Source organism: Streptomyces sp. CB02959 (genome assembly GCF_002803155.1).
GTDB lineage: Bacteria > Actinomycetota > Actinomycetes > Streptomycetales > Streptomycetaceae > Streptomyces.
The window spans coordinates 1-55,430 of sequence record NZ_NNBP01000038.1 but is presented as its reverse complement, the minus strand read 5'-3'; the positions used below and the strand labels follow the sequence as shown (position 1 = coordinate 55,430).

53 protein-coding genes and 2 pseudogenes (1 of these 55 running past the window's edge) are annotated in these 55,430 nt (G+C 71.2%); 27 read left to right on the top strand and 28 right to left on the bottom strand.

From position 1 onward, the window contains the following. On the top strand, positions 1-343 hold the 3' portion of the coding sequence (locus CG747_RS40745; protein WP_100606931.1) for a hypothetical protein. 8 nt of this gene lie to the left of the window's left edge; only the last 343 of its 351 coding nucleotides appear in the window; the start codon falls outside the window, past its left edge; the stop codon is at positions 341-343. Between the two features lie 28 nt (positions 344-371). On the opposite strand, the gene CG747_RS40740 is transcribed toward CG747_RS40745, so the two are convergent. Next, positions 372-719, bottom strand: coding sequence for a DUF1330 domain-containing protein (locus CG747_RS40740; RefSeq protein WP_100606930.1), 348 nt, complete (start codon positions 717-719; stop codon positions 372-374). A 153-nt stretch (positions 720-872) separates the two neighbouring features. Between CG747_RS40740 and CG747_RS40735 the strand changes: the two genes are divergently transcribed. Continuing rightward, positions 873-1,772, top strand: a complete 900-nt coding sequence (locus CG747_RS40735) for an aminoglycoside phosphotransferase family protein (RefSeq protein WP_219621615.1) — start codon at positions 873-875, stop codon at positions 1,770-1,772. A 152-nt stretch (positions 1,773-1,924) separates the two neighbouring features. Here CG747_RS40735 and CG747_RS40730 read toward each other — a convergent pair whose 3' ends face one another. Continuing rightward, positions 1,925-2,791, bottom strand: coding sequence for an alpha/beta fold hydrolase (locus tag CG747_RS40730; protein WP_180985933.1), 867 nt, complete (start codon positions 2,789-2,791; stop codon positions 1,925-1,927). Positions 2,792-2,855: 64 nt separating this feature from the next. On the opposite strand from CG747_RS40730, the gene CG747_RS40725 reads away from it, so the two are divergent. Beyond that, positions 2,856-3,419, top strand: coding sequence for a helix-turn-helix domain-containing protein (locus CG747_RS40725; protein WP_100606928.1), 564 nt, complete (start codon positions 2,856-2,858; stop codon positions 3,417-3,419). A 17-nt stretch (positions 3,420-3,436) separates the two neighbouring features. On the opposite strand, the gene CG747_RS40720 is transcribed toward CG747_RS40725, so the two are convergent. Both CG747_RS40720 and CG747_RS40715 read right to left on the bottom strand, forming a co-directional pair. Further along, a complete protein-coding gene (locus CG747_RS40720; RefSeq protein WP_100606927.1) occupies positions 3,437-4,618 on the bottom strand; it encodes a GDSL-type esterase/lipase family protein in 1,182 nt (393 codons plus the stop codon). Between the two features lie 89 nt (positions 4,619-4,707). Next, positions 4,708-5,280: a TetR/AcrR family transcriptional regulator gene (locus CG747_RS40715; RefSeq protein WP_100606926.1), complete on the bottom strand. Its 573-nt coding sequence runs from the start codon at positions 5,278-5,280 to the stop codon at positions 4,708-4,710. A 347-nt stretch (positions 5,281-5,627) separates the two neighbouring features. Here CG747_RS40715 and CG747_RS40710 point away from each other — a divergent pair, with 347 nt between their 5' ends. The 5 genes and pseudogenes from CG747_RS40710 (at position 5,628) to CG747_RS40690 (ending at position 10,801) form a co-directional block, all read left to right on the top strand. Further along, positions 5,628-6,527: a trypsin-like serine protease gene (locus tag CG747_RS40710; RefSeq protein ID WP_257981059.1), complete on the top strand. Its 900-nt coding sequence runs from the start codon at positions 5,628-5,630 to the stop codon at positions 6,525-6,527. A gap of 518 nt (positions 6,528-7,045) precedes the next feature. Beyond that, on the top strand, positions 7,046-8,500 hold the full coding sequence (gene gndA / locus CG747_RS40705) for an NADP-dependent phosphogluconate dehydrogenase (protein ID WP_100606925.1): 1,455 nt from the start codon (positions 7,046-7,048) through the stop codon (positions 8,498-8,500). 53 nt (positions 8,501-8,553) lie between these two features. Next, positions 8,554-9,327, top strand: a complete 774-nt coding sequence (locus CG747_RS40700) for an SDR family NAD(P)-dependent oxidoreductase (protein ID WP_100606924.1) — start codon at positions 8,554-8,556, stop codon at positions 9,325-9,327. A 434-nt stretch (positions 9,328-9,761) separates the two neighbouring features. Next, positions 9,762-10,337: pseudogene (locus tag CG747_RS40695) on the top strand (aldo/keto reductase). A 44-nt stretch (positions 10,338-10,381) separates the two neighbouring features. Further along, positions 10,382-10,801, top strand: a complete 420-nt coding sequence (locus CG747_RS40690) for an SRPBCC family protein (protein WP_100606923.1) — start codon at positions 10,382-10,384, stop codon at positions 10,799-10,801. A 134-nt stretch (positions 10,802-10,935) separates the two neighbouring features. On the opposite strand, the gene CG747_RS40685 is transcribed toward CG747_RS40690, so the two are convergent. Next, positions 10,936-12,399: an MFS transporter gene (locus CG747_RS40685; protein WP_100606922.1), complete on the bottom strand. Its 1,464-nt coding sequence runs from the start codon at positions 12,397-12,399 to the stop codon at positions 10,936-10,938. Next, complete coding sequence (locus tag CG747_RS40680) at positions 12,396-13,055, bottom strand: TetR/AcrR family transcriptional regulator (RefSeq protein ID WP_100606921.1); 660 nt, start codon at positions 13,053-13,055, stop codon at positions 12,396-12,398. The genes CG747_RS40685 and CG747_RS40680 overlap by 4 nt, the downstream gene beginning before the upstream one ends. Before the next feature lie 89 nt (positions 13,056-13,144). Between CG747_RS40680 and CG747_RS40675 the strand changes: the two genes are divergently transcribed. Continuing rightward, complete coding sequence (locus tag CG747_RS40675; RefSeq protein ID WP_100606920.1) at positions 13,145-13,822, top strand: ribonuclease H; 678 nt, start codon at positions 13,145-13,147, stop codon at positions 13,820-13,822. A 60-nt stretch (positions 13,823-13,882) separates the two neighbouring features. Here the strand turns inward: CG747_RS40675 and CG747_RS40670 are convergent, their stop codons facing one another. Then, positions 13,883-14,671 carry a TetR/AcrR family transcriptional regulator gene (locus CG747_RS40670; protein ID WP_257981058.1) on the bottom strand — a complete coding sequence of 263 codons (789 nt, stop codon included), beginning with the start codon at positions 14,669-14,671 and terminating at the stop codon, positions 13,883-13,885. 292 nt (positions 14,672-14,963) lie between these two features. Between CG747_RS40670 and CG747_RS40665 the strand changes: the two genes are divergently transcribed. The 4 genes from CG747_RS40665 to CG747_RS51170 all read left to right on the top strand — a co-directional run bounded on the left by CG747_RS40665 (position 14,964) and on the right by CG747_RS51170 (position 19,710). Next, positions 14,964-16,283, top strand: coding sequence for a UDP-glucose/GDP-mannose dehydrogenase family protein (locus tag CG747_RS40665; protein WP_180985932.1), 1,320 nt, complete (start codon positions 14,964-14,966; stop codon positions 16,281-16,283). Positions 16,284-16,403: 120 nt separating this feature from the next. Next, positions 16,404-17,618, top strand: coding sequence for a glycosyltransferase (locus CG747_RS40660; RefSeq protein ID WP_100606918.1), 1,215 nt, complete (start codon positions 16,404-16,406; stop codon positions 17,616-17,618). Positions 17,619-17,697: 79 nt separating this feature from the next. After that, on the top strand, positions 17,698-19,314 hold the full coding sequence (locus CG747_RS40655) for an MDR family MFS transporter (RefSeq protein WP_180985931.1): 1,617 nt from the start codon (positions 17,698-17,700) through the stop codon (positions 19,312-19,314). Positions 19,315-19,470: 156 nt separating this feature from the next. Continuing rightward, positions 19,471-19,710 (top strand): hypothetical protein, encoded by a 240-nt coding sequence (locus CG747_RS51170; protein ID WP_374701879.1) that lies wholly within the window; start codon positions 19,471-19,473, stop codon positions 19,708-19,710. Here CG747_RS51170 and CG747_RS40645 read toward each other — a convergent pair. From CG747_RS40645 to CG747_RS40615, 7 genes are all read right to left on the bottom strand, one after another. Continuing rightward, positions 19,682-22,282 carry an acyl-CoA reductase gene (locus tag CG747_RS40645; protein ID WP_100606916.1) on the bottom strand — a complete coding sequence of 867 codons (2,601 nt, stop codon included), beginning with the start codon at positions 22,280-22,282 and terminating at the stop codon, positions 19,682-19,684. The genes CG747_RS51170 and CG747_RS40645 overlap by 29 nt on opposite strands. Continuing rightward, on the bottom strand, positions 22,282-23,445 hold the full coding sequence (locus CG747_RS40640; protein WP_100606915.1) for an acyl-protein synthase: 1,164 nt from the start codon (positions 23,443-23,445) through the stop codon (positions 22,282-22,284). The genes CG747_RS40645 and CG747_RS40640 overlap by 1 nt, the downstream gene beginning before the upstream one ends. Continuing rightward, positions 23,442-24,656: a GNAT family N-acetyltransferase gene (locus CG747_RS40635; protein ID WP_100606958.1), complete on the bottom strand. Its 1,215-nt coding sequence runs from the start codon at positions 24,654-24,656 to the stop codon at positions 23,442-23,444. Before CG747_RS40635 ends, CG747_RS40640 begins: the two co-directional genes overlap by 4 nt. Then, complete coding sequence (locus CG747_RS40630; RefSeq protein ID WP_100606914.1) at positions 24,653-25,984, bottom strand: MFS transporter; 1,332 nt, start codon at positions 25,982-25,984, stop codon at positions 24,653-24,655. Before CG747_RS40630 ends, CG747_RS40635 begins: the two co-directional genes overlap by 4 nt. Then, complete coding sequence (locus CG747_RS40625) at positions 25,981-27,267, bottom strand: phenylacetate--CoA ligase family protein (protein ID WP_100606913.1); 1,287 nt, start codon at positions 27,265-27,267, stop codon at positions 25,981-25,983. The genes CG747_RS40630 and CG747_RS40625 overlap by 4 nt, the downstream gene beginning before the upstream one ends. An 801-nt stretch (positions 27,268-28,068) precedes the next feature. After that, positions 28,069-31,098, bottom strand: a complete 3,030-nt coding sequence (locus tag CG747_RS40620) for a hypothetical protein (RefSeq protein ID WP_180985930.1) — start codon at positions 31,096-31,098, stop codon at positions 28,069-28,071. Positions 31,099-31,525: 427 nt separating this feature from the next. Further along, positions 31,526-31,792 (bottom strand): hypothetical protein, encoded by a 267-nt coding sequence (locus CG747_RS40615; protein ID WP_100606911.1) that lies wholly within the window; start codon positions 31,790-31,792, stop codon positions 31,526-31,528. Between the two features lie 467 nt (positions 31,793-32,259). On the opposite strand from CG747_RS40615, the gene CG747_RS40610 reads away from it, so the two are divergent. Continuing rightward, on the top strand, positions 32,260-32,805 hold the full coding sequence (locus tag CG747_RS40610) for a GNAT family N-acetyltransferase (RefSeq protein ID WP_308303840.1): 546 nt from the start codon (positions 32,260-32,262) through the stop codon (positions 32,803-32,805). A 335-nt stretch (positions 32,806-33,140) separates the two neighbouring features. Here CG747_RS40610 and CG747_RS40605 read toward each other — a convergent pair whose 3' ends face one another. Then, entirely contained in the window at positions 33,141-33,911 is a 771-nt protein-coding gene (locus CG747_RS40605) for a DUF402 domain-containing protein (protein ID WP_100606909.1), read from the bottom strand. Between the two features lie 1,018 nt (positions 33,912-34,929). Here CG747_RS40605 and CG747_RS47620 point away from each other — a divergent pair. Both CG747_RS47620 and CG747_RS40595 read left to right on the top strand, forming a co-directional pair. Next, positions 34,930-35,178 (top strand): hypothetical protein, encoded by a 249-nt coding sequence (locus CG747_RS47620; RefSeq protein ID WP_146022249.1) that lies wholly within the window; start codon positions 34,930-34,932, stop codon positions 35,176-35,178. Continuing rightward, entirely contained in the window at positions 35,171-35,776 is a 606-nt protein-coding gene (locus CG747_RS40595) for a polysaccharide deacetylase family protein (RefSeq protein ID WP_100606907.1), read from the top strand. Before CG747_RS47620 ends, CG747_RS40595 begins: the two co-directional genes overlap by 8 nt. A gap of 6 nt (positions 35,777-35,782) precedes the next feature. On the opposite strand, the gene CG747_RS50265 is transcribed toward CG747_RS40595, so the two are convergent. After that, entirely contained in the window at positions 35,783-35,908 is a 126-nt protein-coding gene (locus CG747_RS50265) for a hypothetical protein (RefSeq protein WP_257981057.1), read from the bottom strand. A 606-nt stretch (positions 35,909-36,514) separates the two neighbouring features. After that, the gene (locus tag CG747_RS40585) at positions 36,515-37,663 is read right to left on the bottom strand and encodes a methyltransferase domain-containing protein (RefSeq protein ID WP_100606906.1); all 1,149 of its coding nucleotides are present in this window, start codon (positions 37,661-37,663) and stop codon (positions 36,515-36,517) included. A 576-nt stretch (positions 37,664-38,239) separates the two neighbouring features. Here CG747_RS40585 and CG747_RS40580 point away from each other — a divergent pair. Both CG747_RS40580 and CG747_RS40575 read left to right on the top strand, forming a co-directional pair. Then, positions 38,240-38,845 (top strand): cupin domain-containing protein, encoded by a 606-nt coding sequence (locus CG747_RS40580; RefSeq protein ID WP_100606905.1) that lies wholly within the window; start codon positions 38,240-38,242, stop codon positions 38,843-38,845. 478 nt (positions 38,846-39,323) lie between these two features. Beyond that, a complete protein-coding gene (locus CG747_RS40575; RefSeq protein WP_100606904.1) occupies positions 39,324-40,097 on the top strand; it encodes a glycosyltransferase family 2 protein in 774 nt (257 codons plus the stop codon). A 258-nt stretch (positions 40,098-40,355) separates the two neighbouring features. On the opposite strand, the gene CG747_RS40570 is transcribed toward CG747_RS40575, so the two are convergent. Further along, positions 40,356-41,381, bottom strand: a complete 1,026-nt coding sequence (locus tag CG747_RS40570) for a serine hydrolase (protein WP_100606903.1) — start codon at positions 41,379-41,381, stop codon at positions 40,356-40,358. Between the two features lie 78 nt (positions 41,382-41,459). Between CG747_RS40570 and CG747_RS40565 the strand changes: the two genes are divergently transcribed. The 3 genes from CG747_RS40565 (at position 41,460) to CG747_RS40555 (ending at position 43,958) form a co-directional block, all read left to right on the top strand. Next, positions 41,460-41,744 (top strand): lactococcin 972 family bacteriocin, encoded by a 285-nt coding sequence (locus tag CG747_RS40565; protein WP_100606902.1) that lies wholly within the window; start codon positions 41,460-41,462, stop codon positions 41,742-41,744. 110 nt (positions 41,745-41,854) lie between these two features. Then, positions 41,855-43,561 (top strand): IS1182 family transposase, encoded by a 1,707-nt coding sequence (locus CG747_RS40560; protein ID WP_257981056.1) that lies wholly within the window; start codon positions 41,855-41,857, stop codon positions 43,559-43,561. A gap of 172 nt (positions 43,562-43,733) precedes the next feature. After that, entirely contained in the window at positions 43,734-43,958 is a 225-nt protein-coding gene (locus CG747_RS40555; protein ID WP_257981055.1) for a hypothetical protein, read from the top strand. Positions 43,959-44,094: 136 nt separating this feature from the next. Here the strand turns inward: CG747_RS40555 and CG747_RS40550 are convergent, their stop codons facing one another. From CG747_RS40550 to CG747_RS48920, 5 genes are all read right to left on the bottom strand, one after another. Further along, positions 44,095-45,468, bottom strand: coding sequence for an IS1380 family transposase (locus tag CG747_RS40550; RefSeq protein WP_100606901.1), 1,374 nt, complete (start codon positions 45,466-45,468; stop codon positions 44,095-44,097). A gap of 122 nt (positions 45,469-45,590) precedes the next feature. Continuing rightward, positions 45,591-46,481: an NAD(P)H-binding protein gene (locus CG747_RS40545; RefSeq protein WP_100606900.1), complete on the bottom strand. Its 891-nt coding sequence runs from the start codon at positions 46,479-46,481 to the stop codon at positions 45,591-45,593. A 158-nt stretch (positions 46,482-46,639) separates the two neighbouring features. After that, on the bottom strand, positions 46,640-46,933 hold the full coding sequence (locus CG747_RS40540) for a muconolactone Delta-isomerase family protein (RefSeq protein WP_100606899.1): 294 nt from the start codon (positions 46,931-46,933) through the stop codon (positions 46,640-46,642). A gap of 457 nt (positions 46,934-47,390) precedes the next feature. After that, on the bottom strand, positions 47,391-48,257 hold the full coding sequence (locus CG747_RS40530) for an ABC transporter substrate-binding protein (protein WP_100606897.1): 867 nt from the start codon (positions 48,255-48,257) through the stop codon (positions 47,391-47,393). A gap of 173 nt (positions 48,258-48,430) precedes the next feature. Then, positions 48,431-48,607 (bottom strand): hypothetical protein, encoded by a 177-nt coding sequence (locus CG747_RS48920; protein WP_219621620.1) that lies wholly within the window; start codon positions 48,605-48,607, stop codon positions 48,431-48,433. Positions 48,608-49,662: 1,055 nt separating this feature from the next. On the opposite strand from CG747_RS48920, the gene CG747_RS40515 reads away from it, so the two are divergent. Continuing rightward, the gene (locus CG747_RS40515) at positions 49,663-50,307 is read left to right on the top strand and encodes a hypothetical protein (protein WP_100606896.1); all 645 of its coding nucleotides are present in this window, start codon (positions 49,663-49,665) and stop codon (positions 50,305-50,307) included. A 69-nt stretch (positions 50,308-50,376) separates the two neighbouring features. Here the strand turns inward: CG747_RS40515 and CG747_RS40510 are convergent, their stop codons facing one another. After that, complete coding sequence (locus CG747_RS40510) at positions 50,377-50,940, bottom strand: GNAT family N-acetyltransferase (protein WP_100606895.1); 564 nt, start codon at positions 50,938-50,940, stop codon at positions 50,377-50,379. 54 nt (positions 50,941-50,994) lie between these two features. Between CG747_RS40510 and CG747_RS40505 the strand changes: the two are divergent. Beyond that, positions 50,995-51,315, top strand: a pseudogene (locus CG747_RS40505) (transposase family protein); the annotation flags it as partial. Positions 51,316-51,503: 188 nt separating this feature from the next. On the opposite strand, the gene CG747_RS40500 reads toward CG747_RS40505, so the two are convergent. After that, positions 51,504-51,992, bottom strand: a complete 489-nt coding sequence (locus CG747_RS40500; RefSeq protein WP_257981065.1) for a snapalysin family zinc-dependent metalloprotease — start codon at positions 51,990-51,992, stop codon at positions 51,504-51,506. Positions 51,993-52,059: 67 nt separating this feature from the next. Here CG747_RS40500 and CG747_RS48535 point away from each other — a divergent pair, with 67 nt between their 5' ends. Then, on the top strand, positions 52,060-52,263 hold the full coding sequence (locus tag CG747_RS48535; protein WP_180985936.1) for a hypothetical protein: 204 nt from the start codon (positions 52,060-52,062) through the stop codon (positions 52,261-52,263). Positions 52,264-52,796: 533 nt separating this feature from the next. Here CG747_RS48535 and CG747_RS40495 read toward each other — a convergent pair. The 3 genes from CG747_RS40495 to CG747_RS48915 are packed head-to-tail and all read right to left on the bottom strand — an operon-like array spanning position 52,797 to position 54,048. Further along, on the bottom strand, positions 52,797-53,759 hold the full coding sequence (locus tag CG747_RS40495; protein ID WP_146022248.1) for an MBL fold metallo-hydrolase: 963 nt from the start codon (positions 53,757-53,759) through the stop codon (positions 52,797-52,799). Then, complete coding sequence (locus CG747_RS50255) at positions 53,756-53,881, bottom strand: hypothetical protein (protein ID WP_257981054.1); 126 nt, start codon at positions 53,879-53,881, stop codon at positions 53,756-53,758. Before CG747_RS50255 ends, CG747_RS40495 begins: the two co-directional genes overlap by 4 nt. Further along, positions 53,878-54,048, bottom strand: a complete 171-nt coding sequence (locus CG747_RS48915; protein WP_219621619.1) for a hypothetical protein — start codon at positions 54,046-54,048, stop codon at positions 53,878-53,880. The genes CG747_RS50255 and CG747_RS48915 overlap by 4 nt, the downstream gene beginning before the upstream one ends. Positions 54,049-54,087: 39 nt before the next feature. Between CG747_RS48915 and CG747_RS40490 the strand changes: the two genes are divergently transcribed. From CG747_RS40490 to CG747_RS40480, 3 genes are all read left to right on the top strand, one after another. Continuing rightward, complete coding sequence (locus CG747_RS40490) at positions 54,088-54,618, top strand: ankyrin repeat domain-containing protein (protein ID WP_257981053.1); 531 nt, start codon at positions 54,088-54,090, stop codon at positions 54,616-54,618. Positions 54,619-54,645: 27 nt separating this feature from the next. Next, positions 54,646-54,954, top strand: coding sequence for a muconolactone Delta-isomerase family protein (locus CG747_RS40485; protein ID WP_100606891.1), 309 nt, complete (start codon positions 54,646-54,648; stop codon positions 54,952-54,954). A gap of 36 nt (positions 54,955-54,990) precedes the next feature. Then, positions 54,991-55,430: EthD domain-containing protein (locus CG747_RS40480; protein ID WP_146022247.1), on the top strand; the 440-nt coding region annotated here is incomplete at its 3' end.

Here is a 55,430-nt window from a genome sequence, read left to right as displayed (position 1 = left end):
GCCGACCGGGCCGCCGCGGCGGCCGTGGCTGCGGCCGGTGATCGCCCTCGCCGTCGTGGCAACGCTCGGTACGGGCTTCTGGGTCCTGTCCGTCCTGACCGACGACGGCAAACCTCCGGAGAAGGTCGCCCGCGACGCGCGCATCGGGGACTGCCTGGAGAACCGCGGCACGCACAGCGAACCCGTGCTCTTCACCATCGAGTGCAAGGACGCCAAGGCCGACTACCAGATCGTCCTGCGGCCGGGCTCCCGAGGGACCTGCCCCGACCAGTACGACCAGTACGAGGAGCGCGGCGGCCGCCTCGGGGACACCACGCTCTGCCTCAACCCCATGCGGCACTGAGCCTGTTGCTCGGCGCCGCGACCGACGGCTACCCGGCAGGAAGGGCATCCCGCAGCGCGCTCGCCGTGGCCGTCGGGTCGTAGCCCTCGGAGACGCCGTCGACCAGGATGATGTCGCCCTCGATGTGCCGCGAGCGCAGCGGGGCGATCTCCTGGTACGCGGGTGAGTCCCACCAGGCCCGTGCCTGGTCGATCCCGGGGAAGCCGATCATCACGACGTGCCCGGGCCAACTGCCCTCCTTCACCTCGTGCTGGGTCGCGTGCACCAGGAAGCGGCCGCCGTACGGCTCGAAGGTGCCGGTGATGCGTTCGATGTACTCGGCGATCTCCGGGTGCGGGGCGGCCTCTTGGAGATGGCCTATGACGTAGGCGGACATGGTGTCCTTCCGGTGGATCGGGCTCGTGTGCCGGTGATCCTGGCACGCGGCCCCCCAGGGGTCGATGACCTGCGAGGTAAGCACGATCTGCGGGCTGCCGTCCCCGGAAAGGCGTTTGACACCGGCCGGCGGGCGGCGATCGGATGATGCGCCATGAGCACAGCGCAGATGCATCCGGGCATGTATCCCATCGACGACGGCCTGGTACGGCGGCTGGTCGCCGGGCGGTTCCCGCAGTGGGCGGAGCTGGCGGTGGAGCGGATCCCGTCCGGTGGCACGGTCAACGCCATGTACCGGTTGGGCGACCGCATGGTCGTACGACTGCCGTTGACCCGGGGCGGGGCCGAGGACGTCGTGCTGGAGCAGGAGTGGCTGCCCCGCCTCGCGCCCCGGCTGCCCGCGGCGATCCCCGAGGTGCTCGGGGCCGGGCAGCCGGCCGAGGGGTATCCGTCGCCGTGGTCGGTGTACGGATGGCTGGCCGGGGACGTTCCGCAGGCAGGGGCGCTGGACGAGCCGGTGCGACTGGCCGAGGACCTGGCCGCGTTCGTGGCGGCGATGCGGAACGTCACCCTGCCCGACGCGCCGGCGGCCCACCGAGGAGGGGCGTTGGCCTCGCTCGACGCGGCGACCCGGGCGGCGATCGAGGCCCTGCGCGGGATCCCCCAGGAGGGCGTGGACTGTGCGGCCGCGCTGGCCGTTTGGGAGGACGGACTGCGGGCCCCGGGGTGGGACGGCCCACCGGTGTGGCTGCATGCCGATCTGATGCCGGGCAATCTCCTGGTGGACGGCGGCCGGCTGGCGTCGGTGATCGACTTCGGGTGCGCGGGGGTGGGCGATCCGGCCTGCGATCTGTTCCCGGCGTGGAACCTGCTGCCGGACGGGGCCAGGCAGGTCTTCCGTACGGCGCTCGGTGTGGACGACGCGACCTGGGACCGGGGCCGGGCGCGAACGCTCTCCCAGGCGCTCATCGCGCTGCCGTACTACCGGCGGACGAACCCGGCGATGGCGGACAACGCCCGACACGTCATCCGGGCGGTACTGGGCGAGCGTTGACGCCTCCTGACACTCCGGCAGGCAGGTGCGCGGGGCGGGCGGTGGACCCGTGGCGACTTGGGACGACGCCCCGTGGTGACCCGCGAACGCCGCGGTCCCGTGGTCGTGGGACCAGCGCGGCGGCGCCCGACTGGATCGGCGGCGCGGGGCCGTCAGGCAGGCGGTGCGGACCGGCCCGGGACCCGGTCGAGGAGGTGCCCGACGCGGTCCGCGACGGTGTCCGGCCGTTCGGCCTGGAGCAGGTGGCCGGCGTCGACCTCTTCGAACCGTCCGTCCGGCAGCGTGTCGATCCAACGTCGCTGGTGCTCGGCGATGGCGGCGTGCTGCGCGGCCCGGCCCTTGGCGGGGCGGGATGCCGAGAGCAGGACCGTGGGGCAGGTGGGGAGCGCGGGCGGTTCGGCGCGGAGTCGCGGGATGGCCGCGGCGACGGCCCGCATCTCCTTCCGTGTCTGAGCGATGCCGTCGGGGACGAAGTCCTCGGCGAGCATGGTCGCGTAGGTGTCCGCGGGGAAGACCCGGCGGATGTTCCCGCTGGCCATCCGGGCCAGCGGGCGGAAGCGGACCAGCTGCTGCGTGACGCTCAGTGCGCGGTCCACCTTCGCCGCGGTCTGGTCGAACGTGTCGTAGACCGGCGCGCTCTCCGGGGTCGGATCGACCAGCAGCAGTCCGCGGAGCCGTGGTTGCAGGCTCTCCGCCGCGCGTCGGGCGACCAGCCCGCCCATGCTGTGGGCGACGAGTACGAACCGGTCGGGGACGACCGCCTCGACCATGGCGACCAGGTCCGCGGCCAGGTCGTCGATGTCCAGGCACGCCGCCGTCCGGCCGCTGCGGCCGAAGCCGGCCCGGTCGTAGGCGACCAGCCGTGCGCGGTCCGCCAGCAGCGGCAGCACCGCGTCCCAGCTGGTGCGTCCCAGTCCCTGGCCGGCTTCGAAGACCACCCAGTCCGGCCCCTCACCGGACTCCTCGACGTGCACGGTCCGGCCGTTCACCCGCACTGCCCGCCCCGTTTCCTGGCGCATGTTCCCCTCCGCAGCCTTACGTTTCCAATTTAGATAATGGTATCGCTCATGGAAAAGTAGAGCCATGGACATCACCGAACTGCTCCTCCACCCGGTGCGCCTGCGCGTGGTGCACGCGTTCTCCGGCGGCCGGGTGCTGACCACCACCCAGCTGTGCGCGCGCATGCCCGAGGTCCCGAAGGTGACCATGTACCGGCAGGTCGGACTGCTGGTCGAGGCGGACTTCCTGGAGGTCGCCGAGGAGCAGCGGGTGCGGGGGGCCGTCGAGCGGCACTACCGGCTGCGGCAGGACCGCCCCGTCGTCGACGCCGAGGCAGCCGCCGCGATGTCGCTGGACGACCATCGGCGGGGCTTCGTCGCCGCCATGGCCGTGCTGATCGCGGAGTTCAACGCGTACCTGGACCGCGACGGCGCCGACCCGGTCGCGGACGGGGTCTCCTACCGCCAGGGCACGTTCTGGCTCAGCCCGTCCGAACTCTCCGAGCTGAGCGGCGAGTTGCTCACGGTCCTCTGGCCGCGCCTCGCCAACCGGCCGACGGCGGACCGCGCACCGTACCTGCTCAGTCCGATCCTCTTCCCGGCCGAGGCCGGGGCCGAGCCGGACCACCCGACCGAGACACGGTCGTAGCCTCGGCGGGCCCGACCTCAGGCGCCGTGGGCGAAGGGACCGTTGGCGGTGAAGGCCAGCTCGGCGAAGCGTTCGCCCATGCGGCGGTGCGTGGCGGCGTCCGGATGGAGTTCGTCGGGCAGCGGCAGTTCGGCGGAGTCGGACCGGCCGTAGAGGTCGCGGCCGTCGAGGTAGTACAGGTGGGGGTCGTCGGCCGCGCGCTGCTGCACGATCCGGGCCAGTGCGTCCCGGATGCCGGTGAGGGTCAGCTTTCCGCTCGCGCGCTCCGCCGGATCGCCCGCGGCCCGGAAGCGCAGGCGTCCGGCGCTGAGGGCGGCGAAGTCCGGTGCGCTGGGGCCGGGGGTGTCCTCGTGGATGGGGCACAGGATGGGCGAGACGACCAGCAGCGGCGCGGTGGGATGGCCCTCGCGGATGGTGTCGAGGAAGCCGTGGACGGCGGGGGTGAAGGCGCGCAGGCGCATCAGGTCGGCGTTGACCACGTTGATGCCGATCTTGACGCTGATCAGGTCCGCGGGGGTGTCCCGCAGGGCGCGGGCGGTGAACGGGTCGAGCAGGGCACCGCCGCCGAAGCCCAGGTTGATCAGTTCCACACCGCCCAGGGAGGCCGCGAGTGCGGGCCAGATGGTGGTGGGGCCGGCCGCGTCCGTGCCATGGCTGATCGAACTGCCGTGGTGCAGCCACACTTTGCGCCCCTGGTCCGGCACGGGCTCGATCGGGGCGTCGGTGCGCAGGGCGAGGAGCTCGGTGGTCTCGCCGTACGGCAACCAGAGCTCGATGTCCTTGACGCCGTCGGGCAGGTCGGCGAAGCGGAGGGTTCCGCTCGGGCCGGACGCGTGCTGAGCGGTCCCCTTGGCCATGTCGATGGTCAGGGTGTTGCCGCCGGTCACGCTTGCCTGGCGGGCCAGGCGGCCGTCGACGAGCAGGTCGTAGAAGCCGTCGGGGCGGGGCGGGGCGCCGACGTAGACCCGCTTGGTGGGGAGCGTGTCCAGTTCGATGGCGGTGGCCCGGGTGCGGAAGACCAGCCGTACGCCGGAGGGTTGGGATTCGGCCATGGCGAGCTGCCCGTCGTCGCACTGGGCGCGGGCCCGGGAGGGCAGTCGGTGCGGGAGCAGTCCATGCTCGGTGCGCTCCCACTCCAGGGCGCCGCGCAGGATGTCGGCGGTCAGCGGGGTGGTGATCCAGTCATGCTTGGCGTTCATCGCCTCAACCTGTTCGTCGAAGTGCGGCGGGTGTGTTCGGGTGCGGCGGCACGGGGCAGTCGGCTCCGATGGGCGCGACGCTGTGGTGGTCAGGGCGTGGGCCAGTTCCGCAGCAGGGCGTCGAGGGCGTCCACGATGCGTGTCCACGTCTCCCCCGCGTCCGGGGCGCTGTGGCTGAACCCGCCGGCCAGCTCCAGGCTCACGTAGCCGTGGAAGACGCTGCCCAGCATCCGGACCGCGTGGGTCTGCTCCGGTTCCGGCAGGTCGTAGCCGCGCAGGATCGCCCGGGTCATCTGGGCGTGCCGGACGCCGGCGCTGGCGGCCGCCGTCTCCGGGGCGAGCCGGAACCGGGCCGCGGCGTAGCGGCCGGGGTGCTCCCGGGCGTAGTCGCGGTAGACGTTCGCGAAGGCGGCCAGGGCGTCCTTGCCGGCCCGGCCGGCCAGGGCGTCCGCGGCCCGGTCGGCGAGTTCCTCCAGGGCGAGGAGGGCGATCCGGGTCTTGAGGTCATGAGAGTTCTTCAGGTGCGAGTACAGGCTCGCAGCCTTGACGTCGAACCGCCTGGCCAGCTCGGAGACGGTCACCTGCTCGAAGCCGACCTCGTCGGCCAGCTCCGCTCCCGCCCGGGTCAGGCGTTCCGTGGTCAGTCCTACCCGCGCTGCCATGTCTTCCCCTTCGCTTGCCTGAAGTGATTATGCGCATGCCTAAAGCTGTTAGGCAAATGCCGAATGCTTTTACCTCTTACTTCTCGGCGCCCGCAAGCGGCCTGCCGCGGGCCGCTTTGCGGACGGTGACGATCGCCGGGTCGCCCTGCCGGGCGACATCCGCACCTGCGCCCAGCGGCCGGGCGGGACGAGCCCGGGACCCACCCTGAGAAAGGTCAGGGTCGGTGCGTCCGCAGGATGACGGCGGACGCGACCGTGGTCTGACGACGACCGCCAACTCCCGCCACTACGTTCGGACATCGACGTTCAGCAGAGATCGATCCGGCACAGCCGAGTACGGGAGCGACATGAACAGCGAAGTGGTACGTGCGGAGGGCGCGGCGGGTCGCCGGCGGCGGACGGCCCGGCGGGCACGGGCCGGGGCGGCGGTCGGCGCGGCCATGGTCGGCGTGGCCGCGGTCCTGGGCACGGCCGGCCCGGCACAGGCCATGTCGGGCGGCACACAGCTGCCGCAGCGGGGTGCGGCTCCCTGGCTGGCGACACTGGCGATCAAGGGCGACGCGCCCCTGCTCAACCGCGCCTCGTGCGGCGGGGCACTCGTCGCCCCGGACCGGGTGCTCACCGCCGCGCACTGTCTCGACGGCGTGGACTTCCGGAAGGCGGAGGTGCACATCGGTTCCTCGGTGCTCTCCCAGGACCCCGGCACCGTGCGCGACATCGGCGGCGTCACCCTCCACCCGCGGTACGAACTGCTCCCCTCCCCCGCCGACCCCCGGGCCCCGGAGCTGTCGTCGGCCGCCTACGACCTGGCCGAGATCCGGCTCACCGCACCGGTGCGCGACGTCGCACCGCTTCCCCTCGCCCAGCACCGGCCGGCCCCCGGCACCCCCGTGTCGATCTTCAGTCACGGCACCACGGCCGCACCGGACCCGTCCCGGCCAGGCAAGGAGATCCGCGGCGATGTGCTGCGCCGCGGCGACCTGACCGTCCGGACCCACGCCCAGTGCGCCGCCCAGACCCCGGCGGTGGTCGATGAGGCATCGATGTTCTGCGCCCGCGATCTGGCCGGTGGCCGGACCACCATGTGCTTCGGGGACAGCGGCAGTCCCCTGGTCGTCTGGGGGCGACGCGGCCCGGAACTGGTCGGGGTGTTCAGCTTCGCCGGGGAGACCGCGGGCAAGGTCTGCGGGCAGCCGGCCGACGCCGCGTTCGCCGATGTGCCCGCACTCGTCGGCGCGTTGGGCTGACGAAGCGACGAAGGGGTCCCGCCAAGGCGAGCCGACAAACCGCCTTGGGACGCCCTTGAAGTCCTGAGCGTTGGTCCCTGTCGCCGCCGCCAGGGACTCGGCTCCGTCCCAGGTTCCGCTGTTCCGATCCTCTCCCGGCGACGCCGCCGCGATGACCCCGCGCGGGCGCGTGCGGCGCGTCCGGTGGGGCCGGCATGTGTTCTGCACGCCGTCCGAGGAGGAGCGGGCCTGGGCGGAGATGGCCACGGACTCCGACGAGCACCGGCTCGCCCGCCGGGTCGTACCGGCGCATGGGCTGCTTCCCGGAGGCGTACGAAGTGCCGGACGAGGTGGCGGAGTTCATCCGAACGGGCCAACACACCGCGCGGCCCCACGGTCCGCTGGCGATCCTTTATTCCGGGCGCCCAAGGCGCTCGTTCGCGTGCGTGGAGCGCGCCGATGGACCTGAACGCCCGGCCCGGACGGCCGCGGTGCCTGTCCGCACGCATTCCGGAGGGTCCGAGGGAGGAAGCGCTGCCATGGAGGCATCGGCACAGATCGGCGTGACAGGGCTGGCGGTCATGGGCCGCAACCTGGCGCGGAACTTCGCCCGCAACGGCTACACGGTCGCGGTGCACAACCGCACCTCCGCCCGGACCCGGGCCCTGGTCGAGGAGTTCGGCCACGAGGGCACGTTCGTCCCGGCGGAGTCGCCGCAGGACTTCGTGGCCGCACTGGAGCGTCCGCGCCGGCTGTTGACGATGGTGAAGGCCGGCCGGCCCACCGACGCGGTCATCGAGGAGTTCGCCCCACTGCTGGAGCCGGGCGACATGATCATCGACGGCGGCAACGCGCACTTCGCCGACACCCGCCGCCGCGAGCAGTCGCTGCGCGAGCGCGGCATCCACTTCGTCGGCAGTGGCGTCTCCGGAGGTGAGGAGGGCGCGCTGCACGGCCCCTCGATCATGCCCGGCGGCTCCGCCGAGTCCTACACGGTCCTCGGCCCCATGCTGGAGAAGATCAGCGCCCACGTGGACGGCGATCCCTGTTGCACCCATATCGGCACCGACGGCGCCGGCCACTTCGTGAAGATGGTGCACAACGGCATCGAGTACGCCGACATGCAGCTCATCGCCGAGGCGTACCACCTCCTGCGCGCGGTCGGCGGGTACGCCCCCACCGAGATCGCCGAGATCTTCAGGCGCTGGAACCAGGGGCGCCTCGACTCCTACCTGATCGAGATCACCGCCGAGGTCCTCGCCCACACCGACGCCGACACCGGCAAGCCCTTCGTCGACATCGTCCGGGACGCCGCGGAGCAGAAGGGCACCGGGCGCTGGACCGTGCAGACCGCCCTCGACCTCGGCTCCCCGGTCACCGCCATCGCCCAGGCCACCTTCGCCCGGGTCGCCTCCTCCCGGGCCGAGCTGCGCGAGGTCTACCGGCCGCTGCCCGGCGGCACCCCGCACGCGATGAGCCCGCAGGAGGCCGACCGCTTCACCCAGGACGTCGAGCAGGCCCTCTACGCGTCGAAGGTCATCGCCTACGACCAGGGGTGGACCATGATCCGCGATGGCGCGGCCGAGTTCGGCTGGGACATCGACCTCGGAGCGGTGGCGAAGATCTGGCGCGGCGGCTGCATCATCCGCGCCGCGTTCCTCGACCGGATCCGCGCCGCCCACGCCGCCAACCCCAGCCTGGTCGGCCTGCTCGCCGAGGAGCAGTTCGCGGCGGAGGTCTCCGACGCCCAGACGGCCTGGCGCACGGTCGTGGCGAGCGCGGCCCGGCAGGGCATCCCCGTGCCGGCGTTCTCCACCGCGCTCGCCTTCTACGACACCCTGCGCAGCGAGCACCTGCCGGCCGCCCTGATCCAGGGGCAGCGCGACTTCTTCGGCGCCCACACGTACCGCCGCACCGACCGAGCGGGCACCTTCCACACCCGCTGGGCCGAGCCCGGCCGTCCCGAGGTGCGGACGGACGGCGGGGCCGCGTAGCCGCGGCCTGCCGTCGGCGGGCCGCAACCCACCCATGGGGAGGTGCTCCTGCGATGCAGATCGATCTCAAGGGACGTACCGCGCTGGTCACCGGGTCGACAGCGGGAATCGGCGCGGCGGCCGCGCAGGCCCTGGCCGCCGCCGGTGCCGACGTCGTGGTCAACGGCCGCAACGCCGACCGCGTCGCCGAGACGGCGAAGCGGATCGGCGGCCACGGCATCGCCGCCGACGTCGGCACCGCCGAAGGAACGACCGAGCTGATCCGGCAACTGCCCGACGTCGACATCCTGGTCAACAACACCGGCATCTTCGAGACCAAGCCCGTCTTCGAGATCCCCGACGCGGACTGGCTGCGCTTCTACGAGGTCAACGTGCTCTCCGGCGTGCGCCTGGCCCGCCACTACGCGCCGCGGATGGTCGGCCGCGGCTGGGGTCGCGTGATCTTCGTCAGCAGTGAGGCGGGCGTCCAGACGCCGCCGGACATGGTCCAGTACGGGATGACCAAGACGGCGCAGCTGGCGGTCTCCCGGGGCATGGCCCAGGAGGTCGCCGGGACCGGGGTCACGGTGAACTGCGTGCTCTCCGGACCGACGATGAGCGACGGCGTGCTGGCCATGTTCGACGAGCTCTACCCCGGCCTGGACCCCGCCGAGCAGGAGCGGCGCTACCTGGCCGAGAACCGTGCGGCCGCGTCCCTGCTCCGACGCCTGATCCGCCCCCACGAGGTGGCCAGCATGATCACGTACGTGGCTTCCGAGCAGGCCTCGGCGACCACGGGCCGGGCGCTCGGCGTCGACGGCGGCCTCCTTCCCACGATCGTCCCCTGAGTCGGGGGCCCGGCCGTCCTCTGAGTCGGAGGCCCGGCATATCCGCGGGGTCGTCCTCGGTGGCTGTCGGACGGCGGACTGTCATGGTGCGGCCGCCTGCGGCTTGCGGGCCTGCCCGGATCGCAGTGGGGTCGGTGGCGGGAAGGCGCCGCGCCTCACAGGTCCGGCACTCGGGCCGGACGGGCCCGGCGCCGCGGCAGCCACTTGCATTAGCAAGCGTCTGCAACTATTGTCATTGCATGTAAGGCGCTTCTGCATCTATTTGCGCCGCACCTCCGGCTCCGTCCGGGCGCCGCCGCGCATCCACTGCCGCGGCCCCTCCCGCGCAGCCGCCGACCCGTCGAGGCATCCGTCCACTCATGCCTCTACCCCGCCCGCCGGGGATGCCCCCACACCCCGGCACCACGGCACCGATCACAAGGCAAGGCACCGTCATGTCCCTCAAGCACATCCTTCCCGGCCGGCTCGGCTTCGGCACCGCCCCCCTCGGCAACATGTTCCGCGCGATCCCCGACGAGGAGGCCGCCGCCACCGTCGAGGCTGCCTGGGACCAGGGCGTCCGCTACTTCGACACCGCCCCCTTCTACGGCGCGGGCCTGTCCGAGTCCCGCCTCGGCGAAGTCCTCGCCACCAAGCCGCGCGACGCCTACGTCCTGTCCACCAAGGTCGGCCGCGTCATCCTCGACGAGAAGGAGGAGGGCGCCCGCGATCTCGGCCCGGCGTCCTGGCCGGCGGCGCGCACTTCGAGTACCAGCAGGCCCCGCCGGAGATCGTGGAGAAGGTCTCCCGCCTGAAGGCCCTGGCCGAGAAGCACGGCGTCTCCATCAAGGCCGCCGCCCTCCAGTTCTCGCTCGCCCACCCGGCGGCCGCCGCGGTCATCCCCGGCGCCACCCGCCCGAGCCGCATCGCCGAGGACGTCGCCGCCCTCCACGAGACCGTCCCGGCCGCGTTCTGGCAGGCGCGCCGCCGGCCTTGTCAGCCTCGCCGCCCCGCTGCCCAACGGCGCCTGACCAGCACGCCCCCACCCCAGCACCGCAATCCAGGAGAATCGATCATGGCCTCCACCTCCGTCAGCCGCATCGTCCCCGCCTCGCCCGACAAGGTGTGGAGCCTCATCGGCGGCTTCGACGCCCTGCCCGACTGGCTGCCCTACATCCCCGAGAGCACCGCCCTCGAAGGCGGCCGCGTCCGCCGCCTCAAGAACCCCGAGGGCGAGGTCGTCATCGAGCGCCTCGTCGACTTCAACGAGACCGAGCGCCAGTACAGCTACGCCATCCTCCAGGCGCCCTTCCCGGTCAACGGGTACGTCTCCACCCTCCGCGTCCACGCGGTCCCCGGCCGCGACGACGTCGCCGAGGTCCAGTGGTCCGGCCGCTTCAACCCCGACAACGCGACCGAGCAGGAGGTCGTCGACCTGTTCACCGGGATCTACGCCGACGGCCTCGACGCCCTCCACGCGACCCTCGCCGGCTGACACCACCGCCGCCACCGCGGCTCCCGGCCACGTGGCCCGGGTACGCACCCCGCGTACCCGGGCCACGGCCTTGTTCGGGTCGCGGTATCGCCCGCCGCGCCATCCGTCCTGCGGTCGGGTGCCCCCGCTGACGCTCAACTGGTCGCGATCGACGCCTCTTTGGCGGCGGACGCGACCCCTTCCGCAACGCCTTCTCGGGCCGGTGTCTCGGGGTGCGCGCGGTCGGTGGTGCGGCCGGGTAGCAGTGCCGCCGGGAGGAGGCCGAGAGCCGCGCAGCCGGCCAGGAGCAACAGGGCGGTGCTCATGGCTCCGGCGAACGCGGCGGCGCTGTCGGTCGAGCCGTGGGCCGGTGTTGCGGCCGTACTGGCGGCGACGGCGATGCCGAGCGTCGGGCCGACGTTCACGGCCGTCTGCTTCAGTCCGCCGACGACCCCCGCACAGCCGGGCGGTGCGTCACCGACCACGGTGCCCGTGGCGGTGACCATCACGGTGGCGAACCCCGCGCCCATCACGGCGAAGGCCGCGCCCATGGCCCACCAGGCGCTGGTCGCGTCGAGCCGGGACAGCCCGGCGACGCCGACGGCGAGGAGGGCCGTTCCGGCCAGCGCGCTGCGACGCGGGCCGTGGCGACGCAGCGCCGCGCCGGCGAGGGGCGCGCCGAGGACCATCAACACGGTCAGCGGAAGGACGCGCAGGCCGCTGGTGAGCGGGTCGAGGCGCAGCACGTCCTGGAGGGCGAACGTGGCCGTGAACAGCGCGCCGAACAGGCCGGCGGAGGCGGCGAGCAGGAGTGCCATCGACGCCGTCACCGGCACGGACCGCGCCACGGCACGCGGCACGACCGGGTCCGCGATCCGGCGTTCGTGTCGGACGAGCACGACGGTGAGGGTCCCGACGGCCGCGAGGCCGCACAGCGTCGGTGCGGCGGTCCAGCCGTGCTCCGGTACGCCGGTCAGCGTGTGGACCAGGAGGGCGAGCACGGTCGCGAGGAGGGCCGCGCCGGTGAGGTCGAGCCGCGCAGCGCGCGCCGGACGCGGCACCGGCGGGCGGACGGTCAGCGCGAGTGCGGCGATCAGCGCCGCCACGGGCACATTGGCCCAGAACACGGCACGCCAGCCCAGGTGTACGACGAGGACGCCGCCGAGGACCGGACCGGCGCCGGCGGCCACGGCGATCGCGCTGGTGCGGAGCGCGACCGCCGCACCGAGTCGGTCCGGTGGGTAGGTCAGCCGCAACAACGCGAGGGTCGCTGGTTGCAGCAGCGCGCCGAACACGCCCTGGGCGGCACGCAGGCCGATGACCCAGCCGATCGACGGGGCGAGCGCGATCCCGGCCGAGGCGGCCCCGAAGCCGAGCACCCCGGTGAAGAGCAGGCGCTGGTGCCCGTACCGGTCACCGAGTCGTCCGGCGATGACGAGGAGCGAGGCGACCGCGAGCAGATAGCCGGTGCTCGTCCACTGGACCCGTGCCACGTCCGCGCCGAGATCGTGGCGCAGACCGGGTTGCGCCACCAGCAGCACCGTCCCGTCCAGCGCGACGAGCATCGCTCCGGCGACGCTGACCAGCAGTGCGACGGGTCGCCGCGAGGGAGCGGTCACGGGCCCACCGGACCCAGGTGCGCGTCGAGCACCCGCGTGAGGAGTGGGTCGAGTGCGTCGAGTGGGGCGGGCTGCTCCGGCCCGGCGTCGTGTCGCGCGGCGCCGGGCGGTTCGGCTTCGAGCACGAGTGGCAGGCTGCCCCACGCCCACAGCTGTGCGAGGCCGTGCAGGTTGGACCACAGGGCGGCGGCCGTGACGGTGGGCGGCTCTTCCGCTGCCCGGTGCCGTTCCGCTCTGCATTGGGCGACGAGGGCGACGACGCGCTCGAAGAGCGGCAGGGTCGTCTCCCGCAGCCGGGGCGGGTCGGAGCCTTGCTGCGTGCTGTCGAGCAGGTCGTGGCGGAACATCAACTCGAACATGCCGCGCCGTTCCAGTGCGTACCCGACGTAGGCCCGGGCCACGGCCTGCAACTGGGCGCGCGGCGTCGTCGCGGCGGCGAGCGCGGCGGTGAACTCGGCGCCGAGGTCCGCGAAGCCGCGGCGGGCGATCGCGGAGAGCAACGCGTGGTGCGTCGGGAAGTACCGACGGGGTGCCCCGTGCGACACGCCTGCCCGGCGCGCGATCTCGCGCAGTCCGAGCGACGTCGAGCCCTCCGTCAGGACGAGCTCCACCCCGACGTCGACCAAGCGCTCCCGAAGGGAATTCCCACTCTGCATAGACACTGTCTACCAGGGGCGGGTAGACAATGTCTATGCATGGCGGTGCGACGTGGCTCGGCCGTCGTCGGACGTGGCATGATCTGGGGATGTCCGATCGCATCATCGCTGCCTGTGACGGGGCCAGCAAAGGTAATCCCGGGCGTGCCGCCTGGGCCTGGGTCGCCGCCGACGCCGAGGGGAACCCCACGCGCTGGGAGGCCGGCCCGTTGGGGACGGCAACCAACAACGTCGCCGAATTGACCGCCCTGGCCGAGCTGTTGGAAGCCACGGACGCCGCACTGCCGCTGGAGATCCGCATGGACTCCCAGTACGCGATGAACGCGGTGACCAAGTGGATCGCCGGCTGGAAGCGGAACGGCTGGCTGACGGCGTCCAAGAAGCCGGTCGCCAACCGCGAGCTCGTGGTGCGCATCGACGCGCTGTTGGACGGGCGCGCCGTGGAGTTCCGCTACGTGCCGGCGCACCAGGTCGACGGCGACCCGTTGAACGCCATCGCCGACCAGGCGGCCAGCACCGCCGCCGTGACCCAGCAGGCCGCCGGCACGTCCCGGGGGGACCTGACGGTTCCGGGGCCTCGGGCCGAAGCGCTGCAACGGCCCGGCGGCGGAGCGGGCGCACCGGCTCGGTCCGCCCGGCGCACCGGGAAGGGCGCCACCATCAAGGCGAAGTTCCCCGGCCACTGCGGCGCGTGCCGCGGAGCCTACGAGGCCGGCACGAAGGTGGCCAAGGGGCCGCGTGGTTGGGGCCACCCGGACTGCCTCTGACGGGCCGTAGGGGGGCGTACGGGGCGCGGGTGGTGAACGGCGGGCGCGGGGCGGCGCCGGTCAGTCCCGGCCAATCGGGCAGTTGTCGGGACAACTGCCGTTGAAGCGTTCCGCGCGGTCGCGGACGCAGCCCTCGTGCGCCTCGCTCCCCGCGGGCCCGTCGGGCTCTTCGTGGCCGTCGGCGCAGCCGGGGATGCGCGCCGTCGCGGGGCACTCGCCGTCCGCGGCGGCGGCCGACCCGGCGTCGCCGTGCTCCGCGGCCGGGGCCAGCAGGACCTCGATGCCGGCCCGCAGGTACTGCTCCAGAGTGGCGTCCGAAGCCGATGCCAGGGCGGGGGAGCGGATCTCCGTGCGCATCAGACTGGTGCCGAGCATCCAGGCCGCCAGGAGTTCCGCGCGCAGGGCCGCGTCGGCGCCGCCGAGACGCGCGGCCAGTCGATTGGAGAACACCTCCGTGTAGTCCTCGCGCAGCCGCCCCACCGCCTCGTCGCGGCCGTTGGAGCGCAACACGGACAGCACGGGGTGCGGGAAGTCGCCCTCCGTCGGCGCGCCCGCGAGCAGCGCGCAGAACCAGTCGGGGATCGCCTCGACCGGCTCCTGGAGCAGCGGCTCGAACATCTTGCCCATGCAGGCCACGTCGTTGAACAGTGCTTCCTTCGAGCCGAAGTAGCGGTAGACGAGCGCGGCGTCCACCCCGACGTCGCCCGCGATGTCGCGCACGCTGGTGCCCTCGTAGCCGTACTTGCCGAAGCGGAAGGACGCGGCGGCCCTGAGCGCGGTGCGGGTGGCCGAGGCCGAGCGCCTACGGGCCACCACCTTTGCCGTCCGCCCGTTCTGCACTCCCGTCACGTCACTGCACCTCCGTCGTCGCGCCCCGTGCGTCATGAGCCCATGTTCCAGTCTGCGGCGGCTGTCTCAAAGTCACCGGCCAATGTCATCAATCGTTGACTTCTTTTCGGGCCACATGACATACCTGAACCAGTTCAACGATTGATGACTTGAGTGCTTGCCATACCGGGACGGTGCCGACGGGTTCGGCCCGTGCCAGGTCGCCCGCGCGGCGCGGCGGCGCGCGCCGACCCGCGCACCGCCACAGCCGCCGCACGCATGCACCCCCCACGATCGGAAATGGTGATCTGCTGTGCCTGCTCGACGCGTTGCCGTGATCGGAACCGGATACGTCGGACTGACCACCGGCGCCTGCCTGGCCTCGCTCGGCCACCGGGTGGTGTGCGCGGACGCCGACCCGCACAAGGTCGAGCGGCTGCGCCAAGCCCGGGTCGACATCCTCGAACCCGACCTGCCCGGGACCGTCCGAGACGCCCTGGACGCCGGGTTGTTGGAGTTCACCGGTGACACCGCGGCAGCCGTCGCCGAGGCCGAGGTGGTGTTCCTGTGCCTGCCCACGCCCATGGGTGCGGGCGGTGCGGCCGACCTCGCCGCCGTGGAGGCCGTCGCCGACCAGATCCGCGACGTACTGCCCACCGGCTGCGTCGTCGTCAACAAGTCCACCGTGCCGGTCGGCACCAGCGAGCGCGTCGCCGCGCTGCTGGATCGGGCGGACGTGGCGGTGGTCAGCAATCCCGAGTTCCTGCGCGAGGGCCGCGCCGTCCACGACTTCCTGCACCCCGACCGCATCGTGATCGGCGCCGCCGACCAGGACGCGGCCCGGCGGGTGGCCGACCTGTACGCCGGACTCGACGCTCCCCTGGTGCTCACCGATCCGGCCAGTGCCGAACTGACCAAGTACGCGGCGAACTTCTTCCTCGCGATGAAGCTGTCCTTCGCCAACAACCTCGCCACCGTCTGCGAGCGCTTCGGCGCGGACATCAGCGACGTCACCGAGGGCATCGGGCGCGATCCGCGGATCGGCTCCGCGTTCCTGCGGCCCGGGCCCGGTTGGGGCGGCTCCTGCCTGCCCAAGGACACCCACGCCCTGCTGACCGCGTGCGACCAGGCCGGCGTCGACTTCCCCCTGCTCAGCGCCACCATCGAGACCAACGTCACCCACCAGCGCCGGCTCGTCGAGCGGGTCACCGCCGCGTGCGGCAGCACCGACGGCTCCCTGCGCGGCGTACGCATCGCCCTGTACGGCCTGACGTTCAAGGCCGGCACCTCCGACCTGCGCGACTCGCCCGCGCTCGCCGTCGCCCGGCTGCTGCGTGAACGGGGCGCCGAACTCACGGCGTTCGACCCGGCGTTGCGCGAGGAGCGGCCCGACCTGAGCGATCTTGTCGAGCTCGTCGACGATCCGGTGCGGGCGGCAGACGGGGCCGCGGCCTGCGTCGTCCTCACCGAGTGGCCCGAGTTGCGCGACCTCGACTGGGCCGCGATCGCCGCACGGATGGCCGGCCACGAGGTCCACGACTTCCGCAACCTGCTCGACGCCGACCGGCTCGCCCGGGCCGGGCTGAACTGGCGGGGCATCGGACGCACGGCGGCACCGGCCCGGGTGGCGTGAAACGTGGGGCGGCCGGCGTTCCGCTCGTGCCCCGACGGGTCCGTTGACCGCTCGGGTCGGCCGGCCGTCTGCCCTCCCCGTCCCCAGCATCGAAGAAATTCCTAGAGAAAGGCTCCCGCCATGCAGGTTCTGTGCACCACGCTCGGCAGCCCCTCCCACGGGCGTGCCCAGTTGCCCCTCCTGCGCGCCCTGGCCGAGGCCGGACATCAGGTGCTGGTGGTCACCACCGATGTCCTCGCCCCCGTCTTCCGCGACGACGACGTCGAAGTACGGGCCGTCCTACCGGAATTCGACCCGACCGCCGGACTGGCGCCCTACCTCGCCGACCTCCAGGCAACCACCGACGAGGCGGAGCGAATGGCGGAGCTGAACCGCCTGATGCTGCGCAGCGTGGCCGGACCGGGCGTCAAAACGCACCTGGACATCCTGCTGCCCCTCGCCCGTGACTTCCGCCCCGATCTGATCCTGCGGGACGGCATGGACATGGGTGCCGTGCTCACCGCAGAGCTGCTGGGCGTTCCGCAGCTGCCGACGCCCTCCGGCTTCAGCAACATCCTGGACCCCGTGCAGGTGCTCCCCCAGCTCAACGAGCGGCGCGCGGAGCTGGACCTGCCCGTGCACGACGACCCGCTGTCCGTCGTCGCGCACGGTCGCGTCGACTACGTACCGTCCGCCTTCTCCTTCGCCCAGCACCTGCCCCAGACGTGGGCCTACCGGCAGACGGTGGACGTCGAACGCCGCGGCGTGCTGCCCGAGTGGGCGGCCGAACTGCCCACGGACCGGCCGCTGGTGTACGCCGCCATCGGCACCGCCCTCCCGGTCCTGCACGCCCGCAACGGCGGCCGGTCCGTGCCGCTGCCCGTCGAGATGCCGGACGGCAGCGAGAGCCTGCGCACGATAACGGAGGCGTTGGCGGAGTTCGACGACTGCACGGTCGTCGTGTCGACGTCCGGGATGTCGCTGGACACCACGGGGCTGCCCGACCACGTGCGCGTCGTCGAAAGGGTCCCGCAGCCGCTGCTGCTGGAGTCCGTCGACCTCTTCCTCACCCACGGCGGTTTCAACAGCATCCGCGAGGCGATGCGCACCGCCACGCCGCTGGCGGTCCTGCCGCACTTCGGGGACCAGTACGCCAACGCGGACCGCGTGGAGGAGCTGGGCCTGGGCCGCCACCTCACCGACCGCAGCGCGGCCGGCATCGCGGACACCTGCCGCAAGCTCCTCGCCGACCCGGCACCGCGGTCGCGCGCCCGGTCGGCGCAACTGGCGATGCTGACGCTGCCGGGCGTCGAGCACGCCGTCGGTGACCTGGAAGGGCTCGCCGGTAGCCGGTAGTCCAATGTGCCGGGGACGGGAGCCACGCCCCGTCCCCCGGCCCCTTCGAAACCCCAACCGCCCACCCCAAGGACCACACGTGACCTTCTCCGACGCCCGACAACAGGGCACGGCCGGGGACGCACCCGCGCGGCTCAGCCACCGGCAGATCACCGCCGTCATGTCCGGGTTGGTGCTCAGCATGTTCCTCGGGGCACTGGACCAGACGGTGGTCGCCGCCGCTCTGCGGACCATCGCCGACGACCTGCACGGGCTGACGTCCCAGGCATGGGTGACCACCGCGTACCTCATCACCGCCACCATCGCGACGCCGCTGTACGGCAAGCTCTCCGACATCCACGGCCGCCGGCCCGTGTACCTCGCCGCGATCGCCCTGTTCACGGCCGGCTCACTGCTGTGCGGCACGGCCGGATCGATCTACGAACTCGCGGCCTTCCGCGCGGTCCAGGGCATCGGCGGCGGGGGACTGATATCCCTGGCGATGACGATAGTGGCCGACATCACCACCCCGCGCGAACGGGGCCGCTACCAGGGCTACTTCATGGCCGTCTTCGGCGGCGCCAGCATCGTCGGCCCGCTGGTGGGCGGCGCGTTCGCGGACCGGGCCACGCTGCTGGGCATCGCCGGCTGGCGCTGGATCTTCCTGATCAACGTGCCGCTCGCCGTCGCGGCCGCCGTGGCGATCGTCCGCGTGCTGCGCTTCCCCCACCAACCGGTGCGGCACCGGCTCGACTACCCCGGCGCGCTCGCCCTCACCGTCGGACTGGTGCCGCTGCTGACCGTCGCCGAACAGGGACGCACCTGGGGATGGGACGCGCCGCAGGCGCTGCTGGCCTACGCGATAGGCGGGTTGGGCCTCGTCGCGTTCGTCGTGGTGGAGCGACGGATGGGGGACGCCGCACTGATACCGCTGCGCCTGTTCCGCATCCGCACCTTCCGGCTCGGCGTCGGGCTGCACTTCGTCGTCGGCATCGGCATGTTCGGCGCGATGACGACGCTGCCGCTCTACCTCCAGCTCGTCCGCGGCATGACGCCCATGGCGGCCGGTCTGGCCACCCTCCCCACGGTCGCCGCGAACCTCGCGATCACACTGCTGGTGGGGCGGCTGATCGCCCGCACCGGCCGGTTCAAGGTCCATCTCGTCGCCGGTGCGGGCTCGTTGACCGCCGCGATGCTCGTCTTCGCCACCTTGCGGGAGGACAGCCCGCTGTGGCAGGCGATGGTCGGCATGGCGCTGATGGGCGCGGGGCTCGGCGCGTCGATGCAGACGCTGACCACGCTCGCGCAGTGCGAGATACCCCGCACCGACATGGGCGCGGCCACCGCATCGGTGAACTTCTTCCGCTCCAACGGCGGCACGATCGGCACCGCGGCCTTCCTGTCGATCCTGTTCAGCACGGCGGCCGGCCACATCGCCGACCGGCTCGCCGCGGCCCGGCACGACCCCGCCTACGGCCGGCTGCTGGCCCGGCCCGACAACGCGCACGCCCTGGCGGGGGTCCTGCGCCCGGGCGGCGCCCTCGAACTCCAGGACTCCGCCTTCCTCCGCGCCCTCGACCCCGGTGCGGCGCTGCCCTTCCTCCAGGGCTACGTGTCCTCGATGCGCCTGGTCTTCCTCACCGGCGCCGCGGTGACCCTGGTCGCCTTCCTGATCGCGGCCTGGCGGGTCCCGAGTCTCACGCTCTCCGACGAGTAGCGGCAGCCGGGCGCCCTGTCCGACGTGCGCCGCCCCCGCGACGCCGCGGCAGGGCTACCGCGACGGTCCGGCCAGGACCAGCCGGTACGCACTGCTCCAGCTGGTCCTGCCGGGTGCCTGGGCACTGCCTGTGCTGGCCGTCGCGGCGCCCTGTTGGTGACCGGAAGCGCCTTCCTGCTCCTCAGCCCCGGCTATTCCTGGTACGCCCTGCTGCTGATCGCGCTGGTCGCCCTGGACGGCCGTGGGGAATGGCTGGCCGTCGCCGTGGCCGGTACGGCCGCGTACGTCACCGCCCGGGCCTTCCCGGCCCACGGTGCGGTGGGGGGCGCGACGCGGTGCCGCGCCCCCGTCCGCCGCCGTTGGAGGATCAGGCGGTCGGCGTCCGGCGGTCGATGACGGTGCGGAGTTTGCCGCTGGTGGGGGTGCGTTCGAAGGCGGGCGTGGGGGCGGTTTCGACGGTGCAGGTCAGGAGGGCCTCCGGGCCGACCGCGGAGCCGAGTTCGGGGATGTGGGCCAGCAGTGCCGTGCGGGCGGTGTCCGGTTCGGGGGCGTAGCGGTCGTCGAGGCGGACGGTGAGGTGTTCGCGGCCGGTCTCGTTGGTCAGGACGAGTTGCAGCTCACCGCGGTACTGGAGGTGTTCCTCGGCGACCTGGGTGAAGCGGCGGTAGTTGAAGTGGTAGGTGCCCATGCGGAACACCTCGCCGTAGCGGCCGAGGAGTTCGATGCGCGGGGTGTGGCTACCGCAGGGGCACACCCCGTCGACGGCGCGGCCCAGGTCGCCGATCTGGTAGCGCTCCAGGTGCTGGCCTGCCCTGGTGCGGGTGGTGAAGACGAGCCTGCCCGGCTGGCCCTGGGGTACCGGGCGGTCCTCCTGCGGGTCGAGGATCTCCAGTGTGTGCAGGTCGGTCAGGACGTGGTGTTCGGTGCCCCGGGCGTGGGTGCACTGGTAGCCGAGCGGGCCCAGGTCGGTGCTTCCGTAGGCGGCGGAGCGGATCACCTGCACGCCGAAGGTCTCGGTGAGGATGCGGCGTTGTTCGGCGGTGAAGTGCTCACCGCCGTAGAACACCTTGCGGATGCCGCCGTAGGACCGCAGTCGCTCGGCTTGGGTGTGGAACAGCTGCCACAGGTAGGACGGCATCCCGAAGAGGGTGTCCACCTGGTACTCGACGAGGGCCTCCGCTATCGCCTCGTGGTCGGGGCCGGCGGCCATCGGGATCTGGGTGGCGCCCAGGCGTTCGAGGATGGAGAAGAAGCTGATGAAGCTGCCGTACATGCTGCCGCTGTAGAAGAGGTTGGCGGCGCGGTCGTGGGCCGGGTCGAAGCCCGCGGCGAGCAGGCCGTGCGCCGACGCGCGCATCTGCGTGTCGTAGTCGTCGCAGGTGAAGACGGACAGGGCCGGCGTGCCGGTGGTTCCTCCGCTGCGGAAGTACAGCTGGGCGTGGTGCGGTGCGAGGGAGCTCAGTCGGGCCTGGGCCGCCGCCTTGTCCATCAGCGGGCCGGTGGGCGCGGCGGGCGGGGCGGTGGGGGCGATCAGGTCGTCCAGGCACGGGGTGGTGGCGAATTCGGCGCCGGTGGCCTGGACGCTTACCCGTCGGCTGTAGCGCTGGAGGGCGTAGACGCCGTCGTGGGGTTCGCCGTGGTAGCTGTCGAGCATGGCGCCGAGCGGGGTGATCCGCTGGACGCCGGCGGCGATGAGCGTGCGGGACAGCTGGGCGATGTCGGCGCGGGTGCCGGCCACGGAGGCGGTCTGGAGGTAGCGGCGCATGGGCCGCAGGGTCGCGAGGATGTCGCGGCGGGGCAGGGGTTTGATCCAGACGGTGCGGTGGAGGGGGGAGGCGGTGAGGGCCGGGCGGGTGTCGGCGAGGACCCGCCAGCTCCCGTCGTCGGCGGTGAGGACCTTGGTCAGGCCGAGGTGCTGCTCGGCCCGGGCGACCAGTTCGGTGGTGGTGATCTCGGCCTGCTCGGCCGCGTCGTCCGCGCCGCGCGGGCCGGGGTGTTTGGCGGAGACCTCGTCCAGTACGGCGGCGAACTGCTCCGCGAAGGCGAAGAGCGCCTCGCGGGTGGCGGCGACCGGGGCGGCACCGTCCGGTTGGGTGTCCGGCTCGGCGTCCGGTTCGACGTCCAGGTAGACGACCTGCGGGCTGGAACACGCCTGCTGCTCGGCCCGGCAGACGTCGGAGGCGAGCGCGGTGAGGGCGGCCCGGTCCGTGGCGGCCTCGCGGGTCAGGTAGGCGAACGAGATCTTGTGGCCCCATTCGACGAGCCGGCAGCCGGGCGGGACGAGGGCCGCGACGCCCCGCACGGCGTCCTCGCCGCCCCACACGGCCACCGCGTCGGCGGGCTCGCACATCAGCCGCATCAGGTCCTGTCGGCTGGACGGGAAGCGCAGTGCGACGATCCGGCGGCCGACGGCTCCGGTGGGGTCGGCGGCGGCCAGTTCGGCGAGCAGGTGCGGGGCGAGCGCGGTGTCGCTGCTGCTGGTCTTCAGCACGTTCACGTTGCCGGCGAGGAGGCCCTCCACCACGCTCAGCGAGGCGACCGCGGCCGCGTTGCCGGGGGCGATGTGGACGAGCAGACCCACCGGGGCCCATGCCTCGTAGACGGTCTCGCGGGCGTCGGGGCGGGTGAACCGCTCCGGGCGCGGGCCGCCGAGTTCGCGCCGGAGTTTGCGCTCCAGGGCCGGGCGGGCGAGGGCGTCCGCGAGTTCGGCGAGGGTGGCGGCGGCCTCCTCGGGATCGGGGGGTGTCGCGCCTGCGGGGCCGGTCAGTTGGGCCAGGAGTCGGGTGTGGACGTCGCTGTGCGGCTGCTGGAGGGCGCGGCTGACGGTGTCGCAGGCGATCAGGACCGTCTCGGTGGACAGCGGCTCCGCCAGGGCGCGTCGGACGAGGTCCGGCAGCTCGGCGAGGCGTTCGGCCGCCTCGGTCTCGGCGATGAACTCGCCCTGCCAGAAGTGGAGTTCGCTGATCATCACATTCCCTTCAGGAGTTCTGCGGCGGCCACCGCACAGCTGCGGTTGCGGCTCACCCCGGCGCGGCCGTGGATCGTGAACCACGGGGTGGCCAGGGAGCAGGGGCACGCGTCCCCGGGGTGCAGGGAGGCCAGGTCGCCCATGACGACGCTCTGCGCCGGCACCGAGGTGATGTACGGGGAGACCAGGTGGAGGTAGCCGGGTCGGCCGTACGGCAGTGGCTGCAGGGTGCGGGTGTCCCGTACCGCGGCGCGGGACCAGACCGGCACGTGCAGGCGGTGGTGGGTGCACTCGACGTACGGCACGCAGTGTTCGACGGAGCCGTAGGTGTCCCGGATCCGCTCCGGGGGGATGCCGAGTTGCCGGGTCACCCCGTCGTAGAACTCCTCCTTGGCGATCTGCCGGTCGGCGTGGCCCTTCCAGCCGCCGCCGAGGAGCACCAGGGAGCCCGGCGGGAGCTGGAGCGGCGGGATGCCGGCGGCCCGCATGCGTTCCAGGGTGAAGTGCAGGAACGCCGGGAAGCCCAGGATCCGGACCGGCAGGCCGTCGTCGGCGTAGCGGTGCAGGGCGTCGATGCAGCCGTGCACGTCGAAAGCGTGGCCGGTGCCGGTGTGCCGCAGGGCGTGGGTGGTGTGCCGGGCGGGCGCGAAGTCGCAGAGGTAGTTGTCGGTGAAGGAGGTGCCCAGGCGCACGTCGGGGGCCGGCTCGTAGCTGTAGAGCAGGTAGTTGACGGGCTGGTCGGGGGTGATCCAGCCGTAGTGGTCGAAGATGCGGGCGACCATGCGTTGGGCGGCGCGGATGGTCCACCGGTCGTAGAACATCTGCGACTTCTGGCCGGTGGTGCCGGAGGAGGTCAGGTGCAGGAAGACCTCCTCGCGAGGGATGGAGAGCACTTCGTGGCGCTTGAAGAAGTTGGCGTGCAGGAGCGGGGTGCGGGTCTGCGCGCCGACGGTGGGGGCCGGGGCCTCCGGGGTGTCGTCGAGGAGGGCGCGGAACAGCGGGGAGCGCTCGGCGTGCCAGGCGTGCGACTCGGCCATCGCGGCGGCGAACAGGGCGTCGGCCTCGGGCCCGGTGGTGTAGGGCGACGGGAGGTCGCAGAGGCGTTGGACGGTGGCGAGGGCCGCGGGGTCGGGGACCTCGACGGGGGCGAGATGCGGGTTCATCGGACAACCTCGTGCTGGGGCAGGTAGGTCGACGTCCAGGCGGTCAGGTACGCGCTCAGGTACGGCTGGATCAGCGGGCTGACGGCTGTGGTCCGGAAGTCGATCTGTCGGTCGGTGCGGGAGAGGACGACGTAGTCGTGGAAGCGGTCGCCGACCCGGCGCATGGCCGGGTAGCCGGCGCTGGGGACGAAGCCGGCGGAGAGGAAGGCGTGCAGTGCGGCGGTGTCGGACAGCGGCACCAGCGTCTCGACGTAGTCGGCGCCGGCCCGGGTGAGCGCGGTCATCAGCGAGTCGAGGGCCCGGGTGGCGGCCGACGGGTACGGGTGCACGGCGACGAGGGCGCAGCTGCCGGCCGCCGGATCGAGGTCGGCGTAGATCTCGAACTCGCCGTCCGGCGTCGTCAGTACCGTGTTCGGGGTCCGCAGCGGCGAGTAGGCGCCCGCGGGGTCGGGGAACAGCTCGCGGAAGCGGCGGCGGACGAAGCCGGGTGCGGTGATCACCTCGATGGGGGTGCGGGTGGTGGGCCGGGCGGCCACGGGGGCGGTCAGGAGGGCGCCCGGGGACGAGTCGGCCGTCGGGGCGCCGCGCGGGTGCGGCAGCAGCGGAGCAATGTCCGCGCCGGTGAGGGGAAGGACCGCGGTGCAGGGGATGCCGATGCTCTCCTCGGCCGCTTCCAGCAGGGGCAGCAGGGCCCGGGGAACGGCGGTCACCGGTTCCCGGCGTTCGAGGACGCCGTCGGCGTAGCAGGCGAACAGGGCCAGGGTCTCGCAGCCGGAGACGTCGGCGGCGTTGGGCAGCAGGCCCAGCGGCCGGTATCCGTTGCGGGCGACGACGCGTTGCGGGGCCTGGGTGACCATACGGACGGTGGTGTGGATGGAGTCGAGGGTGCCGGCGGCGAAGGCGTCGGCGGTGACCGCTCCGGTCAGTCGGCTGGCCAGTCCGCACTGGCGTTGGCGCGGGTGGACCGCGAGACCGACGAGTTTGCCGACGCGGTTGCCCGGGTCGGTCTGGACGACCACGGAGCCGGCCAGTTCGCCGGTGTCGGTGCGGCGTGCGGTGAGCCAGTGGCTGTGCGGGTCGGTGATCAGCCGGTGCATCTCGGTGGGGTCGCTGCCGAGGGCCACCGGGTAGCCGTGGCCGTACACCTCGAAGTACAACTGCCGTAGTTCGGCGATGTCCTGGGGTGCGGCGGGGCGGAGGGTGGTGGTCACCGGGCCTCCCCCAGCGGCGTGCTGCCGGCGGTCGCGGGAGCGGGTGCGGGCGGGCCGGACGCGGCCGGGGCGCGTTCGGCGGCCTCCGGGGGTGCGTCCGCGCGCCGCCCGGTCCACCACAGCGCCGCGGCGAGCGGGAGGAGTCCGACGGCCTGGATCAGGCACAGGGTCCGCGGCGACAGGTGGTCGCCGAGTGCGCCGAAGAACAGGGAGGACAGCGGGAAGGTCGCGCCGAGCAGGGCCTGCATCACGGCGAAGAAGCCGGGCTTGTCCGCGGCCGGGACCAGTCGTTGGAACAGCGCGACGAACCGCACGCCGATCGCCCCCACACACCAGCCCGCGACGACCAGCGCTCCGACGACCGCGCTCCGGTCCGTGAGCAGGCCCGGTGTCCCGAGTGCCACGGCCAGCAGTGCCAGGCAGGCCCCGCCGACGGTGGTGGCCGATCCGGGCAGGCGCGCGCCGCTGAACGAGCCGAGCAGGGTGCCGATGCCCAGCGCCGTCTCCAACGCGGCCGCGGTGGAACCGTGCGCGTGCAGCACGGCGCGCGTATACAGGGGCATGACAACGTAGAGGGCGGTGGAGAAGACGTTGACCGCGGCGAAGCAGAGCAGCACCCGCCGGATGAACGGGTGGTCCGCCAGGATCTGACGGAGCGTCCGCCGGGGCGGTGCGCCGTCGGCCGGGGCCTGGTCGTCCTCCGCCGCGCCGCTTCGGGGGAAGCGGGTGACGGCCACCAAAGCGGCCGCGGCGAGATAGGCGCCGGCGCACCCGGAGACGATGCCCGTCAGGTCCCAGGCGTCCACCACGAGGGGTCCGAGCAGCCCGCCGGCCAGGCCGGCCAGTGACTGGGTGGCGAGTTCGAACCCGGTCGCGGCCTCGATGTCGGCGTCGTCGACGAGTGCGGGAACGGACGTGGTCAGACACGGGTCGAAGAGGGCCTGGCAGCCGGCCAGCAGCAGCGCGGCACCGTAGGCCACCACCATGGGCGGCGAGCCGAGGTACGTCCATCCGGCGGTGGCGGCGGCGACCAGGCCCGCCAGCGCGGCCGACGCGCCCAGCACCGTGCGGTGCGGGCAGCGGGCGATGACGGAGGCCACCAGCGGGGCGAGCGCCACCGCGGGCAGCGTGCTCACCGCCAGGAACACCCCCGAGGCGAGGCCGCGGTCGCCTGCGCCGCCGACGGCGTGGCCGACCAGCCACCACACCACGCCGACCTGGAACATCCGGCCCGCGGCCTGGGTGAGGACCTGTGCGACCCAGACCGCACCGAAGGCCCGGTTGCGCAGGACCACCGGGAGACGGCGCGGGGTCGAGGTGGCGGTCATGAGTGCGGCCGTTCGTCGATGACCCGCAGCAGCTTGCCGGTCCGTGCGTTGACGACGAGTCCGTCGTGCCGGACCCACTCCACGGCGATCGGGTGGATGCGGGCCGCTTCGACCTCCTCGGCGTACATCGGGCGGGCCGCGAGGATCTCCTTGGCGATGGCCGCGGCGAGGTGTCCGAGGTCGCTCGGCTCCCCGTCCCCGGCGGCGGTCGGGTCCCCGTCCACCGCCAGCCGCAGGACCAGTCCGTCCCGGCCGTCCCAGCGGCGCACCACGAGTTGTGTGCCGATCACCTGGCCGGTCGGGTCGGCTGCGCGCACCAGGTCGTGCACGTCCTGGGTGTAGAGGGACACCGCGCCCATGCGGACGCCTTCCTCGGCCCGGCCGAGGATGCGGAAGTGCCCGGCGGCGGCGTCGGTCCACTCCGCCCGGTCGCCCACGGGGTACCGGACGATCGGCATCAGCCGCCGGCGCAGGTCGGTGACGACGACGCGGCCGGCAACGCCCTCGCGGGTGACCGGTTCACCGGTGTGCTCGTCGAGGATCTCGACGACGGTGTACGGCGTGAACGCGCGGTGGATGCGGGGGTCGGGTCCCGGGACGGCCTGTCCGAGCAGCCCGGAGTCGACACCGGCGTAGCCGATGGAGCGGGCCTCCGCGCAAGGGAACGCCTTGCGGAGCAGCGGCCGCTGGTCTTCGAAGAGTCCCTCGCCGCCGAAGAACAGGATCCGCACGTCGGGGAGTTGGTGCCCGTTCCGTACGAGGTGGTCGGCAAGGCCGCAGAGTGTCGTGGTGGTGCCGGCGATGACGTCGACGTCGAATTCCGCCAGCGTGTGCACGGTCGATTCGAGCGGTGCGCCGCCGCCTATCGGCAGCCGGACGTTGGCGACGGGTGTCCGGTGGAGGGAGTCCAGGATGAAGGTGAAGCTTGCGTAGAGCTCACCCGCGTAGAAGAGGTCGGCGACCCGATGTCCGGGCCGGAGCCCGGCTTCGACGAGTCCTCCACCGAACGCGGAGGTGAATTCTCGCCATTCTTCACGTGTATAGACGGAGAACTTCGGTGCACCGGTGGTGCCGCCACTCTTGAAAACCACCGCCTCGTCGAGCGGTCCAGTCAAAAGGCTGTTGTTGCGTGGCGTGTTGGCTCGCCAGAATGCGTCGTGCGGGACGACCGGTAAGTCCGTCAACTCGTCCACGCGGTCCGGGAGGCCGGCGTACAGCTCCCGATAGAAGGGTGAGTTGCGACGCACGAAGCGTATGAGTTCCGTTAATTGTTGAACGGGCATTACTTTCCTGTTTTTTCGCATTCCGATGAACCGGTGCCGCGGGGTGTGCGGCACCGGCTCGTGGTGGGGGAACAGTGACGGAAGGTGGGGGCGGACCCGGTCGGGGTCGTTCCCGTACGCCTTTCCGCACTGGGTACTTCGCTCAGCGATGGTATGTCATGAACGAAGCGCCGACTAACACGCGGTGGGGCGGTAAACGATCTCTTTACCAACCGGGATCACACCGGATGCCCCGTACATCCATCTGGTTCCGCAATTCGCGGTGACCTGGCTCACCACACAGTTTTTCAGCCAGTCATCGGACCGGCTCCCAGGTTCCATTCATTCTTCTAGTAATTCTTGGGTCGGGTGCGTGATAGGGAATCAGCCCCGTGCGGCGAGATCGCACTTCCGCAGCACTGCCGCCGGAATGCGCACGGCCTTGGGACGACTCGCGCATCGCCGGGAGCGCGGACGCGGGAGCCGGTCGGGGTGTCCCGCCGTACGCGGTGCCGTGGATCCCGCCCAGGGCGGCGCCGGCCCGGCGCTCCGGACGGGCGACCCTGGGGCTGGTGCAGGATCTCGCGGACCGAAAGATGACCGGAGTCCGCCGTTCCTTCCGCCCCGTCGGGGGCGAGGCCGAGGTGGGCGTCCAGGGGTGAACTTCAGCTGGACCAGGCCGTGTTCGAGCTGGGGGCGGTCCCGCTCGACGAGGTGCCGGACATCAGGTGCGACGGTGCCGCCGCCCAGGGCGGCGTCGATCTCGGCCAAGTGGTGGTGGGCGGTGTGCGGGTCGTGGGGTGGGCGGCGCGGGTGGCGGCGTCATCGCCCGGCACGCCGGGTGCGGCGTATCGCGAAGCCACCCGCGTACACGCTCAGCGGCAGGGCGAGCAGCAGCGCCGCCCAGAACGCGCCGTGCCCCCAGGTGGCGGCGAGGTCGGCGAAGAAGTCGTGCAGTACCGGCACGCTCAGCGCCTGGGCCGGTTCGACCGGCGGCGGCAGCAGGCCGAGCGCCGCGACGGCGACGACGGCCCACCCCACCACCCGGCGGGCGCCCGCCGGTCGGCACAGCGCCGCCGCGGCACAGATCGCGGCGCAGACCAGCAGGTACTGCGACTGGTAGGAGGCGCCCTGCTGACCGGTCCCCCAGGAGGCGAGAGTGTGGTGTTCCCCGCTGAGGAGGGCGACCCGGATCTCGACGGCCGCCCACAGCACGGTGATCAGGGTCAGCAGCGCGGCCAGGCCGAACTGGACGCGGTCCCGGGTGCCGTCCGCCCCGTTCCGCCACTGCCGGGCATCGGAGTGCGGGCGCGCGGGGAGCCCGGCCCGGACCCGTCGGCGCTCCGCCCGGTCGCGGCGCAGTCCGGCCTGGGTCTCCTCCGCCGCGCGGGCCTGTCCCAGCAGCCAGTGGGCCAGGCCGCCCAACGCCACGCAGCCCAGCGGGAAGACGACGAGGGCCACCAGGCCGTTCCCGCTGCGCCAGCCGCCCTCCAGGTGGCGCAGGCGCTCCGCCAGGTCGTCGCCCAGGTGCAGCAGGTCGAGCGGGGGGAGGTGCGGGCGGGCGTAGCCGAGGTAGCCGGCGAGGAGCGCGACGGCCAGCAGCAGGGGGCGGTTGAGCCGAGTGGGGGCCGCCGCGAAGGCCAGCGCACCGGCGACCGCCACCGCACACAACCCGGCCTGGGTCGTGATGGCGGCGTTCGCGGCACGGGTGAGCGAGCCGACCAGGGCGTCGTCGGGCCACAGTGCCGCCCAGCCGAGGTCGGCGTCGTAGACGGACCGGAACACCGCGCCGGACCAGATCAGCAGCCACAACAGGGTGCAGAGGGTGGCGGCGGCGATCAGCCGCTGCGCCAGGGGGATCCGAGTGGCCGACCACCACTCGCGGAAGGCCAATTGGTGGTCGGTGCCGAGCGCATCGGCCCTGAGCACCCGGGGCAGCAGCGCGGCGGCGGCGATCAGGGCAGCCCGCCCGGGCACGGTGGCCGGATCCCCGGCTGCCGCCCGGCGGTGCAGGTCCGCCCACCTCCGGAGGAATCCGGCGTCCTCCCGGCGGCGGCGCAGTACGGCGAGCGCCTGGTGGCGCACTGCGCCGAAGTGGGCGAGGACCACCAGGAGGGCCACCGGCGCCTTGGCGGCCAGCGGGGCGAGTACGCCCGGCAGTCCGGCCAGCGGCACCAGGGCCCGCCGGCGGTCGCCGGGGTGCACGATCAGGGCCGCGGCCAGGCCGTAGGCGAAGTTCGTCTCATAGGTGTTCAGGGCGCCGTCGTTCTGGGGGTCGCCGCGGCGCTTGAGCGTGCGGGCCTCGGCGCGGATCCGGTCGAGGGTGCGGGGCAGTTCGTCGGCGAGGGTGAGCAGTACCCGGCAGCGTCCCTCGGTGCACTGCTCGTGGCCGCAGACGAAGCCGGCGGCGACGGTGGGCACGGAGGCCGCCAGGAGTTCCTCGACGAATCCGACCGCCTCGCCGCCCTGGGCGATCCGGGCGATGCCCTCCGCGTCCACCCGCCGCCCCCGGTACTGCGGGGTCGCGGTGGGCGCGAAGACGGCGACGAAGGCCAGCGCGGCGACCGCGGCGCGCACCAGGCGCTGCCCGTCCCGGCCCCGGTTGAGGGTGAGCAGCTGCTCACTGTCGTAGGCGGTGTCCGACAGGTCCTCGCGCAGCCAGGCCGCCAGGCGCGGCCCGCCCTCCTTCATGAGCCACTTCGCGGCCGCCTCCGAGTGCTGGGCCATGGCCGCGGCCAGGCTCTCGGCTTCGTGGTGGGCCTGGCCGCGGAAGGTGATCGGCCGGTTGGCATGCCGGGCGGCGGTCGGGGCGTCGGGGGCGGAGGGCCGGACGACGTCCGGGGTCTCGCCCTTGAGCCACCGGTGGATCTCGGCCGCGGTCCACCGGTCGTCGGGGTCCTTGGTCAACAGGCCCTGGAGCAGCAGGTTCTGCCGGGCGTCGGTGACCGCGCCGAGGTTGACCTCGCTGTGCAGGATCAGTCCCCGGGTCCATGCCTCGTCGGTGATCCGGGCGTCGTCGTCGAGGACGTACAGCGGGCGGCCCGTGAACACCTGGTACAGCACCAGGCCGAGAGTCCACCAGGGGGTGGCCTTGAGGTTCTGGTGGACGATCTGTTCGGGCGCCATGTAGAGGGCGGTGATCTGGAAGTCGCGGTAGCTCTGGCTCGCGGTGAACTTGGCGATGCCGCCGAAGTCCGCGACGACGAACTCCGGTGGCCCGTCGGGGCGTTGCCTGACGAGGATGTTGGCGGGCTTCAGGTCCAGTGGGTTGCGGTCGATGCGGGTCTGCCAGAAGTCCAGGAGATCGGCCAGTTCGCGGACGGTGTGTTCGGTCCGGGGGCGGTCGTCGCGCCGCTGGTCGCCGCGCAGTTGCCGGGCGAGGTGGTCGTCGAGGGTCGTGGGCAGGTACTCCATCGCCACCCAGCCGCACACGGCGGGGCCGACCGCTATCTCCCCGAAGTCGTGGATACGGGGCACGTGGCGCCGGAACTCCGGTGTCGCGAGATGTTCGAGGGTGTCCATGTCCATGATCTGGCCCGGGTGGGCGACCTTCACCGCCGCGTCGGAGCCGTCGGCCAGCCGCCGCACGTGCCAGACGGTGCCCTCACTGCCGGCACCGGCCACGCCGTGGGGTTCGTAGCGGTCCCGCAGGCCCGGTGGGAACTCGCGGTGCGCGGTGTTGCCGGCCTCGCGGCGGGTGGGCGGGTCGACGCGGGGCGGGTTGGGGCGGGTGGGGGCGTCCGGGGAGACGGCCTCGGGGTGTTGGACGCGGGTCGGCGGGTTCGTGGGTCGGGGTGGGGCGGCGTCCGGGTCCTGTTGGCGGGGCGGCGGGCTCGTCGGCTTCGGGGGCACGGTGTCACGGTGCTGTTTCCGGGTCGGTGGACTCGGGCTCCGCTGGGGCGTCCCGGCGTCGCCTGCTGGGTCTTCGGTCGGCATGTCGGCCATGAGCGTTCCTCGTTCCGGCGTCGCGGTGCCGGGTGCGTGCGGGGGCGGGTCGCGGGGCTGTTCAGCAGGGCGCACCGTGCTCGTCGAGGGCGGCGCGGGCCACCTCGACGTCCCGGGCGAGTCGGAGCCGGTGGTTCCCCCCGGCGGAGCGGTGGCGCGCCCGGCCTCATGCCCGGCGGCGTGCCCGGTGGCGTTCTCCCGCTCGTACTCGGTGGTCTCCCCGGCCATCGCCATGAGTTCTCCTGGAAGGTCACGCCGCGATCCGCCAAGCCCTCTCCCAGTGCGCTGAGTTCGCCGGGACGGGGGACGCCGGTGAACCGGACGGCGTCGGCGGTCATCGGGCGAGTTCGACCTCGGCTCGCTGGTTGGCCCGGCAGGCCGACTCCAGCGCCGCGCCGAGCTCCTCGGAGCCGGCGTGCGACGACACGGTGACGGCGGGCACGTCGACCGCCGCGGTGCGGTGCACCCGGCGCAGCGACCGGGCCTGTCCCTGGAGTTCGCGAGCGCGGGCGGTCTCCTGCCCCAATCGGGCGCGCGGTTCCCGGCACCGTTCGGCTTCCACGTCCACGTAGGACCACCGGTATGCCGCGGAGTTGCTCACTGCCCCTCCCCCAGGGCCGTAGGTGAACCGCCCGGGACGGGCGCGCGGTCGGTGCGGGGCGGCGCCCGGAGCCCGTTGGGCGGGGACCTGACGACCTGCACCGATGCCCTCGGGCGATGCGAGGTACCCATGATGCCTCACCCGCCCCTCCCCCGGATCCCCTTCAGCGATCTCAACGCCCCTTCACCACCGCTCCGTTACGGTGACCGGCAGGGAGGTGGGTTGTCGACTTGGCCGCCGACCACAACTAAAGCGTGTCGACCGAAGAGGTCCACCATGCTAGGGGCGCAGGAAACAGCCTCCGCAACACGCCTCCCCTCGAAATCCAGTGGTCGCGATGGCTGGGAGCGAGAAGAATCCCTGGCCATGACCCTGCTGACCCACTGGCCGCTTGCGGGCCTGCGGTTGACCACACCGCGGCTGGAGCTTCGGTTGCCGAACCTGGATGATCTCGCCGCGTTGGCTTCGTGGCCGCCGATGGCGTGCATGATCCGGCGGTGCAGCCGTTCACCGTGGCATGGACCGATGTCGGGCCCGAGCAGCGTGCTCGAAGTGTCCTGCAGTACCACTGGCGCTCCTGGGGTGAGTGGCAGCCGGAGAAGTGGGAGCTGAACCTGGCGGTCGTGAGAGACGGCACCGTCGTGGGTACGCAGGGCATCGGTGCTCGGGATCTTTCGGTCCGCCGTGAAGTGGGCACTGGCTCCTGGCTGGGCAGGGCTTATCACCGCCAGGGCCTGGGGACTGAGATGCGCGCGGCCGTCCTCCACCTGGCCTTCGCCGGACTCGGTGCACAGCACGCTGTCTCTGGGGCGTATGCAGACAGCGCAGCCTCGCTGGCGGTTTCGCGCAAGCTCGGCTATCACGAGGACGGCATCGAACGTCATGCCGTACGCGCTGAGCCCGCCGTGCTGCGCAGGCTCCGCCTCACTGCCGAACAGTGGCAGCAACACCAGCTGGTCCCGGTGAAGATGGAGGGGCTGCCGGAATGCCTGCCATGGTTCGGCCTGACGTGACCATGCAGCGGCTTGGAGACCATCCCGGGTGGCGTGTGGAACGTCGAGTCCAGATTGCGGCGGCGTTGCGGGCCGCGCCGTAGGTCAAGTCGCAGCAGCATGCGGTCGACCGCCCCACCGGATGCCTTTCTCGCTACGGATGCGGGCAGCGTCGGCCGTCACACCGGAGCACCACTGCCCGACCCTGACAAGCCGCAGGCTGCGCCGCGCCCCCGGCACCTACCGCGGAAGGGTGGCATCGATCGGGGCAAGGCCAAGAAGATCGTCCTGTGGGCGGTCCTTTCCGCGTGCCTCGCGGTATCCATCGCCGTTCTCGTCGGGCTGGTGCAGGGCTTCTACGAGATGGGGCGCCCACCAGGTGGCTGGTGCCAGGACAACTCGGCTTCCTGTGTGCGGCCCTGACAGTCCGTACCAACTGCGCCACCGTTACAGGAGGATGACGATGGCGTCGTGTGTGAACCCGACGGCCTTGGATGCGGCAGACACGGAGCGGGCCAGGCCGGCTGCCACCGCCAGGACGTCCACGAGGCGACGTCGGCGAAAGGCCCTGACTGTTCACGGAGCATCGCGAAGATCTGTGTGCGGGCGGCGTCGACGGCTTGGTGCTCCTGGTCACTGATGATGCCGAGGCGCCTTGCGTGGGCGTACTCGTCCTCGTCCTTCCACTCCCACCTCTGTAGGTCCGGGGCGATGACCAGGTCCACGGCAAGGTCGAAGGTGTCGAATCCGTCGGTGGTCCGGGTCGTGGGGTGCTCGAAGTTCACGTACCAGTTCCGCAGCCCGGCTGGTGTATAGAAGGCGTTGACGCTGAACCACGCGCCCGGCGGCTTCCACATCCGAAGCTCTGTCTCCTGCCACTGGCCAGGCACCAGGCCCCACTCCCCCGCCGTCATCGCGTCGAACGCCTTGATGCGCGCCGTCGGGTCGCCTGCGGTGCGGGCTCTGGCGTACAGAGTGGGCCAGCGTGTCTCGGCGCCCGGCATGCAGGCGGTCACCAGGGCCTGGTTCGTGTCGGCGAGGACGCGCAGGGCGTGCTCGCTCCATACGCGACCTGTGCGGTGCACGTCGCGCCGCACCAGCGTCTGTCCGATCTCGAAAGTACGCATGCTGGGTCTCCTACACAGCGGCTGGGCTGTTCGGATCGCGGTGTCCAGCCCAGCGCAGACGGGACGGCCTGGACAAGCCCCCGTTGGGGCGGCTCGCCCAGGTGGTCCTTCGGCATGCCCGGTCAGCCGGGAACCCGCAGCGAGCCACGGGGGCCGGGCTCCGTGGCGGCCGCCCGAGCCGCCGCGGACGCTGCGCGGCCAGGGCCGCGGGGGGCTGCTGGTCAGCGACAAACGGCAGCTGTTGCTTCGCTGCGGGTCTTCGCGCGCCCCTTCCGCCCGCCGCCGACTGCCCTACCGCCATCAGCACGACATTTCCGATCCGCAGGGGAGGCGTCGTGCCCGCTCCCCGCATGGCCGTGATCCAGATGGTCACGGAACACGGTCAGCGACTATGGCTGCACGCCCCGACGGAAGCGACCGAGGCGAGGCCGCCGCGCGAGGCAGCGCGCCTGTGACATCGCCCGGACCCGTGGGAGCGGATGGCGGACATGATCGCCGAGATCCGGTCGTCGCACCGGCCGCTCGGGCGGCGCGACTGTTCGTCTCCCGTCGAACCGCTGGTCCGACGCGCGGGGCCCGGCTGCTGGACGGGCCGTAGTGGGAAGCAGTGCAGGACGACGTGCCGCACGGGCCTCCTGGCACCGCCCTGAGAAGGTACGCATCGCCGCAGGTCCGAACGGGACGTAGCTCACACAGCGAGCCCCTGGGTTGCAGCTCCGGATTCCTCTACGATTTAGACATAGCGCACAAAGCGGACTATTCATCCCCATTTCGCCACAGAGCGTAGGCGAACCAGGAGCAGGCGCACCGGCTGCCGAATCCGTCAACGCGGGCCCGATCCGGCGATGACACCGGCACAGCCCGCCCCCGTCCCTGCCGTGCGCAAGACACCACCACATCACCGCTGAACAGGCATGCCCGCCGGTGTGCCGCTGGAGGGACCTGCTGTGGCATTGGCCAGTGCGAAGAAGGCGGCAGCCACCGTCGCGATGGTGCTCACCGGAGCCACCCTGGCGGCGTGCGGAACGCATGCGGCGCAGGCGTCGCTGGGCGCCGGGACGCCGTCCGCCGCGCCTTCCCCGCCCCCCGTCGCCACCGGTTCGGCCTCCCCTTCCCCGACCCCGTCGCACAGCACGTCGACCTCCACATCGAGCGCCGCACCGTCGCCCTCATCGCCTTCCCCCTCTCCTTCCCCCTCGGCCACCGCCTCACCAAGTGGCCCGGACATCGCTCCCACCAGCCCGCCGAGCAAGTTCACAGTGAGTAACGCGCTCGAACGCAGCACCCAGCACGGCGGCAAGTCCGTCGCGCTGACCTTCGACGACGGCCCGGACCCGCGCTGGACGCCGCAGGTACTGGCGCTCCTGGCCCAGCACCATGCCAAGGCCACGTTCTGCGAGATCGGTCCGAACGCGCAGCGTCACCCCGAGCTCACCAAGTCGATAGTCGCCGCCGGCGACCGGCTGTGCGACCACTCGGTACACCACAACGAGCGGCAGAGCCGCATGCCGCTGGACTACAACGTCCACGAAATAGCCGACGCCCAGCAGCAGATATCCGACGCGGCCGGTCCCGGGGCCAAGCTCTGGTACTACCGGGCACCCGGCGGTGACTTCACTCCCGCCATCCGCGGCATCGCCGCCCAGCACGGACTTCGGCCGATCGGCTGGAGCGACGACTCCGACGACTGGAAGCGACCGGGCGCCGAGTGCATCCTGCAGAACATCAACCGGCACCTGCACCCAGGCTCGATCATCCTGATGCACGACGGCGGTGGCGATCGCTCGCAGAGCGTCGCGGCGCTCGCCAAGCTGCTGGATCAGCTGGATACCCAGGGCTACACCTACAGCTTCCCGGCCCGCTGAGGCAGGTCACCGCTTCTGGGCAGGTCGGCGACCAGGCAGGTCATGTCGGCGGCCCAGACAGCTGATCATTCCGAGCGAGAAGCCGGTCTCCTCGGCGAGCTCGCGGCAGGTGCGTTCACGGGCCAGGGTCATGGCCTGCGCCTGCGCCTGCGCCGGAGTAGGGCCGCCGACCATGAGATGGCCACCGCCTGGTCCGTGTCGAGGAGAGTGATCAGGCGGCGCAACATGCCCGACTCCACGGGCCGACAGGCACCACGGGGCAGCAGCCCCATCGAGGCGAGGACGTCGCCGATGGTGGTGCCCAGCCGGTAGGCGATCGCCTCCCATCAGGAGTCGAGTGCCTCGCCCGGCTGTGGGGCGAGGCGGATCGGACGGGTCCGCGCGTGCGTCACCGGCGAGCCACCTTCTGGCGTACCCGCCGGTAGCGCTGTCCCTTCAGGAGATTGCGTACGTCGTCCTGGGCCAGGTGGGCCGCCTGGTCGATCTTGACGCGGCTCAGAAGTTCCTCGTCCAGGCGCTCGGCGCCGGTGCGGACAGGCTCGCTGGCAGCCGCGGTCGATGAGGGGCATCAGCGAGCCGATGTGGCCGCTGGAACGGATGAACAGGTAGTCGAACGGGTCGTCGGGCGAGCATGCCCCGATAGGTACCGTGCCCCGGACGCCCGGCGTGAGGGCGGGCAGTACCGCAACAGCCCGGCACGGCGGCCGGCAGGCGCCCACCGTGGAGCGCGGGCCGGCTTCACGCGGTCAGGACGCCCCCGGTCAGCTCGCGGTCACCCCAGCGCGGCCCCGTCTCGGGGTGGTGCGCCCACAGGTACTGGGCCTCGGGGGTACGCGTCATGCCGAAGTCGTAGACCGCCGGGCCACCGGCCCTCTCCCATTCGCGCCAGCCGGCGGTCAATTCGTCAGCCAGGCATCGCTGGCCGCCCTGCTGTGCAACCGCCGGCCCCTGGCCGTTCTGCTCGATGCGTGCCCAGGAGGACCGTCCGTCGTGCACCCACGCGACCCGGCCGTCCTCCGTCGCCGCGGTGCGGACCTGGAGGTCAGGGCAGATGACCCGCAGTCCGAAGAGGACGTTGGCGTCCTCGTGAAGGAGAGCGAGGTCCCTGCCGAACGGCGCTTCCGCGGCAACGGGGTGTCCGTCGCGCACCTGCTCCCAGCTCAGGGTCGCTGCAGTGCCGCGAGAGGGCATGAACATCGCGAGTCCCTGGATCCAGCCGCGAGCCGATTGGCCGTCGGCCGCCACCTTCAGGGCGACGTGCCCGAGTCGCCCCCAGGGTGTGACGATGCGGCCTCCGGGGTGGGTCTGCTCCACCCAGGCCCATGGGACCATCTCGACGGCGTAGGTGGAGATGACGCGGTCGTACCGGCGCCCGTCCGGCGTGCCGGAGTTGCCGTCGCCGATGCAGACCTCGACTCCGCCGCCGGTGGCTTCGAGGTTGGCGGTGGCGGCCGCGGCCAGGTGCGGGTCGAACTCAACGGTGACGACGTGGTCGGGGCCGGTCTGGGCCGCGAGGAGCCTTGAGTTGCGGCCAGTCGCAGCGCCGAGCTCCAGCGTGCTGTGGCCGGCCTGGAGGTCCAGTGAGTCGAGCATGTCGGCGACGACGGACTCGCACGACAGGCTGGAGGTGGGTAGCCCGGAGGTGACCTGGGTGACGGTCGACTCGTACGGCCCGGCGTACAGCAGCCGGCCCCAGCCCTCAGGATCGACGGCGCGGTCAACGACCACGTATTCCTGCCCGTTCCACGTCCACAGCCGCTGAGGCGCGAACTGGTGGCGGGGGTAGGTCTCGGCGACTCGGCGGACCCACGGGGAGTCCGCCGGCCACAGCCCCTGCTCCTCCATGGCGCGGCCCAACCCCGACTGGAGGTCGGAGAGACGACCCATCAGTCGTCGTCCTTCCGACGCTTCCCCGTCGGCGAAGGCGGAGGCGGCACCTGACCGTCCGAATTCCCGGGCGGCGGTTTCCCCTCCGACAGCGGCTTCTCCGGCTTCTCGTGCTTGGCCACAAGCGCCCCTCCTTCGATGTCATCACGCCGCTCACTGCCATGGTGGAGCACCCGCGCCTCCGGCTGCCAGAGCGCCATGGTGCGTGGCCGAAAACCACCGCGCCGACTGGCGCACCGCCCACCGCGTTCCCCGCGGCCGCGCATTACGTCACGGCGCCCGATGTCACGGCGCCCGATGTCACGGAAACCCCGGAGTGGGAGACGCCCGCCGGGTACTAGCCGGCCACACCCCGAGGGTGGCGGAGCAGCCGTAGGCGGCACGCCCCGCCTGCAGAGGACGTTGCCCGTCCGACATCCAGAGGGTGTGGTGCCGGCCACCGGCCATCCCCATACGCGGGCCAGTCGGGCTGACTTCGTCCGGAGTCGAACGGCTCCAGCAGTCGGAGAGCCACGTCGTGTGGGTAGAGCTCTTCGGCAAACCGCCACGCCACGACGTCCATCGAGTAGGAGAACCATGAGCTATCCGCCTATCGAGCGTGTGGTGACCGAGGTCAACCCCCAGGGCGAATCCGTCATCAGCAGCGCCGGGCACTTACCGACCGTCGTCACGGTCGAAGCCTCCGGGGCCACATTCCACGAGATCTGGACGGACGACGGGTCCGACCCGTTGTCGATGGTCAACGGGTCGGACCCGACTACCGGACCGCTCACGCTGGCGCCCCCACCCGGCGGTAGCCTCTTCCGAATTGTCGACTTCCCGCCCGAGTCCAAGCAGCCGCTGGACCTGAACCGCGCGAAGGACGCGTTCGCGGAGATCGGCGGCGCGGAAGCCTTCACCGGCCGCGGCGACTCACCACACCCGGCCATGCACCGCACTGAAACGGTTGATTTTGGTGTCGTGATCACCGGCGAGATCACGTTGGTCGTCGGGAACTCCGAGGTGGTGCTCAGGCCCGGCAGCACCGTCGTTCAGCGCGGCACGGACCACGCGTGGGTCAACCGCGCCGACGAGGTCTGCCGGGTGGCATTCGTCCAACTGGATGCCGCTGTCCGGCATCAGCCCAACGCCGACCCACACCTGTCTGACCGGACAACGTCGAATAGCCAGCTGCCCGGCTGACGAGCGCAGCCAGTACGGGGCGAGGCGGGGCGGGGCGACGCTGGGCCACGGATGGCTCCCGTGACGCCCCGACCGTCGGGCGAGTCATCCAGGCATCCTCGACAGCCGGTCTCCGCTACTGCTTTCGTGGGGACCACCGGCCAAACATGCGCTGTCTCCTCATGGGCCGCCCGTACAGGAGCACCGGGCCCACGGCGACCAGCTGCGTGCTCTGGTCGAGACCACGGTCCGCCCGATACGCGACCAAGGCCTCCGCCTAGGCTGCTGCAGGCCGGCCACCGCCGCCATCACCGTCAACTCCCCCACAGCCGAGCCTCGTTCGGTCGGACCGTACCCGGGGGGCTGGCACACCGTCCACCTGGCAAACGCGACCCCAGAGAAGCCCGCCGGCGCGCACGGCGGGCGGCAGTCCCACGTAGCCTTGGTCGGCGACAACACTTTCATGACGACTCCAACTGGGTTGGTAAGGAGCACTGCTGTGCCCCTGGTTTCTGTGGTGATGCCTGTGCACAATTCGGCGGCCACGCTCGGGCCCGCAGTTCGGTCGGTGCTTGCGCAGACCCACACCGACCTCGAACTGCTGATCACGGACGACGTGTCCTCGGACGGTTCGATGGATCTGCTCGGAGAGCTGGCTCGGCAGGACGAGCGGGTCCTGCCGGAGGCGGCGGTCCGGCAGGGGGGCGCGGCCCAGGCCCGCAATCTGGCCATCGCGCGAGCCCGGGGTGACTACATCGCCTTCCTCGACAGCGATGACATGTGGCTCCCGACGAAGGTCGAGAAACAGCTCGCCTTCGCCGCGACGGCCGGGACGCCCCTCACGTTCACCTCCTACTACAAGATGGACGCCCTGTACGCGGGCGAGGCCGCTGATTTCGTCCCGAACGGGCGTGTGGTGTGGGCACCGGAGCGCGTGGACCACAGCGCGATGCTGGTTCAGGACCACATCGGCGCCCTGACCGCCATGTACGACCGCAAGGTGGTCGGGACGAGGCTGATGCCGGACATGCCGAAGAGGCAGGACTACGCGCTCTGGTTGTCGATCATGCGGGATGGGACTCCCGCGCGGGCGCTGCGGGATCCGTTGGCCGTGTACCGGGCGCAGCGGGCCGGGTCGCTCTCGTCGAACAAGCTGTCGCTCGTCCCGTACAACTGGAACCTCTATCGTCGACACGAACAGCTCTCGGTGTTCCGGTCGGCGCGGGCTCTGGCCGGGGCAGCATGGCACTCGGAGCGGAAGTCGCGGATCTAGCACCCGTTCACGAGCTCGGGGCGATCGGCGTGTCCGTTCGGGGCGGTGCCCGACCGGGCCCCGCCCCGTGGCCGTGCCGCGTGCTCGGCGGCTGAACCCGAGGGCGGGACTCGGTGGGTCACCGGTACCGTCGGCCGGCTACGGCTGGCGCACGCAGGAACAGCTGGAGGAGCAGCCGCCTGTCGGCGGCGGAGCCTCGGCGGGGCCGCCGAGACGGAGGGTGGTGCGATGAGCAAGTAACGCGTCCGCACCCTCTCCTCACGGCACACTGAGCGTCTTGAGCGCAAGGTCCCTTACGGGCCGGATGCGCGTGCGCGCGGCGCCGCCATAGACGGCGTTGGTGCACAGGACCAGGTACCGGCCGCTGGCCGGCGCGAGGTAGAGGCTCGTTCCGGTCCATCCGTGGTGATAGGCGACCTGCCGTCCACCGGCGGTGATCCACGACAGTCCGCGCTCGATGCCCGGTTCGATGGTCGCCTGCGGCTCCAGGCTGGAGCGCAGCCACGCTCCCGACTCGTTGTTCAGGTAGGAGCGCAGCAGCCACTGCGCGTAGGTGGCCAGGTCGGCCGCGGTCGAGAAGACGCCGGCGTGCCCGGCCACGCCCCCGAGGAGGGCGGCGTTCTCATCGTGCGCGGCGCCCCAGATGCGGGGAGCCCCCGACAGGCGCTGTTCGGTCGGCGCCACGTTCGCGCCCCGGCCGACCGGTCCGAACTGGGTGGCGCCCAGGCCCATTCCATGCCACATGTCAGCCGCGATCTCATGGAGCGGGCGGCCGTGGACGTGGGAGAGCGCCAGGCCCAGGAGGATGTATCCGCGATTGATGTAGCGGTGCTCGCCCGGCGTGCCCTCCAGCGGCTCGCGGCACAGCAGTTCGTGCAGCGGTGCGGTTTCGCCCCGGTACTGGTCCAGCCGCGTCGAGGCCCGCAGCCCACTCGTGTGGGTGAGGAGTTGCCGGATGGTCGCTTCACCGCTCGGTGCCCGACCCGCCATCGGGGGCAGGTAGGCCCGCACCGGGCCGTCGAGTTCCACGCGCCCTTCCGCCACGGCCTGTCCGACCATCGGCCAGGTGGCGACGACCTTGGTCAGTGACGCCAGGTCGTAGACCGTCGTGGCGCCGGGAGCGGCCTCACCCAGTTCGGGCGCGATGACGCCGGCTGTGAGAACGTGCGGCTGCTGATCGGGGGTGCCGCAGATGATGACGCCGCCCGGTGTGGCCCCGTCGTCCACGACGGTGGTCAGGGTCTCGTGCAGGCGCGCGGCCTCGGCGTCGGTGATCGCGGTCATGGGCGGGCCTCCCGGATGGTGGTGATGTCGGCTCCCAGCGTGGCGAGACTGGTCAACGGATGGCCGTAGCCGCGCCGGATGCGTCGCCCGCCCACCGCCCGCCAGCCGGCGCTCCGCGCTGCGACCGGGGGCGGCGTTGGTGGCGACGTTGGTGGCGGCACCTGGAACTACAGGACTACGGCAGCCGGCCTCGATGGGAAGCACTGCTACTCGAACTACATTCACCCGAGCAAGAAGCACTCGGCCAGCGCTGTCATGGCGGGCGGTACCGACAAGTCCATTGCGAACCCGGACGTCTGGGCCAAGGCGGTCGTCACGGCGGGCGCTGCCTGCACCTGCAACGCGTACTGGGGCGTTTACTGAGCTTAGCTACCTTGACTCTGTCGGGGATCTTGGAGTTTCCCGGTGCGGCAGCATGGTCAACGGGCATGCTCGGGTCGTTCCGCCGACCGATGCAGCTGTCGAGGTGCCCGTTGTCCCTTCGCCCCCGTTCCGGTGAGCAAGTCCCGCCTCTGACCGCGCAGGTTGCGCGGGCGAGCAACCCGGCTGGCACGACGGCGATATGGGTACGCGACCGGCTGGATGGGCTGTGGTGCGACGAGGACTTCGCCGACTGGTATCCGCAGGACGGGCGCCCGGGTCTCTCGCCTGCTCAACTGGCCACCGTCTGTGTGCTGCAGTTCCTGCTCGGCCTGTCGGACCGGCAGGCAGCCGAGGCGGTTCGCTGCCGCATCGACTTCAAGTACGCGATGGCCATGGAGCTGGACGATCCAGGTTTCCACCACAGCGTGCTGGCCGACTTCCGCGACCGTCTCGCTGAAGACGACCGTGCTGACCGGCTCCTCGACCTCGCACTGGCCCGTCTCAAGGAGGCCGGACTGGTGCGGGAGCGCACCACGCAGCGCACCGATTCCACCCACGTCCTGGCCGCGGTGCGTGACCTGACCCGCTTGGAGCTGATCACCGAGGCGGTCCGCGCCGCACTCGAAGAAGTCGCCGGCACGTCCCCGCACCTGCTCGACGATCTGGTCGACGAGGACTGGGGGCTCCGCTACGGCCGACCGGTCCGCCTGGGCAAGAACCCCACCAAGCCCAAGACCAGGATCCTCGCCACCGGAAACGACGCCGTCCAGCTCCTGGAACACTTCCACCGGCACGGAACAGACCACACGTCCGGCCCTCGCCTCCAGGCCCTGCGCCAGATCATGGTGCAGAGCTACCACCGTGACTCCGCAGGGCACCTGCGCTGGCGCACCTCCGAGAAGGAAGGCGGGCCCGGACTGCCGCCCTCGTCCCGGGCGATCGTCTCGCCCTACGACACCTCGGCCCGCTATGCACGGCACGGACACATCATCAGCTGGAAGGGGTTCGCCGCTCATCTGACCGAGACCTGTGCTCCCGATGGCCCCAACGTGATCACGGATGTGGCCACCACCGCGGCCACCACCCACGACAGTCAGGTCCTGCCCGGCATCCACACCCGCCTGGCGCGTCGCGGGCTGCTGCCCGCCGAGCACCTGGTCGACGCCGGCTATACCTCCCTGCCCCACCTGGCACAAGCCACCCGTGAACACCAGGTCACCGTCTCCGGGCCGCTCCGGAGCAACCCCACCCGCCAACACCGCCGAAACGAGGGCTTTGCCCGGGACGACTTCCACATCGACTACGTCCATCAGCAGGTCACCTGCCCCCAGGGACAGGTCAGCCAGGGCTGGCACGGCCCCTACCCAACCTCCTCACCCACCGCGGCCCCGCTGATCGTGGCCAGGTTCACCAAGAGCCAGTGCCGCCCCTGCCCGGCCCGCGCGCAGTGCACCACCACCGCAGACAGTGCGCGCACTGTGGGCTTTCCTCCGCGGGAGCTCCGCGACCTGCAACTTCGCGTCCGTACCGAGCAACAGACGCCCGAGTGGAAGACCCGTTACGCGGTCCGCTCCGGAGTGGAGGGCACGGTCAACGAGTTCGCCCACGGACACGGCATGCGGCGCTGCCGTTACCGAGGACAGGGAAAGGCCCACATCCAGCACGTCCTGACGGCCATCGCCGTCAACATCGAGCGCCTCAGCGGACTGCCACCGGCCGAGGAAACACCCACACCCCGCCGACCAACTGCCTTCCAGGACTACCTCGACCAGCGCGAGATACCCCGGCTGAAGTCCTGGCGAACCCTGGGCAGCTGACCTCGGCAACTCCAAGATCCCCGACAGAGTCAAGCTAAGGGCTGTCCCGTAACTCTCGAAGGCGCTGCATTGCCCGTTCGGATTGCCCGAATCCGTCGTTTCCGGCGAGCCGCCGTCCCCTCTTGCACCGGGCGCCAACGGCTCCCACGGGGATGGCCGTTAGGGTGATCGGATGGATGTCGGTGCGGTACTGATCGCGATCGCCGGTGTCGGGGGAACGCTCGGGGGCGCGCTGCTTACCCAGCGTGGTGCTGACCGGGCCAAGCGATGTGAGCTGGAGATGACCCGTGCTTTCGAGGAGGCCCGCGAGCACCGCGAGCTGCGGCGCAGCTGCTATACGGAGCTTCACAGGGACGCGCGGCAGTTCTCCACAACGCTTAGCCTCGATCTTTCGTGACGGCTCGTTGGTTCATCTGGCGGGCCGTTTCGGCTTGTTGGGCAGGGTGAGGGCCCGGCTGTCGCGTCGGGTGGGCGCCGGGTTCCACGGTTCCGGAGGGCTGGTTCGGGCTCGTCGGGACGGGTGGATCTGCTGGTCAGCCAAGGTTCGGGAGGGCGCGGAGCCATTCGGTCGCGTCCGTGATGAGGTGGGTCCAGGGCCAGTGGGCCGCGAATCTTAGGTACCGGCGGCGGGCGGTGGTGACGAGTTGGGCGGCGGCGGAGAACAGCCGAAGCCGGAGCTTCTTCGGTTCCCAGCGGCGGGCCTCGCCGGTCAGCGCGAGCATCGGCATCCAGGCGAGGAGGTCGAGTGCGAGGGACACGATCTCCAGCCAGATCCGGTTCTGTGCCGTGTCGTGCAGGGGCAGGTTGCGCAGGCCGGTGGCGCGGGCGGCACGGATGCGGTCCTCGCAGCGGGCCCGCCTGCGGTGACGCAGTTCGAGGTCGGCGAGCTGGCCTCCTTTCGTGTTGGTCGCGAAGCAGGTGAGCCGGTTGCCGTCGAGGTCGGTGAAGCGCAACTGGGCGCCGGGGTGCGGGCGTTCCTTGCGGACGATCAGCCGCATGCCCGTGGGCCAGTCTTTGAGCACGTCGCCGTCCAGCTCAGCCACCCAGGCACAGTCGCGGACCTCGCCGTCGGGCTCGACGGCCACCGTCCAGGCGGACGCGGGAACCTTGAGGACGGCCTGGTGGATGGCGTCGGTGATGGTCATCCCGACCGAGTACGACAGCCACCGGCCACGCTTCGTCAGCCAGGCCACGAACTCATGGGTGCCACCGCCCGAATCACAGCGGATCAGCGTCTGGCGTCCGCGCCGGTACTTCTTGGGCAGCTGGGCCAGGGCGAGTTGGGCGGTTTCGATGTGGTCGGCGGCGGTGTTGGAGCCCGCGTTGCCGGGCCGTAGCAAGGCCGCCACCGGCTCCCCGCTGCCGCCCGCTCCGTGGTCGACGAAGCCCATCAGCGGGTGATGCCCGAACGTCTTCGTCCACGTCGCGGCGGCGTCCTGCTTCTCGGAGTGCGCAAGAACGAACACCCCGTCCAGATCGACGATCACCTGTCCGTCGGCATTCGGCGCCGAGACACCGGCCAACTTCCATACGTATTCACGGATCTCAGCGCGTGCCGAGCGGACTGCTGCCAGGGCCTTGTCTCCCGCCGTGGCGAGGGTGTCTATGAGACGGGAGACGGTCGGATCGGATGCCACCGGCCCGAACAGGCCCGGTTCGGCCCGCACAATTCCCACGTCAGCAAGGCAGTCTCCGCCGAGTGCGACCGCGAGTGCCACATCCAGCAGGATTTTGCCCGGATCGTGCACCGCGCGGGGCTTGCGCCAGGGCGACAGCGCCGTTGATATCGCCTGGTCCAGCCCGGTCTTGCGGACTGTGTCGACCAGCAGCACGGCTCCCGCCCGCGAGACCACTGCCCCGCCGGCCTCGACGCGGACACGCGGGTAGGACCCGATACGCTTCTTCACCTGGGAAGTGCCTCCGACGGCGGCGGGAACAAAGACCTCAACAGTCCTCATTCTCACTGGTCAGAGGCACTTTCTGCTTTTTTGATCAGTGGCCGGACAGGCCGCTTCGTCAAAGCGCGAGATCAGCGGGTACCGCGCGCTGTCTTCGGCGCGGGCCACCAGGCTGCGTCCGAGATCGGGGTCGCTGGTGAGCCGGTGAGCCGGGGGACGACGTCGGTGACCACGGAAATCTCGCCCCTCTCGATCGCCTGGTACCACGAGATCCAGGTCTCGATCTGTTCCCCGCTCATGCCCAGGCGCCATCGCCGTGTGAAGGCGTCCTCGAGGGTTTCGGGTTCGAAGCGGTAGGGCCGGCCGGTGGCTGCGGCGATCCTGTTGACCGCTTCGTCGAGGGTCAGGGCCTCGGGCCCGGTGATCTCAAGTGTTGCGCCGTCGTGCTCGGAGCGGGGACCCTCGTCGAGGGCGACGGCCGTGATCACGTCGGCGATGTCCTCGTGGGTGACGAAGGCGGCCCGGCCGGTGCTCGCGGGGCCGCTCACGACGAACTCCTCGTTGGCGAGGGCGGCCGGCGTCGAGGTGTAGAAGCCCGCCCGGAGCACCGTGTGGCGGATCCCGGCCCCTGCCAGGAACTGTTCGGTGAGCCACTGGTCGCGGGCGTTGGTGTAGGTGGCGGCGGGCGCTGCGCCGACGAGGGATACGTACAGGACCCGGTCCACGCCGACCGCGATCGCGGCCTCGACTGCGGTGGCGTGTTCCTCCAGCCGGCGCCCTGTGCGGTGTCCGGAGACCAGGATGAGGGTCGACGCGCCCTCGAGCGCCTTGCGCATGGCGGAGGCATCGGCGTAGGCGGCCGGACCGCGCCGCTGGGCGCCTGGCAGTTCGGGCATGCGGTCGGGGCTGCGTCCGACGAGGAGCTGGGGGACGCCGTGGCTCGCGAGTCGGGCCGCGATCCGGCCGCCCAGCGCCCCGGTCACCCCGGTGACTGCCACCGTGGCATGGTTCTTCTCAGACATGGGTCTGCCTCCGTCCGGGGCCGCTGTCGATCGCGGAACCCCTGTCTCCGGTTCGGTAAGCGAACGGTTTCTCAACCTCAAGGCATGGACTCCCGCTTCAGTGCGGTGGTCCTGATTGGCACAGCGAGGGGTGGCAGTGAGGTGCCGCACCAGAAGACTCATTCGGTCAGGTCCGGATCGTTGGGGTGCGGCTGCAGGGCGGTGATTACCGCCGTCGCCCAAGGCCACATGGGCAGGCTTCCGAGGACCTTTTCACGCAACTCCGCCTCGTCGTCGGCGCGCCACACGCCGATGACACGGTCCTCCCCGACCGGGCGCCACAGCCGGAACAAGTGACCTTCGGCGGCGAGTTCCTTGGCTCGCACAGCTTCGGCGGCGCGGCGCCGGTCGACTTCTGCTTGGTCGGTCCCCTCGGGCACGCGGGCGGTCAGCTCGACCAGGAACTCCTTCATGGTCTCTTCCTCTCTTGTTTCTTCAGGCTTGTTTCTTCGGGGGACGCAGGGCTTCGCGACCGTGTGCGAGGCGCTCTGCGGGTGCCGGAAGAGTCGGTTCTGCCCGCACGCAAACAGGCCGCTTTGGGGGGGTGCGCCTGCCGCCTGGATGTCTACGACTGCATCTTCGACCGGTTGCGTGGCGATCGGGTCGCGAGGACCGGTATGCCGGAGACCTGCCGTCCCTGGTATGTGTCCCGGCGGAAATGCCGACCCTGTGGGTCCCGGCCGATCCGGAGCTCATCGCGTCGGTCAACGACACTGCGAAAGTGCCCCTCGACCTGCAGCATCACGGAGCACGCGCCGTCCAGGGTGCCGTCGTAGGTGTGGCCCAGCGTGTCGGGGCACTTGCCGCCGCGGCGTGGTGCATCTTCCAGGCCGGCCAGGTGGTCAGCCGCTCACTGACTACCTTCGACGACTAAACGGTGCGGTAGAACTCGGCTGCAGTGAAGGTGGCGGGGACGCCGAGTTCGGCGGCGACCGTGGTGATCGCGGTGTCTGCGGCGGCGAGGTCGGTTTGGCCGTCGGTGGTGAAATACGGTGCGATGAACTTCTCGTAGTGCGCTCGGACTTCGTCCGCGGTGTGTCGGCCGAGGAAGGTCTGCAGGTACCGCAGCGTGGTGTCGGGGTCGTTGTGGATCACCTGCAGGGCGCGCCGGTGGGCTCGTACGACCGCCTGGACCGCGGGGTCCTCCGGGTCGGTGTAGGTGGGGTCGACAGCCACGCCCACGGTGGGAATCTGGAAGTGGTCGCCGACAAAGGCCAGCACCTGCCAGCTGTGCTCGGCGGCGATCGCCTCTGGTGCCATGGTGTCGCCGACCACGGCGCCGTCGATACTCCCGTTGTGCAGCCGGCGCAGGTCCATGCTGTAGTCGCCGGGCCAGCGGACGATGCTCTGCACGTCGTGGTCCGGGTCGAGGCCGGCTTGTCGCAGAATGATCCGGGTGAAGACCCCGGGGCCGGTGTGGGGAGGGGTTACCGCCAGCCGTTGGCCGGCCAGGTCGGCCAGGGAGGCCAGGCCGGAGCGGGCGAGGAACCAGAACAGCGGGTGGGCGGTGTTGACATTGAGCGCGACCCAGGGGATGCCATCGTTCAGCCGGGACAGCAGTGTCCGGCCGAGTCCGATGACTGCGCCGCGGCGCAGCCGCTCCGCGTCCCAGGTGCAGCCGTCGCGCAGTGCGACGTGGACGCCCTCGTCGGCGTAGAAGTCCTGCTGGTCAGCGATGTAGGTGACCAGTTCCTCGTGCGGGCCCCGCCCGACGTAGGCGAGATCGATCGTGTGCATGAACGTCTTCCTTTGGGGTGACGATATGCCGAATGCGGTCCGGCCGTCGGCCGGATCGGGACGCGATGGCCCCGTGCGTGCAGGCCAGGGGGGAGAACATGGACATACCGCTGACCGCGGCCGTGGTGCCGGTCACAGGCTCGTCACCCGGCCGGCCCGAGCAAGCCCAAGAATCAGGCTCCGGCAATGGTCCGGCCCGGCATCGGCTCCGCGAGCGCGGCCCGCCGGGCCGGCACGCCGAAGGGGTCGGCGAAGTACTGCGTCTCGTGCACCACGTGCTGGTCGGCGAATTCCATGATGCTCACCGAATACGAAGGCACACCGTCGTAGGTGATGAGGCATTCGCTCACCCACAGATGCGCATGGCCGGTGATCCGCTGGACGGTGAAGTGCCGGTCGGCCGGGTGCCCGCCGCGCTGCGCCGAGATCGCCGCTCTGCCCCGGAACCGCTCGCCTGACTGCGGGTAGTCCAGGATCGCGTCCGTGGCGTAGATGGCGTGCTCGGCTTCGGTGTTCCCGCGTTCCTAGGCCCACCAGTGCTCCTCGATCGCGGCCCTGGTTCGGGAGTCAGCATCCATGGCACCGCCCTTCCGTAGCGGTGACAGCCTAGGCACTCCGTGCCACAACCGACCCGGGGCAAGCCGGGCCTAGGTAGCCAGGTCCTCCCTTTGGCCGGATCGGAGGGCGGCAGCCGTCAACGCGGCAACGGCGTCGAGTGACCGCCACCCGGCTCACCCCCGTCTTCGAGCCACTCTGTTGGGAGTTCTAAAGGCACATCCGGCAGAGTCTTGCTCGGATCGTCCCCCGCCTGGGGCTTGCGCTACGGCGCCAACGCCGCTGATATCGCACCGCTCAGACCTGACGTGCTGACCGTCTCGACCAGCAGCACCGAGCCAGCCTGGGCAACCACCCCGCGACCGCCACTCCCGACACGGACACGCGGGTAGCACCCGCTACTCTTCTTCACCTGGGAAGTGCCTCTTTCGCTACCACGTACAGGACCCTCAGCAAGTCCTATCGTTGCAGCTCAGGGGCACTTTCTGCTTTCTCGATCACGAGCCCGACAGCACTCCTCGTGAAAGCCCGAGGCTAAGCGTCGGATGGTGCAGTGCCTCGACGGCTGAGGACTCGCAGAGCCAGTGCCAGTGTGTAGTCCTGAGCGAGGTGGACTTGTCGCTGGTCGGGTCCGTTGTGTCCAGTAGCACATCACGTGGCGACGTCGTCTACGACTGGGGGCGTGGATCGTGCGGCAAGACGCGGCGAGTTGGTGCGCGCTCACACGGCAGGCAGTGGCAGCCTATGGGTGCGCGCCGCGCCCCGTAGGCCATCTACAAGCACGCCAGCAGCCGCGACGAAGTGGTGCACATGCTCCGCTTCTGTGGATATCTGATCCGAGGAGCAGAAGATGAACGACCGTTGGGCAGCGCCGCTCAGTGCCCCCGAGCGTGGAGACAACCACCATCACGCTTGGGCGAAGCTTCCCGAGGGTGAGTACCTGACGGAGATGCGGACTACCTGGGTCGTCCCCAGCATCCCGAAGGACGTGAGCAACCCCGACGTCTTTATCTATCTCTGGCCCGGAGGTGGTTCCGTTCTTCAGCCCGTGCTCGCCTTCCACGCTGGATACCCCAAACTCAAGTGGTATCTGCACACGTACGCCATCCACGGGGACGAAAGCGTCAAGGGCGATGACTATGACGTCGAGGTCGGTGACACGGTTGTCGGCGTGATCAAGCTCAAGGAGATCACGCCAGGCGGAAAGTACACGTACCGAGTGTTCTTCGAACGCGAAGACGGCACGGAGTACCCGCCCAAGACGGCTTGTGAGCAGACGTGGCCCGAACCAGTGACCGGGATTTGCCAGTACATCGAGGCATTCGGCGATCCCCATGGGGGCCAGTATCCAGCCGAGGAGTACCTCAAGATGTGCAACATCAAGGTCACCTCGAACAAGGGCCCCGTTCCGCCCCAGTCGATCGTCTGGGACCTCTCCACTAGCCCAAAGGCCAAGATCGTAAATGGCGATCTCTGGCTTCCGTACCGGGCCTAAGGGGTGTCCCGTAATCGCTGGTCACGCTTCGCCATAAGCGCTCATGCTGGCTTGAGGGCACCAGGGTCATCAGTGGGTATCGGTGCGCAGGTCCCGGATGTACCAGTCGAGCCGTGTCCCGTCCGCGCCGTGTGTCTGCTTGCCGGGAGTAGACCCCGCCCGGCGGGCGACTGCGGCAGACGCGGCGTTCTCCGGCTCTACCCGGATCACCGCCTCCTTCGCTCCCTCACTTGCCGCGTATCGAGAGACCAGGATGACCGCGCGGGTGGCCAGGCCGCGCCCCCTCCAGGACGGGTAAAGGCCGTAGGCGACATTCACCTGGCCGGGAGACAAGCCCTCTGCTGCGAACCGCAGGTCGATCGTCCCCGCGAGCGCCTCGTCGGTACCCACCCGGATGCCGAAAGTGCGGAGCGGGCCGGCCGAATCCCACTGTTCCCGGCAGTGCCAGATGTAGGCTTCGACGCCCTCGCGTGTGCCGGGACCGCCGCTGAGCCGGCGAACCAGCGCCTCATCCTCCCCCGCGAGGTGCTCCTCCGCATCGCCCAGGCGCAGCGGGGACAGAGTGGTGATCCCGTCGGACAGCTTCACTTCATGCATCCGGCGATTCTTGACGCCGGAGCTGCGGCGCGCCATCGGATTCCGCGGCACATCGTGCAGAGCGGCTCTGCCCCAGGGGATGATCTTGGGGTGACTGGTGTGATCACGGCGTCGGAGCTTTCCTGGATAGCCCCGTTCACCGGGCTGAGCCCACGTACCTTCTGGAAGCTGGTGATGGTTCTGCGTTGTGAAGGCGCGGACGCAGTCCGCAAGGGCCGGCCGTGGAGCCTTCCGCTGGAGGACCGGGCACTGCTGGTCGCGGCCTACTGGCGGACGAACTTGACGATGCGCCAGCTCGCGCCGCTGTTCGGGGTGTCGAAGTCGGCGGCGGACCGGATCATCGACCACCTCGGGCCGATGCTTGCGTTTCAGCCCCGCAAGCGGTTCGCCAAGAACGCCGTGCTCATCGTGCCCCGGCTCCTGGCCGACGTCCTCGCTATCGGCACCCCTACCCGCTGGTGACCACCGGCGGGTACGCCGCGCAGGAGCGGGGCGTCCTCTGTCCGATGGTCACGCCGCCTTGCTGTTCCCTACACCGGGCACGACCCTGTAGGCCGGCGTAGGCCAACGGTGTTGAGCGAGCCTGACCTGCTTCCCCGTCAGCGCGAGCCGGTGAGCACCCGGCCGGACCAGATGTCGATCACCACCTGGTGGTGATGCGGGCGCACGGCTGGCGTGCCGGCGGCGTAGTTCTTGTCGACCTGTGCCGCCTCGGCCGCGTTCGGCTTGGCATTCGTGCAGGAGGTGCCGGGGCCGTGGCCGGACATGAGCTCTGAGCAGGGCCCGCTGTAGTCATCGGGCAGCCCGAGGATGTGCCCGGTTTCGTGCGCCGCGATCCGGGTCGTGTCGTAGCCCTCGTCGACCGCCTGCTGACCCAGCTGCACGTCACCGTTGCCGCCGGGGAAGATCGGGCCCAACGTGGTCTGCGGCCACCCGCTGGTCGCCTCGTAGACGAAGTCGGCCGAGGCGGAGGTGCTCGCCGGCTCCAAGCGCACGTTGTGCACCGCGTCGTTCCAGTTTTGCACGGCTTGCTTGATCGAGCCCGCCCACTGACCGGCACCACTGGCGTCGTAGGTCAAGGTGACCACAGAGGAGGTCGCGTGCGCCGCGGGGTGCGCCGAAGCAGCACCGACCGCAGTGCCCAACATGGCCGGGATGAGCGCCGTCAGGGCGGCTATACGCTTGATCATCAGACTGCTACGCCTCCTTGAGTTTGAACTGCTGCACGCAGTAGACGAGTTCGTCGCGAACACGACAACCTTCCTGTCGGTGATCGGGCCCAGCCGCTGCAAGTTGGCTCAAAGTGCGCAGGAGTTGACCATGGATGGGATGGAAGAAGGAGAGCAAACGCCTGCATAGGTCGCCGCTTTCGACGAACTGACCCAAACCATCGCCGAAGTCCTCGCACCGTACGACCGGATCCCGATCCTCGCGAGCATCATCAAGGCGCACATGGCCAAGTCGCTTGCCTCACTCTGTCGTTGCGGGCCTGGACCAGGTTTGTGCCGCTGTGGCCGTCACTCCACCTCGTGAGGCTGTGGTGGAAACCACCTGCGGGCGTGCCAAACTGGTCGCTGCCGTCGTGCCTTGGGATCGCCGATCCCGTTCGAGCGTCTGTTATCCGGCGCCCGGGACTTCGCGCACCTGGCCATGGACGCCCACACGGAGGGGCAGCAAGGGAGTCCGGCTCTTCCCCACGCAGGCGATCGTCGCGCCCCGGCCCGGAGCCGCGACCGCGGCCGTGCGGCCCGACGGCAACGTCTCCGCCGCTCCGCCAGTAGCCCCGCCCGGCCGCCGTCGCCCGGTGCCCGAGCCGCAGTTCGACGAGGTCGACGTCGCCCAGGAGATGGTGCTTGACGTGCTTCATGTCGAGGCCGCAGCAGGTGGGAGGCTTACCGGTTGTCGGTCTTGTCGTCCCAAGGGCGCCAGTGGCCGGCGTCTACGGTTCCGAGTTGCTGGTCGGCGAAGTGCACGCCGAAGCCGAAGGCGTCGTCCTGGGACAGGAATTGCACGAGTCGGCGGCGCGAGGCTTCGGCCTCGGCTCGGTCGTTGTCGAGGACGACTTCCCAGTCGGGGTGCTGGATCTGGACGGGTGAGTGCATGGCGTCGCCGAAGGCCACGATCCGTCGGCCGTCACCGGTATCGAGGATCCAGGCCGTGTGCCCTGGGGTGTGCCCGGGCAGCGTCCAGGCACGTACTCCCTCGGTGATCTCCGTTCCGTCGGCGACGACTGTGGTCCGTTCGCACTGTCCGGCGAGCCGTGGGCCGCCGGCGGGGTCCAGGCCCCGCAGTTCTCCTGCCCCGACGAACCAGCGCGCGTTGGGGCACAGGCTGCGCGGGTCGGCGACGGCGTCCGGCCGGGCCCATCCGGTGTGGTCGTCGTGCAGGTGGGTGAAGGCCACCGTTTCCAGCGTGGCCGGGTCGACGCCCAGGCGTTCCAGATGATCGGGGAGGCTCTGTACGTGGTCGAAGGCGTGTTGGAAGTGCTCGGGGTGCTCGCCCGAGATGCGGCCGTGGCCGGCGTCCAGGAGCAGGCGCCCTCCGACTCGCTCGACGAGCAGTGCGCCGCATCCCATGGCCAGGTGGCCCGCGCCCGTCATGTGGGGACCGTGGCCGTTCCAGTCCTGCTCGGTGGAGGCGGGGTAGACCCGGGTGGGGATCATGTGGACGCCGGCGTCGGGGATGTAGGTGAGGGTGAGGTCACCCAAGGTCCGCGTCCACAGGTGCGGCAGGCGGCCCCCCGAACCGTCGGTGGGATCGTGCTGCGGATGGGCGGTGGTGGTCTGCCCGCTGGTGGTCATGGTGAGGCCCTTTCCTTGTTCGTGTGTGGGGGTGTCGAGGCGCGGTCCGGTCACGGCGTGAGTAGGCGGACCGGTACGCCGGAGGCGTAGGCGTAGGCGTAGGCGTAGGCGTAGGCGTAGGCGAGGATGTCGCCGAGTGCGTCGCGGTAGAAGATCTCGTAGGTGCCAGCGGTCACATAGCCCAAGTGCGGGGGTGAGGACGGTCCGCAGAGCGCTGTGCGTTGGCCTGGCCCGTGGTCACCAGCAGGCGCAGGTTCGGCAGCCTGTCGAGCACCTCGGCGGGGAAGGGGCCGCGCTCGCGCATCGCGACGACTTTGTCGAACGGCTGCAGTGCGACGATCACCTCCGCGGGACCGCCCAAGTGCTCGGAGAGGTAGGTGAGGTGGGCGCCTTCGAGCAGAGAACCCCAGTCGCCGGCGACCTGGACGCGGTACGGCGGCAGCTCGCCGACGGCGCCGAGGTCGACGCCCGCTTCCCGGTCGTCAACGGCTTCAACGACGCGCACACCCCGCTGCTGGTGGCCTGCCGTGACGGACACGAGGAGATCGCCCGGGAACTGATCGCGGCCGGCGCCGACCTCAACGCCACCGAGCCGACCTTCGGCGCCGTCCCGCTGCACAAGGCGGTCTACAACGGCCACACCGGCATCACCTCCCTGCTCGTCAAGGAGCCCGGCATCGACCTGGACTTCCAGGGCATCACCAACGGCTACACCCCGCTCCACGACGCCCTGTGGCACGGCCACGAGGAGTGCGCGCGGGTGCTGATCGACGCCGGTGCCCGCCCGGACCTCACCGGCCACGACGGCAGGACACCGGCGGACATCGCCCGCGAGAGCCTGGGCGCCGCCCACCTCCTCACCCGCGCCCTGACGGACGCCCTCGCGGCGCCCGCCCCGGCCCGCATCACCTGACCCCTCTCACGGACTTACGGAGTCACCGTGCTGTTCTACGTGCAGATGAAGTGGAACCACGAAGGGCGCATCTCGCTCGACCAGCTCTGGGAGGTCGAGGCCGAGGAGACCGTCCACGCCAAGGAGACGATCGACTCCGGCATGGTCGTGGGCATCTGGAAGGTCGCCGCCCAGAAGCGCGTCATCGCCGTCGTGGACTGCGAGAACGCCGAGGAGCTCGACCGCACCGCACTGGGCCGGTTGCCGATGCGCGAATACCTGGAGTTCGAGGTGGTCTGGCCGCTGCGCGACTACCTCGGCTTCGCGGACGACGTCAACGCCCGCTACCAGGTCTGACTGTTCTTCAAGTTCTTTCCCGGCAAGGAGAGTTACGTGATCCACCAGATCATCCTGGCCCACCCCAAGCCCGGCATGTCAGAGGAGGAGTTCCAGCGCTACTGGGTCGAGCAGCACGCGGTCCGGTACGCGGCCGAGATCCCGCAGATCAAGCGGTACTGCGTCGACACCCGTATCCCCCGGCCCGGCGACGAGGACGACCCGCTGTGGAGCGGGGTGGCCGAGATCTGGCTGGAGAACGAGGCGGAGCAGCTCGCCTCCCTGCAGAGCCCGGAGTTCCTGGAGGGCGCGCGGCCGGACGAGCCGAAGTGGGCCGCGTTCTGGCGCACCGTGGCGCTGGACACCGACGCCCACGAGCTGGTCGCCGGAAGCGACGCCGGCAGCGCCGCGACCAAGGTGCTGATCCTCGTCAAGCGCCGCGAGGGGCTGCCGCTCACCGGCTTCCGGGAGCGGAGTGTCCCTCCCCTCGTAGCGTG

What these genes read in the sequence shown, in the direction of transcription:
- CG747_RS40580 (WP_100606905.1), top strand. Translation starts at nt 38,240, where the DNA reads ATGAGCTATCCGCCTATCGAGCGTGTGGTGACCGAGGTCAACCCCCAG.
- CG747_RS40735 (WP_219621615.1), top strand. Translation starts at nt 873, where the DNA reads ATGAGCACAGCGCAGATGCATCCGGGCATGTATCCCATCGACGACGGC.
- CG747_RS40690 (WP_100606923.1), top strand. Translation starts at nt 10,382, where the DNA reads ATGGCCTCCACCTCCGTCAGCCGCATCGTCCCCGCCTCGCCCGACAAG.
- CG747_RS40645 (WP_100606916.1), bottom strand. Translation starts at nt 22,282, where the DNA reads ATGATCAGCGAACTCCACTTCTGGCAGGGCGAGTTCATCGCCGAGACC.
- CG747_RS40515 (WP_100606896.1), top strand. Translation starts at nt 49,663, where the DNA reads ATGAACGACCGTTGGGCAGCGCCGCTCAGTGCCCCCGAGCGTGGAGAC.
- gndA (WP_100606925.1), top strand. Translation starts at nt 7,046, where the DNA reads ATGGAGGCATCGGCACAGATCGGCGTGACAGGGCTGGCGGTCATGGGC.
- CG747_RS40700 (WP_100606924.1), top strand. Translation starts at nt 8,554, where the DNA reads ATGCAGATCGATCTCAAGGGACGTACCGCGCTGGTCACCGGGTCGACA.
- CG747_RS40605 (WP_100606909.1), bottom strand. Translation starts at nt 33,911, where the DNA reads ATGCGTACTTTCGAGATCGGACAGACGCTGGTGCGGCGCGACGTGCAC.
- CG747_RS40565 (WP_100606902.1), top strand. Translation starts at nt 41,460, where the DNA reads ATGCGTCGCCCGCCCACCGCCCGCCAGCCGGCGCTCCGCGCTGCGACC.
- CG747_RS40555 (WP_257981055.1), top strand. Translation starts at nt 43,734, where the DNA reads ATGGATGTCGGTGCGGTACTGATCGCGATCGCCGGTGTCGGGGGAACG.
- CG747_RS40715 (WP_100606926.1), bottom strand. Translation starts at nt 5,280, where the DNA reads ATGGCAGCGCGGGTAGGACTGACCACGGAACGCCTGACCCGGGCGGGA.
- CG747_RS40725 (WP_100606928.1), top strand. Translation starts at nt 2,856, where the DNA reads ATGGACATCACCGAACTGCTCCTCCACCCGGTGCGCCTGCGCGTGGTG.
- CG747_RS40730 (WP_180985933.1), bottom strand. Translation starts at nt 2,791, where the DNA reads ATGCGCCAGGAAACGGGGCGGGCAGTGCGGGTGAACGGCCGGACCGTG.
- CG747_RS40640 (WP_100606915.1), bottom strand. Translation starts at nt 23,445, where the DNA reads ATGAACCCGCATCTCGCCCCCGTCGAGGTCCCCGACCCCGCGGCCCTC.
- CG747_RS48535 (WP_180985936.1), top strand. Translation starts at nt 52,060, where the DNA reads ATGAGCGCCGTCAGGGCGGCTATACGCTTGATCATCAGACTGCTACGC.
- CG747_RS50265 (WP_257981057.1), bottom strand. Translation starts at nt 35,908, where the DNA reads ATGACCCTGGCCCGTGAACGCACCTGCCGCGAGCTCGCCGAGGAGACC.
- CG747_RS40530 (WP_100606897.1), bottom strand. Translation starts at nt 48,257, where the DNA reads ATGCACACGATCGATCTCGCCTACGTCGGGCGGGGCCCGCACGAGGAA.
- CG747_RS40680 (WP_100606921.1), bottom strand. Translation starts at nt 13,055, where the DNA reads ATGCAGAGTGGGAATTCCCTTCGGGAGCGCTTGGTCGACGTCGGGGTG.
- CG747_RS40585 (WP_100606906.1), bottom strand. Translation starts at nt 37,663, where the DNA reads ATGGGTCGTCTCTCCGACCTCCAGTCGGGGTTGGGCCGCGCCATGGAG.
- CG747_RS40625 (WP_100606913.1), bottom strand. Translation starts at nt 27,267, where the DNA reads ATGCCCGTTCAACAATTAACGGAACTCATACGCTTCGTGCGTCGCAAC.
- CG747_RS40740 (WP_100606930.1), bottom strand. Translation starts at nt 719, where the DNA reads ATGTCCGCCTACGTCATAGGCCATCTCCAAGAGGCCGCCCCGCACCCG.
- CG747_RS40630 (WP_100606914.1), bottom strand. Translation starts at nt 25,984, where the DNA reads ATGACCGCCACCTCGACCCCGCGCCGTCTCCCGGTGGTCCTGCGCAAC.
- CG747_RS40510 (WP_100606895.1), bottom strand. Translation starts at nt 50,940, where the DNA reads ATGGCGCGCCGCAGCTCCGGCGTCAAGAATCGCCGGATGCATGAAGTG.
- CG747_RS40540 (WP_100606899.1), bottom strand. Translation starts at nt 46,933, where the DNA reads ATGAAGGAGTTCCTGGTCGAGCTGACCGCCCGCGTGCCCGAGGGGACC.
- CG747_RS40545 (WP_100606900.1), bottom strand. Translation starts at nt 46,481, where the DNA reads ATGTCTGAGAAGAACCATGCCACGGTGGCAGTCACCGGGGTGACCGGG.
- CG747_RS40675 (WP_100606920.1), top strand. Translation starts at nt 13,145, where the DNA reads ATGTCCGATCGCATCATCGCTGCCTGTGACGGGGCCAGCAAAGGTAAT.
- CG747_RS40720 (WP_100606927.1), bottom strand. Translation starts at nt 4,618, where the DNA reads ATGAACGCCAAGCATGACTGGATCACCACCCCGCTGACCGCCGACATC.
- CG747_RS40710 (WP_257981059.1), top strand. Translation starts at nt 5,628, where the DNA reads ATGAACAGCGAAGTGGTACGTGCGGAGGGCGCGGCGGGTCGCCGGCGG.
- CG747_RS40570 (WP_100606903.1), bottom strand. Translation starts at nt 41,381, where the DNA reads ATGACCGCGATCACCGACGCCGAGGCCGCGCGCCTGCACGAGACCCTG.
- CG747_RS40660 (WP_100606918.1), top strand. Translation starts at nt 16,404, where the DNA reads ATGCAGGTTCTGTGCACCACGCTCGGCAGCCCCTCCCACGGGCGTGCC.